This is a genomic window from Mesorhizobium sp. B2-2-3 (assembly GCF_006442405.1).
GTDB lineage: Bacteria > Pseudomonadota > Alphaproteobacteria > Rhizobiales > Rhizobiaceae > Mesorhizobium.
On sequence record NZ_VFWC01000001.1, the window covers coordinates 628,922 to 686,592 of the forward strand.

At 59.8% G+C, this 57,671-nt stretch carries 48 protein-coding genes (2 of these 48 running past the window's edge); 19 read left to right on the plus strand and 29 right to left on the minus strand.

Annotated elements, in window-relative coordinates; translation table 11 throughout:
- Together FJ951_RS02855 and FJ951_RS02860 are read left to right on the plus strand one after the other, a co-directional pair.
- Positions 1 to 284, plus strand: the 3' portion of a protein-coding gene (locus tag FJ951_RS02855) for a Gfo/Idh/MocA family oxidoreductase (RefSeq protein ID WP_140513469.1). It extends 739 nt beyond the left edge of the window; the window shows 284 of its 1,023 coding nt (coding positions 740-1,023); its start codon lies off the left edge, out of view; its stop codon occupies positions 282 to 284.
- Positions 281 to 1,297, plus strand: a complete 1,017-nt coding sequence (locus FJ951_RS02860) for a Gfo/Idh/MocA family oxidoreductase (RefSeq protein WP_140513471.1) — start codon at positions 281 to 283, stop codon at positions 1,295 to 1,297. The genes FJ951_RS02855 and FJ951_RS02860 overlap by 4 nt, the downstream gene beginning before the upstream one ends.
- Before the next feature lie 85 nt (positions 1,298 to 1,382).
- Here FJ951_RS02860 and FJ951_RS02865 read toward each other — a convergent pair whose 3' ends face one another.
- The 6 genes from FJ951_RS02865 to uxaC form a co-directional block, all read right to left on the minus strand.
- On the minus strand, positions 1,383 to 2,228 hold the full coding sequence (locus FJ951_RS02865) for an ABC transporter permease subunit (RefSeq protein WP_140513473.1): 846 nt from the start codon (positions 2,226 to 2,228) through the stop codon (positions 1,383 to 1,385).
- Position 2,229: 1 nt separating this feature from the next.
- Positions 2,230 to 3,126, minus strand: a complete 897-nt coding sequence (locus tag FJ951_RS02870) for a sugar ABC transporter permease (RefSeq protein WP_140513475.1) — start codon at positions 3,124 to 3,126, stop codon at positions 2,230 to 2,232.
- Positions 3,127 to 3,134: 8 nt separating this feature from the next.
- Positions 3,135 to 4,202, minus strand: a complete 1,068-nt coding sequence (locus FJ951_RS02875) for an ABC transporter ATP-binding protein (protein ID WP_140513477.1) — start codon at positions 4,200 to 4,202, stop codon at positions 3,135 to 3,137.
- Between the two features lie 77 nt (positions 4,203 to 4,279).
- A complete protein-coding gene (locus FJ951_RS02880) occupies positions 4,280 to 5,455 on the minus strand; it encodes an extracellular solute-binding protein (RefSeq protein WP_140513571.1) in 1,176 nt (391 codons plus the stop codon).
- A gap of 158 nt (positions 5,456 to 5,613) precedes the next feature.
- Positions 5,614 to 5,787: a hypothetical protein gene (locus FJ951_RS28350; RefSeq protein ID WP_181167349.1), complete on the minus strand. Its 174-nt coding sequence runs from the start codon at positions 5,785 to 5,787 to the stop codon at positions 5,614 to 5,616.
- A gap of 2 nt (positions 5,788 to 5,789) precedes the next feature.
- Entirely contained in the window at positions 5,790 to 7,190 is a 1,401-nt protein-coding gene (gene uxaC / locus FJ951_RS02885; protein ID WP_140513479.1) for a glucuronate isomerase, read from the minus strand.
- Between the two features lie 229 nt (positions 7,191 to 7,419).
- On the opposite strand from uxaC, the gene FJ951_RS02890 reads away from it, so the two are divergent.
- The 8 genes from FJ951_RS02890 to FJ951_RS02925 all read left to right on the plus strand — a co-directional run bounded on the left by FJ951_RS02890 (position 7,420) and on the right by FJ951_RS02925 (position 15,934).
- On the plus strand, positions 7,420 to 8,094 hold the full coding sequence (locus FJ951_RS02890; protein WP_140513573.1) for a GntR family transcriptional regulator: 675 nt from the start codon (positions 7,420 to 7,422) through the stop codon (positions 8,092 to 8,094).
- Positions 8,095 to 8,129: 35 nt separating this feature from the next.
- Positions 8,130 to 9,314, plus strand: coding sequence for a mannonate dehydratase (gene uxuA / locus FJ951_RS02895; protein WP_140513481.1), 1,185 nt, complete (start codon positions 8,130 to 8,132; stop codon positions 9,312 to 9,314).
- Positions 9,315 to 9,524: 210 nt separating this feature from the next.
- Positions 9,525 to 10,577, plus strand: coding sequence for a LacI family DNA-binding transcriptional regulator (locus FJ951_RS02900; RefSeq protein WP_140513483.1), 1,053 nt, complete (start codon positions 9,525 to 9,527; stop codon positions 10,575 to 10,577).
- A gap of 2 nt (positions 10,578 to 10,579) precedes the next feature.
- Positions 10,580 to 11,341: a glucosamine-6-phosphate deaminase gene (locus tag FJ951_RS02905; RefSeq protein ID WP_140513485.1), complete on the plus strand. Its 762-nt coding sequence runs from the start codon at positions 10,580 to 10,582 to the stop codon at positions 11,339 to 11,341.
- 34 nt (positions 11,342 to 11,375) lie between these two features.
- A complete protein-coding gene (locus tag FJ951_RS02910) occupies positions 11,376 to 12,563 on the plus strand; it encodes an extracellular solute-binding protein (protein ID WP_140513487.1) in 1,188 nt (395 codons plus the stop codon).
- A gap of 381 nt (positions 12,564 to 12,944) precedes the next feature.
- Positions 12,945 to 14,030, plus strand: a complete 1,086-nt coding sequence (locus FJ951_RS02915; RefSeq protein ID WP_140513489.1) for a type III polyketide synthase — start codon at positions 12,945 to 12,947, stop codon at positions 14,028 to 14,030.
- On the plus strand, positions 14,031 to 14,753 hold the full coding sequence (locus FJ951_RS02920) for a class I SAM-dependent methyltransferase (RefSeq protein WP_140513491.1): 723 nt from the start codon (positions 14,031 to 14,033) through the stop codon (positions 14,751 to 14,753). It begins immediately after the preceding gene.
- Positions 14,750 to 15,934 carry an FAD-dependent monooxygenase gene (locus FJ951_RS02925; protein ID WP_140513493.1) on the plus strand — a complete coding sequence of 395 codons (1,185 nt, stop codon included), beginning with the start codon at positions 14,750 to 14,752 and terminating at the stop codon, positions 15,932 to 15,934. Before FJ951_RS02920 ends, FJ951_RS02925 begins: the two co-directional genes overlap by 4 nt.
- Before the next feature lie 134 nt (positions 15,935 to 16,068).
- Here FJ951_RS02925 and FJ951_RS02930 read toward each other — a convergent pair whose 3' ends face one another.
- The 4 genes from FJ951_RS02930 to FJ951_RS02945 all read right to left on the minus strand — a co-directional run bounded on the left by FJ951_RS02930 (position 16,069) and on the right by FJ951_RS02945 (position 20,226).
- Positions 16,069 to 16,374 carry a hypothetical protein gene (locus FJ951_RS02930; protein ID WP_140498458.1) on the minus strand — a complete coding sequence of 102 codons (306 nt, stop codon included), beginning with the start codon at positions 16,372 to 16,374 and terminating at the stop codon, positions 16,069 to 16,071.
- Between the two features lie 178 nt (positions 16,375 to 16,552).
- Positions 16,553 to 17,053, minus strand: coding sequence for a metallophosphoesterase family protein (locus FJ951_RS02935; RefSeq protein WP_140513495.1), 501 nt, complete (start codon positions 17,051 to 17,053; stop codon positions 16,553 to 16,555).
- Positions 17,054 to 17,132: 79 nt separating this feature from the next.
- The gene (locus FJ951_RS02940) at positions 17,133 to 17,462 is read right to left on the minus strand and encodes a DUF768 domain-containing protein (protein WP_140513497.1); all 330 of its coding nucleotides are present in this window, start codon (positions 17,460 to 17,462) and stop codon (positions 17,133 to 17,135) included.
- Between the two features lie 757 nt (positions 17,463 to 18,219).
- Positions 18,220 to 20,226, minus strand: a complete 2,007-nt coding sequence (locus tag FJ951_RS02945; RefSeq protein WP_140513499.1) for a DUF4838 domain-containing protein — start codon at positions 20,224 to 20,226, stop codon at positions 18,220 to 18,222.
- 690 nt (positions 20,227 to 20,916) lie between these two features.
- Between FJ951_RS02945 and FJ951_RS02950 the strand changes: the two genes are divergently transcribed.
- The 5 genes from FJ951_RS02950 (at position 20,917) to FJ951_RS02970 (ending at position 25,986) form a co-directional block, all read left to right on the plus strand.
- Positions 20,917 to 21,111: a hypothetical protein gene (locus tag FJ951_RS02950; RefSeq protein WP_140498455.1), complete on the plus strand. Its 195-nt coding sequence runs from the start codon at positions 20,917 to 20,919 to the stop codon at positions 21,109 to 21,111.
- A 485-nt stretch (positions 21,112 to 21,596) separates the two neighbouring features.
- Positions 21,597 to 22,076 (plus strand): MucR family transcriptional regulator, encoded by a 480-nt coding sequence (locus FJ951_RS02955; protein WP_318012505.1) that lies wholly within the window; start codon positions 21,597 to 21,599, stop codon positions 22,074 to 22,076.
- A 210-nt stretch (positions 22,077 to 22,286) separates the two neighbouring features.
- Positions 22,287 to 23,873, plus strand: coding sequence for a GMC family oxidoreductase (locus FJ951_RS02960; protein ID WP_181167350.1), 1,587 nt, complete (start codon positions 22,287 to 22,289; stop codon positions 23,871 to 23,873).
- A 440-nt stretch (positions 23,874 to 24,313) separates the two neighbouring features.
- A complete protein-coding gene (locus FJ951_RS02965; RefSeq protein WP_140498453.1) occupies positions 24,314 to 25,093 on the plus strand; it encodes a response regulator transcription factor in 780 nt (259 codons plus the stop codon).
- Positions 25,094 to 25,224: 131 nt separating this feature from the next.
- Positions 25,225 to 25,986 (plus strand): Crp/Fnr family transcriptional regulator, encoded by a 762-nt coding sequence (locus FJ951_RS02970; protein ID WP_140498452.1) that lies wholly within the window; start codon positions 25,225 to 25,227, stop codon positions 25,984 to 25,986.
- Positions 25,987 to 26,114: 128 nt separating this feature from the next.
- Here FJ951_RS02970 and FJ951_RS02975 read toward each other — a convergent pair whose 3' ends face one another.
- The 9 genes from FJ951_RS02975 to FJ951_RS03015 all read right to left on the minus strand — a co-directional run bounded on the left by FJ951_RS02975 (position 26,115) and on the right by FJ951_RS03015 (position 35,391).
- Positions 26,115 to 26,846, minus strand: a complete 732-nt coding sequence (locus tag FJ951_RS02975; RefSeq protein WP_140498451.1) for a cysteine hydrolase — start codon at positions 26,844 to 26,846, stop codon at positions 26,115 to 26,117.
- Positions 26,847 to 26,943: 97 nt separating this feature from the next.
- Positions 26,944 to 28,128, minus strand: coding sequence for an acyltransferase (locus FJ951_RS02980; protein WP_140498450.1), 1,185 nt, complete (start codon positions 28,126 to 28,128; stop codon positions 26,944 to 26,946).
- Positions 28,129 to 28,454: 326 nt separating this feature from the next.
- Positions 28,455 to 29,549 carry a NeuD/PglB/VioB family sugar acetyltransferase gene (locus tag FJ951_RS02985; RefSeq protein ID WP_140513503.1) on the minus strand — a complete coding sequence of 365 codons (1,095 nt, stop codon included), beginning with the start codon at positions 29,547 to 29,549 and terminating at the stop codon, positions 28,455 to 28,457.
- Positions 29,550 to 29,555: 6 nt separating this feature from the next.
- Entirely contained in the window at positions 29,556 to 30,488 is a 933-nt protein-coding gene (locus FJ951_RS02990; RefSeq protein ID WP_140498448.1) for a transketolase C-terminal domain-containing protein, read from the minus strand.
- A gap of 3 nt (positions 30,489 to 30,491) precedes the next feature.
- A complete protein-coding gene (locus FJ951_RS02995; RefSeq protein WP_140513505.1) occupies positions 30,492 to 31,502 on the minus strand; it encodes a thiamine pyrophosphate-dependent dehydrogenase E1 component subunit alpha in 1,011 nt (336 codons plus the stop codon).
- Complete coding sequence (locus FJ951_RS03000) at positions 31,499 to 32,674, minus strand: DegT/DnrJ/EryC1/StrS aminotransferase family protein (RefSeq protein ID WP_140513507.1); 1,176 nt, start codon at positions 32,672 to 32,674, stop codon at positions 31,499 to 31,501. The genes FJ951_RS02995 and FJ951_RS03000 overlap by 4 nt, the downstream gene beginning before the upstream one ends.
- A gap of 22 nt (positions 32,675 to 32,696) precedes the next feature.
- Positions 32,697 to 33,374: a PIG-L deacetylase family protein gene (locus FJ951_RS03005; protein WP_140498445.1), complete on the minus strand. Its 678-nt coding sequence runs from the start codon at positions 33,372 to 33,374 to the stop codon at positions 32,697 to 32,699.
- The gene (locus tag FJ951_RS03010; RefSeq protein ID WP_140513509.1) at positions 33,371 to 34,033 is read right to left on the minus strand and encodes a sugar transferase; all 663 of its coding nucleotides are present in this window, start codon (positions 34,031 to 34,033) and stop codon (positions 33,371 to 33,373) included. The genes FJ951_RS03005 and FJ951_RS03010 overlap by 4 nt, the downstream gene beginning before the upstream one ends.
- Entirely contained in the window at positions 34,030 to 35,391 is a 1,362-nt protein-coding gene (locus tag FJ951_RS03015) for a polysaccharide biosynthesis/export family protein (RefSeq protein ID WP_140513511.1), read from the minus strand. The genes FJ951_RS03010 and FJ951_RS03015 overlap by 4 nt, the downstream gene beginning before the upstream one ends.
- A 143-nt stretch (positions 35,392 to 35,534) precedes the next feature.
- Here FJ951_RS03015 and FJ951_RS03020 point away from each other — a divergent pair, with 143 nt between their 5' ends.
- Together FJ951_RS03020 and FJ951_RS03025 are read left to right on the plus strand one after the other, a co-directional pair.
- A complete protein-coding gene (locus tag FJ951_RS03020) occupies positions 35,535 to 36,755 on the plus strand; it encodes a glycosyltransferase (RefSeq protein ID WP_140513513.1) in 1,221 nt (406 codons plus the stop codon).
- Positions 36,756 to 36,821: 66 nt separating this feature from the next.
- Positions 36,822 to 37,952 (plus strand): glycosyltransferase family 4 protein, encoded by a 1,131-nt coding sequence (locus FJ951_RS03025; RefSeq protein ID WP_140498441.1) that lies wholly within the window; start codon positions 36,822 to 36,824, stop codon positions 37,950 to 37,952.
- 36 nt (positions 37,953 to 37,988) lie between these two features.
- On the opposite strand, the gene FJ951_RS03030 is transcribed toward FJ951_RS03025, so the two are convergent.
- Positions 37,989 to 40,286, minus strand: a complete 2,298-nt coding sequence (locus FJ951_RS03030; protein ID WP_140581298.1) for a polysaccharide biosynthesis tyrosine autokinase — start codon at positions 40,284 to 40,286, stop codon at positions 37,989 to 37,991.
- 279 nt (positions 40,287 to 40,565) lie between these two features.
- Here FJ951_RS03030 and FJ951_RS03035 point away from each other — a divergent pair, with 279 nt between their 5' ends.
- A complete protein-coding gene (locus tag FJ951_RS03035; protein ID WP_181165376.1) occupies positions 40,566 to 41,906 on the plus strand; it encodes an O-antigen ligase family protein in 1,341 nt (446 codons plus the stop codon).
- A 105-nt stretch (positions 41,907 to 42,011) separates the two neighbouring features.
- Here the strand turns inward: FJ951_RS03035 and FJ951_RS03040 are convergent, their stop codons facing one another.
- Together FJ951_RS03040 and FJ951_RS03045 are read right to left on the minus strand one after the other, a co-directional pair.
- Positions 42,012 to 43,466: a hypothetical protein gene (locus FJ951_RS03040; RefSeq protein WP_140513517.1), complete on the minus strand. Its 1,455-nt coding sequence runs from the start codon at positions 43,464 to 43,466 to the stop codon at positions 42,012 to 42,014.
- A gap of 20 nt (positions 43,467 to 43,486) precedes the next feature.
- The gene (locus tag FJ951_RS03045) at positions 43,487 to 45,643 is read right to left on the minus strand and encodes a nucleoside-diphosphate sugar epimerase/dehydratase (RefSeq protein WP_140498437.1); all 2,157 of its coding nucleotides are present in this window, start codon (positions 45,641 to 45,643) and stop codon (positions 43,487 to 43,489) included.
- A gap of 437 nt (positions 45,644 to 46,080) precedes the next feature.
- Here FJ951_RS03045 and FJ951_RS03050 point away from each other — a divergent pair, with 437 nt between their 5' ends.
- Positions 46,081 to 46,959 (plus strand): sulfotransferase domain-containing protein, encoded by an 879-nt coding sequence (locus FJ951_RS03050; RefSeq protein WP_140513519.1) that lies wholly within the window; start codon positions 46,081 to 46,083, stop codon positions 46,957 to 46,959.
- 98 nt (positions 46,960 to 47,057) lie between these two features.
- On the opposite strand, the gene FJ951_RS03055 is transcribed toward FJ951_RS03050, so the two are convergent.
- The 7 genes from FJ951_RS03055 to FJ951_RS03090 form a co-directional block, all read right to left on the minus strand.
- Positions 47,058 to 49,121: an acyltransferase family protein gene (locus FJ951_RS03055; protein ID WP_181171809.1), complete on the minus strand. Its 2,064-nt coding sequence runs from the start codon at positions 49,119 to 49,121 to the stop codon at positions 47,058 to 47,060.
- A 289-nt stretch (positions 49,122 to 49,410) separates the two neighbouring features.
- Positions 49,411 to 50,628, minus strand: coding sequence for a glycosyltransferase family 4 protein (locus FJ951_RS03065; protein WP_140498434.1), 1,218 nt, complete (start codon positions 50,626 to 50,628; stop codon positions 49,411 to 49,413).
- A 6-nt stretch (positions 50,629 to 50,634) separates the two neighbouring features.
- Positions 50,635 to 52,566: a sulfate adenylyltransferase subunit CysN gene (cysN, locus tag FJ951_RS03070; RefSeq protein WP_140513523.1), complete on the minus strand. Its 1,932-nt coding sequence runs from the start codon at positions 52,564 to 52,566 to the stop codon at positions 50,635 to 50,637.
- On the minus strand, positions 52,566 to 53,561 hold the full coding sequence (gene cysD / locus FJ951_RS03075) for a sulfate adenylyltransferase subunit CysD (RefSeq protein ID WP_224619688.1): 996 nt from the start codon (positions 53,559 to 53,561) through the stop codon (positions 52,566 to 52,568). The genes cysN and cysD overlap by 1 nt, the downstream gene beginning before the upstream one ends.
- Positions 53,562 to 54,965: a lipopolysaccharide biosynthesis protein gene (locus FJ951_RS03080; protein WP_224519136.1), complete on the minus strand. Its 1,404-nt coding sequence runs from the start codon at positions 54,963 to 54,965 to the stop codon at positions 53,562 to 53,564.
- 288 nt (positions 54,966 to 55,253) lie between these two features.
- Positions 55,254 to 57,074 carry a sugar transferase gene (locus FJ951_RS29070; RefSeq protein ID WP_140513525.1) on the minus strand — a complete coding sequence of 607 codons (1,821 nt, stop codon included), beginning with the start codon at positions 57,072 to 57,074 and terminating at the stop codon, positions 55,254 to 55,256.
- Between the two features lie 371 nt (positions 57,075 to 57,445).
- On the minus strand, positions 57,446 to 57,671 hold the 3' end of the coding sequence (locus tag FJ951_RS03090) for a glycosyltransferase family 4 protein (protein ID WP_140513527.1). The gene runs 878 nt beyond the window's last position; 226 of the gene's 1,104 nt are visible here — the last part of the coding sequence; its start codon lies beyond the right edge, outside the window; it ends in the stop codon at positions 57,446 to 57,448.

A 57,671-nucleotide genomic window follows, 5' to 3' on the forward strand; every position in this document is an offset into this window, starting at 1 on the left:
GGCTCATCCTGCTCGGCACCAAGGGCACGATCGAACTTAGGAAATATGTCGACATAGCCGGCAAACCTGGCACGGACCACGTATTCCTCGTCGATGGCCAGGGCACGCGCCATTTCGATGCGTCGGGCGAAAAGATATCCTATTTCGAGCGCCTGCTTGCCGACATGTGCGAGCGTACCGAAACGGCGATGACGCAGGAGCATGTCTTCACGGTCTGCCGGCTGGCGCTCGAGGCGCAGGCGGCGGCGGTCGTCGTGACGGGGCAGGAAAGGAACGCGCGATGAGCAGGCTACGTGTCGCCATGATCGGCTTGGGTCCGGCGGCGTTGCCGCATGCGAAGAGCCTCGTCGATCTTGCCGGCAGGATCGAGGTGAAATGGGCGGCCAGCCGCAGCCAGGCGACGGCAGAAGCCTTTGCCGACCAGTTTTCCTTTCCCGTGACGACCGATATTGCGGCCGCGATTGCCGATCCCGAAGTTCAGGCGGTGCTGGTGCTGACGCCGGCCAACGCACATCTGGCGGTGGCCGAACTGGCCCTTGCCGCCGGCAAGCACGTGCTCGTCGAAAAGCCGCTCGAAACAACACTGGCCCGCGCCGAGAAGCTGGTCACGCTGGCCCGCGGGGCCGGCCTGCGCCTCGGCGTCGTCCTGCAGCACCGTTTCCGGCCGGCCAGCCTGCGGCTGCGCCAACTGCTGGCTTCCGGCGCCATCGGCACGGTGGAGGCGGCCAGTCTTCGGGTTCCGTGGTGGCGGCCGCAGGCCTACTACGACACCGGCGGCCGCGGCAGCTTCGCGCGGGACGGGGGCGGCGTGCTGTTGTCGCAGGCCATCCACGCCATCGACCTTTTCCGCTCTCTGCTGGGAGAGGTAGAGGTGCTGGCTTCGCAGGTGCGGACGACTGGCCTGCACCGGATGGAGGCTGAGGATTACGTCACCGCCCTGATGCGGCTCGGCAACGGCTCACCGGCCTCGCTGCTCGCCACGACGGCGGCCTATCCGGGCTCGCCTGAAACCATGGAGCTTGTCGGCTCGCTCGGCACGGCCACGCTGACCGGCGGGGCGCTGAGCGTCGACTGGCTCGACGGGCGCGAAGAGCGCGTCGAGGCGGAGGGGAAGACAGGCAGCGGCGCAGCCATCATGGACTTCCCCCATGACGCGCACCGTGCGCTGATTGACGATTTCGCCGATGCGATTTCGCAAGACCGCGATCCAGTCGTGACGGGTGAGGAGGCGCTCCAGACACAGCGCCTGATCGCAGCCCTCATCCGTGCGGATCCGGCCAGCAACCAACCCGTATAAGAGCGCTTCCTTCGAACCTCGAACGCTCCAGGATTCCTGGAGAGTGGCTTTCCGCCGCCATCATGCGGCGGAAAGAAAGCCTGTTTCAGGCGGAGGCGGGCTGCTGCTTTGCCCGCGCTACAATCTGCGTCGGATTGACGAAGCGCAGTGCGATCAGCAGCCAGACCAGCGTCGTTATCATATACACCACGGCCATCGCGTCGATCGACTGCACCGCGCGCACGCCCGAGGCGAAGACAGAATAGTACAGCGCCACGACGAGCGTCTGGCTGGTCGGCCCGGCCGTCAGGAAGGTCAGTTCGAACATGCCGATGGTACGCACCAGCACCAGCAGCAGAGCCGCCAAGATGCCCGGCATCAGCATCGGCAGCAGAACATGGAGAAAGAGCTGGAACGTGTTGGCGCCGAAGACGCGCGCGGCCGCCTCGATCTTGGGATCGATCTGCTCGATGAAGGGGATCATCACCAGGATGACGAAAGGAACCGTCGGCACGAGATTGGCCAGCACCACGCCCCAGAATGTGCCGCCGACCCCCGACTGATAGAGCACGGTGGCCAGCGGGATGCCGAAGGTGATCGGCGGCACCAGAAGCGGCAGCAGGAACAGAAGCATGATCAGCTTCTTGCCGGGAAAATCGCGCCGCGCCAGCGCATAGGCCGCCGTCACGCCGAGCAGGCCTGAAAGCGCGACCACGGTGAAGGCGATCTGGAAGGTTACGATCAGGATATCGTGCAGCTGGAATTCCGCCCAGGCGGCGAAATACCAGCGGGTGGTGAAGCCGGCAGGAATCCATGTGCCCAGCCAGCGCGTGCCGAAGGACGACAGGATGACCGTGGCAATCATCGCCGCGAGGTTGAGTACGAAGAAACCCACCACCACCCAGATGGCGGTGATCCAGAGCTTGGCGGCGATGGTTGTGTCGCGGATCATGTCAGCCCTTTCCGCCTGCGGTGCTGCCACGATAGAACAGGTTGCGCAGCATCAGGATGGCGACGACGATGACCAACTGCACACCGGCCATGATCATCGCGATTGCCGAGGCCATCGAGTAGTCATATTGCTCGAAGGCGGCCTGGTAGGCTGCAATCGAGATGACGCGGGTCGGCCCGGCCGGCGCACCGAGCAGAACCGCCGACGGAAAGACGGCGAAGGCCTGTACGAACGAAAGCAGGAAGGCGATGGCCAGGCCGGGGATCAGCAGCGGCAGGAACACATAGCGGAACCGCTGCCAGGAGCGCGCGCCGTGGGTCGCCGCCGCCTGTTCCAGTGCCGGATCGATGCCTGTCACGTAGGAAAGCGTCAAAAGGAACGTGAACGGGAAACCGGTGATGATCAGCGACGCGAAAACACCCCAGTAATTGTTGGTGAGTTTCACGGGACTGCCGATGACGCCGAACAACATCAGCGTGCGGCTGAACCAGCCCTGCGGTCCCAGATAGTTGAGCAGGCCTTCCGCCACCAGCACCGTGCCGAGCGTTACCGGCAGCACGAGGATGGTGGTCAGCATGCGCTGGTGCGTCATCAGGCGAACGCGAAATGCGATGGGCAGCGCCAGCGCCAGGCTGATAACGGTGACCGGCACCGCCAGCCACAGCGTGGTGGCAATGGTGTTGTAGAGGAACGGGTCGGTGAAGAAACGCTGGTAGTTGGCGAGGAGCCCCCCTTCCTTCGGCTGGAAGGACAGGAGCAGGCCGTAGACAAAGGGATAGACGAAGATCGCCAGCGTAAACAAGGCGGCCGGAAGCACCAGAAGGGTGACGCCGTCGATCCCGTGCAAGGCCAGCCGCTGGCGCAGAGAAGGAGAGGGCGTATGATCGAGCGTCGACATCGCCATCCTCAGGCCGCGTAGATCAGGGCATGGGCAGAATCGATCGAGAGCGAAACCGTGTTCCCGACCGACGCGGCCTGGCTGGCATGGAAAATCAGCTCGAGGCCGCCCTCGGTGCGTGCCGTGCCGACGAATTCCCGGCCGCGATACTCGATGGTTTGGACCTTCGCATCGAGCGTCCCGACGCCCTTGTCGCTCACGGTGACATCGTCCGGCCTGGCGGCGATCACGGCGTGCGCGCCAACCGCGAGATCGTCGCGCACTCTGCCCGAAAGGCTGACGCCGCCGACTTCGACCGTGGCAATGTCGCCGTCGCGCCGGGTGACCTTGCCGGTTAGCCGGTTGCGGTAGCCCATGAATTCGGCGACGTCGAGATGGTCCGGGCTCTCATAGAGGTCCCGCGGAGCGCCGACCTGCCGGATTCGGCCATCGCGCAGCACGACTATGCGGTCGGCAAGCGACAAGGCCTCATCCTGGTCATGCGTCACATAAAGGGTGGTGGCCCCGAGCTGGTTGTGGATGCGCCGGATTTCCGCACGCATCTCGATGCGCAATTTCGCGTCGAGGTTGGAGAGCGGCTCGTCCATCAGCACCAGCGGCGGCTCGATGACGATGGCGCGGGCGATGGCGACCCGCTGCTGCTGACCGCCTGACAGTTGACCCGGCAGCTTGTGGCCCTGCGTTTCCAGCCGCACCAGTCCCAGCGCCTCGTCGACGCGTTGCGTGATCTCGGTCTTGGGCGTGCCGCGCATCTTCAGGCCGAAGCCGATATTGGCTTTGACGGTCATATGCGGGAACAGCGCATAGTTCTGGAAGACCATGCCGAAGCCGCGGTCTTCCGGCTTAAGCTGGTCGATACGCTTGTCGTCGAGATAGATGCTGCCGCCCGTGGTGGAAAGCAGTCCGGCGATGCAGTTCAGGGCGGTCGACTTGCCGCAGCCCGAAGGTCCGAGCAGGGCGATGAATTCCCCCTTGCGCACGGTCAGCGAAACGTCACTCAGCGCGCTCATACTGCCGAATTTTCGACTCATATGATCGAGGCGGAGTTCGTCGAATTTCGACGAGGCGAGCAGCATCCGTTCGTAGCCCCATTGTTGTAGGCGAACCGGGCGGCATGCCCGGTTCCTATTATGCGCTGAAACTCAAAGGTTTGTCATTTCGCGGCGGCGGCGACCTGTTCGTCCCAGGTTCGGAATGCCGTGACCATCGAAGCTGGCTCCAGCGGCAGTTCGATCGGATTGTTGGCGATCAGGTCGGCATATTCGGTGCGGCCGAATTCGGCGATCGCATCCTGGCTTTCCTGCGGCGCCATGTCGAGGGTGACATCCTTGACCGCCGGGCCCGGATAGAAATAGCCCTCGTCATAGGTATAGGCCTGCTGCTTAGGCGTCAGCAGGAATGCCATCAGGTCCTTGAGCACGGCCAGTTTTTCGTCGCTGACCCCTTTCGGCACGCACATGTAATGGGCGTCGGCGACCCAATGGAAGCCTTTCAGCGCCCCAACCTTGGCTTCCTTCGGCACGACGCCGAGAACGCGCGGGTTGATGTCCCAGCCAGTCGTCGACACAGTCATGTCGCGCGTGCCTTCGCCGAGTTCCTTCATCAGCGCACCGGTGCCGGTCGGATAATATTCGATGTATTTGTGCAGTTCCTTAAGATAGGCCCAGGTCTTGTCCCAGCCCTTGACCGGATCCTTCGGATCGCTGTCGCCGAGCAGATAGGGAAGACCCATCAGGAAGGTGCGGCCGGGGCCGGAATTGGCCGGGCGCGCATAGAGGAACCGGTTCGGGTTCTCCTTGGCCCACGCCAGAAGCTCCTCCGCCGTGGTCGGCACCGTCTTGACCTTGTCGGGCATGTATTCGAGCAGCGGCCCGGACGGGTAGTAGGTGACGACGACGCCGTGGTCCTTGGCCAGCGTCTGCATCCGCGCTGCCGGCTCCTGATAGATATCGGCCAGCTTCGGCAAGGCGCCCGAATCGTCAGGAAGCAGCTTGACCCACAGGTCCATCTCGAGGCCTGCCGACAGCGCATCCGTTCCGGTAAGCACGAGGTCGATATCGACGCGGTTCGCCGCTTGCTGCGCCTTGATCTTGCCCGGAAGCTCCGGGGCCGGCGCCTTGGTGAAGACGATGTTCGAGATCAGTTCCGGCTTGGCCGTCTTGTAATTCTCGATCGCCTTCTGGGTTAGCGCCAGATTGCCGGCGACATCGACGATATTGATGGTGACGGGCGCGGTCGGCAGCTTGGCGGTCTGGGCAAACGCGCGCGCAACCGGAAGCGCCGCCATGCCGGCTAATCCGCCGACCGCCTGTCGCCGAGTGATCTTGATCATCTTCAACTCCTCCGCTGGTCCTGTCTTGTCCGGCAGGATTTCAATTTTGATATATTAATCTACCAGTCATCAAAAACAACCGCTTTCTGCTCCGTGCATGAACCGCTGCGCCAATCATGCCACGGTGGCTGCGGCGCCGTCGTTCAAAAGATCGGTCAATACGGTTCCCAGGCTTGCGAAATGGGCTCGGCCGGGAGATCGGTGCCGAGGACCTGCTTCAGCCGCAGGAAGACGGCGGCCAGTTGGGCAGCCAAGCCGATCTTTGCGGTCCGCGCGCCCGATCCCGGCCGGCAGGTCACCCAGGTCCGATTGGAAAGCCGCTGCGCCATGGTCAGAGCCTATAGGCTTTCTTGGCCAGGCGGTAGGCGAGATCGTGCGCCACTTCCTGCGCCTCGTCCTCGTCGAGCCGGTGGTCAGCCACCAATTCCGCGAGAAAATTGCAGTCGACGCGGCGCGCCATGTCGTGCCGCGCGGGGATCGAACAGAAGGCACGGGTGTCGTCGTTGAAGCCCACCGTGTTATAGAAGCCAGCTGTCTCCGTGGTAAGTTTGCGAAACCGGTACATGCCTTCGGGGCTGTCGAAAAACCACCAGGGCGGGCCGAGGCGCAGCGCCGGATAATGCCCGGCAAGCGGCGCAAGCTCGCGCCCATAGGCCGTCTCGTCCAGTGTGAACAGGATCAATGTCAGGCGCGTGTCGTTGCCGAACGCGTCGAGGAGCGGCTTGAGGTCGTGGACATAATCGGTGCCGGTGGGAATGTCTGCGCCCTTGTCGAAGCCGAACTCGGTGAAAATCTGCGGGTTGTGGTTGCGGAAAGAGCCGGGATGGATTTGCATGACCAGGCCGTCCTCGACGCTCATGCGCGCCATTTCGGTCAGCATTTGTGCGCGGAACAGGTCCGCATCCTCGGGCGAGACATCGGCCTTCAGCACCCGGTCGAACAGAGCCGTTGCTTCCGCCTTCGACAGGTCGGCGGTGCGGGCATTCGGATGGCCGTGGTCGGTGGACGTCGCGCCGCGCTGCTTGAAGTAGGCACGGCGGATGCGGTGCGCCTCAAGATAGCCGGGATAGCTGGTCGGCGTTCCGGCCAACGCCAGGAACCGCTCCACCTCGGCATGGAAACCCTTGCGCGAAGGGTCGACGACGGCGTCTGGCCGGTAGGCTGGCACAACCTGGCCGTCCCAGCCGGAAGCCTTGATCGCATCATGCGCGGCAAGCGCATCGGTGGCGGCGTCCGTCGTTGAGATGGCTTCGATGTTGAAACGCTTGTAGAGCGCGCGCGGGCGCATCTCCGGCCGTTCGAGCTGTTCGGCGATGCGATCATAAAGAAGGTCGGCATTCTTCGCGCCGAGCCGCTCTTCGATTCCGAAGACCGTTGCCAGCGAATGCTCGAACCACAGCCGTGTCGGCGTGCCGCGGAAAAGGGCGTAGTTCTCGGCGAAGCGGCGCCAGATCTTGCGGGGATCGGTTTCGATCGGGCCCCCATCCAGTCGTGGGACGCCGAAATCTTCCATGCGCATTCCCTGGGAATAGAACATGCGCAAAATGTAGTGGTCGGGCTTGACGAACAGCGTGGCCGGATCCGGGAACGGCAGGTCATACGCATACCAATCCGGCTCGGTATGGCCGTGCGGGGAGATGATCGGCAAGGCACGCACGCCTTCATAGAGGCGCCTGGCGATGGAACGGACGGTAGGATCAGGCGAAAAAAGCCCGTCGGGATGGAGCGGCATTGCAAAATCCTTGCGGTCGAGCCGCGAAAGCGGCGTTCGGAAGGGAGGGGCGATTGAATGCGCGCGATCATAATTTGGGATGAAGCGGCGTTCCGATATTGGCGAACAGTAAGGAATAATATATTAATATGTCAACTGATTGAAGATCGGGGATCGAGAAATGACATCAGCAAAGGCGCATGCGGGCATTGCGGGCTCCGACCGCGACGCCGTCTCCGTTCGAACGAAGATGCGTCGGCCGGGCATCGTGCGTACGACGGCTGCGTCCGCAGTATACCGCGAACTGCACGAGGCGATCGTATCCATGCAGCTTAAGCCCGGCAACGCCTTGAATGAAAAGGTGCTGACCGAGCGTTTCGGTGTCAGCCGCACGCCGGTGCGCGAGGCGTTGATTCGCCTGGTCGAAGACGGGCTGGTCAATATCTATCCTCAGTCGGGAACCTTCGTCGCGCCGATACCGATCTCGCTCATTCCCGAAGCCGTCGTCATCCGTAAGGCGCTGGAAGGCGCCACGGTCGAAAAGGCAGCGCAATGCGCAAACGGCGACGATGTGGGAAAGCTCGACGACATATTGGCGCGGCAGCGGTTCCTTGCCGAACGACAGGACATGAACGGATTTCACGAGGCCGACGAGGCCTTTCACGAGGCGATTGCCCGAATAGCCAGCTATTCCGGCATCTGGAACTATCTGAAGCCGGTCAAGGTGCAGATCGACCGGGCGCGACGCATGACGCTGCCGGCGCTTGGCCGCATGGACCATGTGATCGGCGAGCATACGGTCATCCGCAACGCCATAGCGGCGCATGACGTGAAGGCTGCCTGTGAGGCCATGCGAATCCATCTGGGCGCTGTCATTCCCGATGTCGAGCAACTGCGCGACGCCTACCCCGACTGGTTTATTTGAGCCGACCAGCCCTGAAATAGTTGGAGAAATGACGAATGCGCGAGGCATGGAGATGGTTTGGGCCGGACGCGGGGGTTCCGCTCGATGCGGTGCGTCAGGCCGGCGCCACCGATATCGTATCGGCGTTGCACGAAGTCCCGATCGGGCGTGCCTGGACGAAGGCGGAGGTGGCGACGCGCAAGGCGACGATCGAGGATACGCCGTCCGACCGCTCGCCGCTTGTCTGGTCGGTCGTTGAAAGCATACCGGTCCCCGACGCTGTCAAGCGTCACGGGGGCGAGGCGAAAGTCGAGATCGAGGCCTGGATCGCCAGCATGGAAGCGGTTGCGGCCAACGGCATCCATATCATCTGTTTCAATTTCATGCCCCTGGTGGACTGGACCCGCACCGATCTCGATTACGAACTGCCAAGCGGCGCGACCGCGATGCGTTTCGACCAGGACCGGTTCGCAGCCTTCGACCTGCACATCCTGCAGCGCAGGGGAGCCGAAGCCGATTATTCGAACGAGGACCGCGAGCGGGCGAAAGCTGTTTTCGAGGCGATGAGCGAAGAGGAGGCCGCGACCCTCGTCGCCAACATCGCCAGTGCGCTGCCGGGCTCGACCACGGAGCCGTTGACGGTCCCGCAATTTCGCGACCGGCTGGAGCGTTATGCGGGCATCGATGCCGCCCGGCTGCGCCACCATCTCACCGAATTCCTGGCGGCGATCGCGCCCGCCGCAGAGGGCAGCGGCGTCCGGCTTGCGCTGCATCCGGACGATCCGCCCCGCCCGCTCTTCGGTCTGCCGCGGGTGGCCTCGACCGCCGCCGACTACAACGCGCTCTTCGAGGCAGTTCCGTCGCCGGCCGTCGGCATGTGCTTTTGCACCGGAAGCCTTGGCGTGCGCGCCGACAACGATCTTCCGGCGATGGCGAAGCATTTCGCTCCGCGCATCCCCTTCGCGCATTTGCGGGCGACCAAGCGCGAAGGCGATGGCCGCACCTTCCATGAAGCAGCGCATCTGGACGGCGACGTGGACATGGTTGCGGTCCTGCGCGAATTGTTGGCCGAAGACGGCAAACGCGAACCGCACGACACCATCGTCTTCCGCTCCGACCACGGCCACCGCATGCTGGATGATCTCACAAAGAAGGTGAATCCCGGCTATCCGGCGATAGGTCGCCTGCGCGGTTTGGCGGAACTGCGCGGCGTGATCCACGCGCTTCAGTCGAAGGGTTGACCACACGGCAAGGTCTACCCTGATCGGCGCGGCCTTCGGTCCGCCTGCGCCGATCCTGCCCTATCCTGACGTCGATCGGCATTAGGTAGTTTCCCCTGTGGAGGACTGTCCTCGCGGGACAGGCCGGCTATCCGACCTGTTCCAGGCCAATCAATCCTTGACACGACTTCGTGCAAGCGCTTTCATGCAAGCGCTTGCACAGGGGCGCGCATGCCTGACCGAAGGCGGAACAATTCATCTTCAACACCGACGCTGAGCGAGGTGGCGGACGCCGCCAACGTCTCTTCGGCTACCGTTTCGCGTGCTTTCAGCCGGCCGGAGCTTCTCAGTCGCGAGACGGTCGCGCGGGTTCACTCGGTCGCCGCGCGGCTCGGCTATGTCCCCAATCATGCCGCGCGCGCACTAAGCACCGGCCGGATGGGCAACATCGCGCTAATCGTGCCCGATATCACCAACCCGTTCTTCGCGGCGATGATGCGTGGGGGGCAGGCGACGGCCCGCGAATGTGGCTATGCGACGTTTATCGGCGATTCTGACGAGACGCCGGAAGTGGAAGACATTCTCCTGACCAAGCTGTCAGCGCAGGTAGAAGGTTTCATCATCGCCTCTTCGCGTCTGCACACGAAACAGATCCTTGAACATGCGCGGAGGCGGCCTTGCGTCCTCGTCAACCGCGACATTCCCGGCATGGTACGGCTTCTGGTCGATAGCGGGCCAAGCTATGGGCAGGCGCTGGAGCATCTGGTTTCGCTGGGCCATAGATCGATCGCCTATGTTGCCGGGCCGGCATTCTCCTGGTCGAACAGCCAGCGCTACGGCACCGTGACCAAGAGAGCCGCCGAGCTTGGGGTCGAGATCGTACGGGTTCCGACCTCGCGGCCAAGCTTCGAGGCCGGCCAGGCCTGCGTCGATGAACTCGTCCTGACGGGCGCGACCGCCGTACTCGCATTCGACGATGTCATGGCGCAAGGCATCATGGCCGGGCTTGCCGCGCGCGGCCTGTCGGTGCCGGGCGACTACAGCGTGATCGGCTGCGACGGCATACTGGCGCCAACCCTTTTCCCGCCCCTGACGTCCATCGCAACTCATTGCGCGGAGGCCGGCAGGCAGGCGGTCGAGCTTCTCGTCGCTATGCTGCAAGGCAAGCCGCTCGCTCACAAGCGCATCAATCTCGTCACCGAATTCGTCATCAGGGCGACAACCCAGGCCCCGTGCTCGCAGCGAGAAACGGCGGGGCTGGATCGACTTACAACCACGGAGTGATCATGCGAATTTACGTGAAGCCGGACAAAAAGGTGTTGGGCGCCGCTGCCGCTGAACTGGGGGCGCAGTCGATCCGCGCCGCGATCGAGGTGCGCGGCGCGGCCAATATCGTCGTCGCCACCGGCGCCAGCCAGTTCGAGGTGCTTGCCGCGCTGGTGAAGCGGGATGACATCGACTGGTCGCGCGTCACCGGCTTTCACCTCGATGAATATGTCGCCATGCCGGATACGCATCCGGCCAGTTTTCGGCGCTATCTCAAGGAGCGCTTCACCGCGCTGCTGCCGTCGCTCGGGGCCTTTCATTTCATCGACGGGGACGTGCCGGATCCAGGTGCCGAGGTGGCGCGCATCAGCGCGTTGATTGCCCGGCACCCTATCGATGTGACATTCGCGGGCATTGGCGAGAACGGCCACCTCGCCTTCAACGATCCGCCCGCGGACTTCGAGACGACCGCACCGTTCCACCTGGTAACGCTGGACGACCGCTGCCGCCGCCAGCAGTTCGGCGAAGGCTGGTTTCCGACGCTGGAAGACGTTCCGCACAGGGCGATCTCCATGACCGTCAACCAGATCATGAAAAGCGGTCTGATCGTGCTGGCGGTGCCGGACCGCCGCAAGGCCGAGGCGGTGCGCGATACGGTCGAAGCGCCGATCTCGCCGATGGTGCCGGCCGGTATCTTGCGCAGGCATGCCGACTGCCACCTGTTTCTCGATCCGCAATCGGCTGCTCTGCTTCGCGAAGTGCCGGACACCGTGGGCGAATAACCGTCCACGCAACCTAGAAAGGGAGGAGACACCAATGACAACCCGACGCAATGCCCTTCTAACGATCCTGGGTGCTGGCGTTGCCGCGGCGGCAAGGCCGGTTTTCGTGCTTGCCAAGGAGTTCCCGAAGCCGAAGGAGCCGCTGGTCATCAATGTGGTCGACGTTGCCGGCGACCTGCAACTCAGCCAGCGGGCGCTTGAAAAGTTCGCCGAGACCCATCCGGAACTGATTTCGAAGTTCGTTTACACGCAGGCGCCCGCGCCCGAACTTGCCGCCAAGCTCAAGGCCCAGCAGGCGGCAGGCCGGTTGGACATCGATTTCGTGCTCACCGGTAATGACGCCCTTGCAGCGGGCATCGATCAGGGATTGTGGACCCAGGTCCTGCCCGACTACGCCGATATGTTTCCCAAGCTCGACGAACGCTACCTGCCGGGCGCCTATGCCATGCAGCAGATGGCGAAGGGCCAAGCCTTCGTCGATAGCTGGTATCCGTCAGGCCCGCTCCTGGAATATGCGCCGGATCGGGTCAAGGATCTTCCTGGGACCGCTGAAGAGTTGCTTGCCTGGTGCAAAGCGCATCCGGGAAAGTTCATGTATGCGCGACCTGCGAATTCCGGCCCCGGCCGAACCTTCGTCATGGGCCTTCCCTACCTGCTCGGCGACAAGGATCCGCTGGATCCTATCGACGGCTGGGAGAAGACCTGGGCCTATCTCAAGGAACTGAACGACTGCATCGACTATTATCCCTCCGGCACGACGGTCACCATGAAGGAACTGGGTGACGGCACGCGCGACATCATCGCCACGACCACCGGATGGGACATTAATCCGCGCTATCTCGGCATCGTTCCCGAAGACTACAAGATTGCGACCCTGAAGGGCTTCCACTGGGTCAGCGACGCCAACTATGTGGCTATCCCAAAGGGCGTTTCCGACGAAAAGCTCGGCGTTCTCCTGCAACTGATCGCCTTCATCCTTGAGCCCGAGCAGCAGGCATTCATGTACGATCACGGCTACATGTACCCCGGCCCGTCGATCAGGGACGTGCCGATAGAGATGGCGCCGCAGGACAGCCAGGACACGATCAAGCGTTTCGGCCGGCCCGAATATGCCGCGATGATCGCCGACAACCCGATCGAACCGCCGCTCGACGCCAAACCGCTGGTTGCCATGTTCGAGAAGTGGGACAAGGAGATCGGCGGGGCCAAAAACGCCAAATAGGGTATCTCCGCGCACGGCCATTCGACAGCGGTTTGTCCCCGCTGCCATGATAGCTAAGCCGCCTTGACAATACCCCTGGTGGTCCGGGGAACCCGCCGGTCCGACCGAGATCGCGGTCGACTGGCCAAGGCCTTGGCCGTTGCGGTACGGTGCCACATTCGACGCTCGCCCGCCTGCGCCGCCGACAGCGAGGATGCCTCCAATTGCGCTTGGTGCCGCCATTGGCCGGCACCTTGGAAATCGTCGAGGACGAGGGAAGCTTTCATCTGTCCCGAACGTTTATGAGAGTGTTTACCACCTCTCAGGGGCTGGTCCCGACCCGGTCGGGTTCGTAGTCACCGCCCGCGGTACACCAGCCTAAAGCTGTAGGCCGAGGAAAAGATGCCCGCTCAAGCTTTCATCAACCGGATTGCGGCAGCCGTTCCGGAGAATGGCGTTCACCGCTTCTTTCTTCAATTTGCCGGTTCCCAGTTGACGGCAAATCCCCGTCGCCGGGCGATCTTTGATCGCATGGCGGACAGATGCGGAATAGAGCATCGTTATTCGTGCTTTGCGCCCGCCGATGATCCTGAAGGCCCAAGTGTCGATTTGGAGGGTGTTTTCAAACGCGGCGCGTTTCCAGGCACGGCAAAGCGCATGGAGATGTTCGCGGCCACAGCGCCCGCTCTGGCTGAACAGGCCGTGGAGAAGCTCCTTCATGGTCAGGACAGGAGCCGTATCACACATTTGATCGTCACCACCTGCACGGGGTTTTCCGCCCCCGGCCTGGATCTGGAAATAATTGCCCGGTGCAACCTGCCGACCTCCATCGAGCGCACAATCCTCGGCTTCATGGGTTGCTATGCAGCGATCAACGCACTCAAGCAGGCACGACACATCATCCGGTCGGAACCCGAGGCCCGGGTTCTGGTGGTCAGCATCGAACTCTGTACGCTTCACCTCAAGGAGACCTCCGACCTTGAAAAGCTGCTCTCGTTCTGCCTGTGGGGCGATGGCTGCTCGGCTGCGTCGGTAAGCGCCAGTCCTTTTGGCATAGGACTGGATAGTTTTCACGCGCTCGTCGATGGCGGCAGCCGCGACCTCATGACCTGGAACATACATGACGACGGTTTCGACATGGTGTTGTCGGGAGAGGTTCCCGCCGCAATCCACCATGCACTCGGCACAGACATAGGCAGCATTCTGGGAAACAGGAGCGTTTCAGACGTCGACCTTTGGGCCGTCCACCCGGGCGGCCGCTCCGTTCTCGACGCAGTGGAGCGCGCGCTGAATCTCCGTTCCGATGCGTTGTCGACCTCCCGCGAGGTCCTTCGTGAAAACGGAAACATGTCCTCTGCTACCGTCATGTTCGTACTCGAGCGAATGCTGCGCGAGGCCACAAAGGAAGACCGTGTGGGTTGTGCCATGGCATTCGGACCTGGCCTGACGACCGAGACGATGATGTTCCACACAGCCGGCGATACCTGAATGGCCAATGATCTCGACCATCGTCGGATCGAGCGGGAACTGCTCGACAATTTGCCTCCCGACGATCCAAGGGCCGTCGGTTCGCGGCGTGATCTCGCCTGGATAAACGCACTGATGTTTCAGAGCGCGATCATGGCCAGCCTGTTGAAGGCAAGCGTGCGCAAAAGCCCGACCAGATTTTTGGAAATTGGTTCCGGCGATGGAGCATTCATGCTTTCCGTCGCAAAGCGCCTCGCCCGGCGCTGGACAGATGTCGACCTGGTCATGCTTGACCAGTTCAACCTCATTTCAGACAGGCGGTTCGCTGATTTCTACGCACTTGGTTGGCGGGTCGAAACCATCATCGATGATGTCTTCGAATGGATCCAAAGCCCCCGAGCCGGCGCCTTCGATGTGGTATCGGCCAACTTGTTTCTGCACCATTTTCCGGACGCAGCCCTGAAACGCCTGTTTTTGGCGCTTCGCCCTCTGGCGCCAGTGTTTCTCGCCACCGAGCCGAGCCGAAACGCCATTGCCTTAAGAGCCTGCTCGCTTCTGCATGTCATTGGCGCGAACGAGGTGACTTTGCACGATGCGCCGGCAAGCGTCCGCGCCGGTTTTGCGGGTCATGAGCTTTCCAGCCTATGGCCCCCGGATTTCAGGCGCCAGTGTGCAGAACGCAGAATTGGACCGTTTACCCATGCCTTCCTTGCCGTCGACCGCGCTTCGGAAGGTTTGCCATGATGTACGACGCCATCGTCATAGGCGCCGGGCCAAGTGGTTCTTCGGTGGCCTTGGCTTTGAGCGGCCAGGGGCGCGCCGTTGCTATCGTCGAGCGAAGTGAATTCCCGCGCCGCAAAGTTTGCGGGGAATTCATGTCCGCGGTCAATCTGGATCTGTTGGATAGATTGGGCGGAGGCGCCGCGGTTCGCGCCAAAGCCGGTCCGGAGGTCAAGCGGGTTGCACTTTTTGCATCGGGTCCCGGCACGGATGCGGGCATGCCGCGGGCCGCGGGAGATGCATTTGGACGCGCGCTCGGGCGCGACGTTCTGGATGGCATGCTTTTGGATGCGGCTCGCGATGCCGGAGCCGACGTGTTTCAGCCTTGGCGGGCGGCGGAGATCACCACCTATGGTGACAACGCTATGATTCGAATCGAAAGCAAGCACGATCAGGGAGTTCTCGTTGCGCCGGTCGTGATTGCCGCGCATGGCTCGTGGGAACAAGGAAAGCTTCCGACGAACCTGCCGAAAACCAATGCGCCGCACGATCTTTTCGGATTCAAGGCTCATTTCACCGGCGCTGAGCTCGACCGCGACCTCATGCCCCTGCTGGCATTTCCGGGCGGCTATGGCGGCATGGTCTGGGCCGACCGGAACAGAATGTCGCTGTCGTGCTGCATACGCCGCGACGTCTTGATCAGGCTACGCGAAAAAGGCAACGTCTCGTCGGCAGCCCAAGCTGTTCATGCCCATATCCTTGCTTCGTGTCCCCGTGTCGCCTCCACGATCGTGAATGCCACGCTCGATGGCGAATGGCTCGCCGCAGGTCCCATACGGCCTGGCATTCGTCCACGTTTTGCCGACGACATGTTTCGGGTGGGCAACCTCGCCGGTGAGTCCCATCCCATCATCGCTGAAGGCATTTCGATGGCCCTGCAGTCAGGCTGGTTGCTAGCCAACGAACTGGCCAGGTTCGGCCGTTGGGACCGGGCGGCGAGGATTGCTGTTGGCCGCCGCTATTCGAAGGTCTGGAACAGCCAATTTGCCACCCGCATTCGCGTGGCTGCCTTGTTGGCACGCCTTGCCTCCCATCCCATGTCCGCTGCCGCGATGGACACGTTCGTGAGCGGCTTCCCGAACAGCCTGACGCTGGGAGCCAGATTGACCGGCAAAACGAAACCGCTGCCGATCGGGTGCGACTGAGAGGCTCAAGACTTTGTGCTCCAAGACGCTATAGCGGTCATGCACTCCGTCTTTCGATAGCCCCAGCCTTGCGATTCGACATGATGTCTCAGGCCCGGTCATCGCCGGGCCTGAGCTGAATTCTGCTGGCGGAACTATTTGTTGCAATTTTGGGACGGCGAGGTGGCAGTGCCGCTGGCGGTATTGGTGTCGACGTCATTGCCCGCAGTGTCCTTGCAACGGTCGTTCATGCCGTTTGGTGTTGTCGTGGTCGAGTTCGTCGCATTCGGATCAGTTGTGACGGTGCCCGTGGTGCTGCCGGAGCCGTTGACGCTCGTGCCGCTGTTGTTCATGCCGCCGCCTGCGGTACCGCCGGCATTGCCCGAGCCGCTCGTTTGGGCCAGGGCGGATGTGGCGAGCGCTAAGGACAGGGCGGATGCGACCAAGATCGTTTTCATCATAAGTGCCTCCATTGGTTAAATCGCTTGTTGCGATCACTTTCCCAACGGAGCGCCGTCCTTGTTGTTCCTGTAACGGAAAATCGTGATCGATCTTCATTCTTGTCCGGCTTTGATGCAGAGCGAAGCACATCCAGAACTGTATAAATGACGACTGCCGGTCCGTGGCGCCGGTCCACGCTCAGCCTGATCGACGGTTATGCTTGCTGAGCAGGATCGGCAGGGAAACCGGCCGGAAATTCCACACGTCAACGCCGACATCACGCTGGCGAGTGAGCGGCTTCAGCTTGCCATGCGAATGGCCGTGCAAATTCACCGATCCCTTGCCCATCTGATTCCAGGTCCGGAAGGGATAATGGCACAGGATGAGGAGGGTGCCGTCCACCACCAGTTCCGCATAGTGCTGGATGCTGGCCCAGCCGGATGCGAGCGTTGCATCGCTTCCGTCATTGTTGCCGATGATCAGGTGCTTGCGCCCATTGAGCTGCGACAGCACGTTTTCGATGCCGGCCTTCGGGCGGGCAAAATCACCCAGATGCCAGATCTCGTCGTCCGAGCCAACGGTCTCGTTCCAGAGGCTCATCAGCGCCGCGTCATGCGTTGCCAGCGAGCTGAACGGCCGCCGGTCAATTCGCAGAATCCGTGGATCGTTGAAATGAGTATCGCTCGTGAAGAAGATCATCCTGTGCGCGACTTCCCTCGCTGATCGACCCAGCCCGATACGCCGGACTAACGATCCGGTATTCGGCTGTACGCGCTCGTCAGCTTCCTTCCTTACGGCCGTCACCTGCGGCAGACGCTGAGTGCTCAGGCTCCGCAGCCTCAAGACCTTCGATGATCGGCGTGAGCGAGCCATCTTCCTCCGGAACTGGTTGCCGGCCGTTGGTTGCGTTCGTCTTGTCGAGGGCCTGCTGGATGGCGTCCTCTATGTTGCCGATATCTTCTTCGCGAACCTCGCGCCCATATCCTGCGGCGTCCGCATCCTGCTCGAATTGCTGGGCCAACACCGCGACGCTGACTTGCGTGTCGGCGGCCAGGTTTCCGACATTCTCCTGCAGCCAGGTTCGAAAGAACTCGATCGTCGCGCTCATATTGCCTCCTGAACCGGACAACTGCTGCTGAGAGCGGTTGTTCCATGTTCCTGGCCACACTTTGCGGACTCTTGTGACGTTGACCTTGGGTGCCGGGGATCCGATGAACGCGCCGGTTGAGCATGGCCATTGCCGCTGCCATCGGTGCCGCGGCCCTTGCCGTCGGCAACACACGGTATCCGAACGGAGTAGCCCCAAACTGTCAGCTTACAATTTGCAGTCATAGGTTACAGACTTCCCGTGTTCTATAAAGGGAGGTGGGAAGTACCTGGGCCTAACAATACTCTAGGGCGCGGTTGAAGGTTCGCCTTCGAATCGCGAAATGCCCAGGTGGTTCACGGCTCCCAAAACAATGGGAGGTGTCAGCCAAACAGGATGAAAATCGGGTTTCGGACCCTAGTCCCCTCGGTCCGATCCACCGGTTCAAGGGCAACGTAACACAGCTCAAAGCCGACAGGAAAAATGCAGTCCGGCAAGTCTCGGCCGCACATCGGGAAACCAGAGCCAGGCACCGACTTCCGCGCAGCACGACGTGTCCTCTCCGGCGATTGAGGAAAAATTGCGAGGTGATTGTCGTGTCTGTCGCCTGTCTTGACGCAGTCCCCCCGTTCATGGACAGAAGCGCTCCCGCAACTGCACCGAGCACAGTCGGCAGTGCCTGGCACAACGCCGACCACCTCTCCCTAGCTGGCCAGGGCGCGATATCGCGCGGCTTGGCCAGCTAGCTTCCCGCAAATCTTCTTTCAAAATAGATGGATCATTCCGGATCAAGGTCCGGAGATTGAATCGCAAAGCCCGGCAGGATCCAACTCTGGCTCTCCACCCACGCGCAGTGATTCATGTTGGATATCCACATATGCTCATATGATCGCCGAAATTGCAGCAACGCTTCCAGTTCCGGCTTTCCGCGCTCATAGGCGGATTGCGGATCGCCGAGCGTGAGCTTGCTGGCCGCTCGCGAGCACAGCTTCGCATGCTGCAATCCCAGCTCAAGAAACTTCACCCGCATCGAGGCTTCCGGATCTTGGATTGCGGAGGCTGCCGCCCTGTCAAGCAAGGCTTCCGCCGGCGCGAAACTCTCCTCTGGATAGACAGCGTGCGCCGCCTTCGCCCAGCTTCGCCAACGAGATGCTCCAAGAGCCTCGAACCCCTCCCGCAGCTGGGCGCGAGCGTTCGAAGTATACGCCTGCCAATAATCAAAATACCTTTTGACGTCGTCGGCCGCAGGTCCGAAGGCTGAATAATATTCCGACAACAATGACTCCACGGCAGTCTCAGGATGTGTCTGCAGGCGCATCAACAAATAGAGATTTGGACCTTGCGTCGCCCAATGGCCTGTCAGCGAGTCAAAATCGGTTCCGACCATCCCGTTTCGCGCCGCGTTCTGAAACTCGTCGGCGAACTGGCCGGCGAATATGTGCGGCATGCAGTAGCCATCCAGGAAATAGTTGGTGCGCATGAACACCTGGGCAGTCGTTGCCGCCCATCCGCGCCACTGGTCTTTTATCCAGTCCTGCTCTTCGCCGCTGCGTGGATAGTACCAGGCCGATGGGCAAAACCCGATCAGGATATTCGGGTTCAACTTGATTCCCGATGTCGGTGCCGCGAAGTAATTCATATAGGCGTATCCCACCACGACCGCGTTAGGGTCGTCTTTCGCGGCTATCCGCTGAATGGCTTGCCAGGAACGCGCATAGCGGTCCGATACGAAAGGCTTGCTGGCGATCTTCGACTTCGACGGAATGAACTTTCGATAGTCAGGCGGCTCTGGGCCATCCAGCGCTTTGCATATTTCGCACTCGCACTGCCCCGGGATGTCGTTCTCGACCGCATTGACGAAAGTTGGCTGTCCCGCAGAGGCGCTCCGATGCTCACGCCATTGCGAGACGATCTCTTCTCGCAAGCCCGGATTGGAAATGCACATCGAGAAGCGAGCGCCCAGCCTCACCGGGCCCCGTTTGCCTCTGACCAATTGAAACCATTCGGGATGCTCGGTGCCATACCGCTGCCACCAGTCGACGAAAGCGTGACCGTAGTTCGTGGGTACTCTGCGGCCCATTCGGTGGCGACGCAGGAACGTGGCCTGGGCTTTCATATATTCTTTCGCCGCTGCTGCGGTGAAACCCATTTCGGGATGTTCTTCGCTCGTGAAGCCAGCTCCAGCGCGCACGCGACGCTGCATGAACCGGGGCGTAACGACGTAATCAAGCGCGGGGATCACCAAGGACTGTGCCTTTGGGACAAACGTTCCCAGTTCACCTGGCCATAGCCATCGGACACCGAAATAGCGATCAAGGAGCTCGTACACGCCGAAGAGGGTGCCCGCGGACGTGTTTTGGTCGAGTGCACTGCCGGGATGATCGAGGCCGGCGATGCACAGATGGTTGCCGACGGTTCGGATGATACAGGTTTCACGCGCCAATGCGCCGAATGTGATTCCGGCTGCCCGGGCGAACCGGGTGTCGCCCAGAAAAATATGGGCGGCGTTACGCAGGCCAGCCGGCGAGACATGGTTTTCAGTTGTGATGGCAGGTTGGATGCCGGTCGCTTTTTTTATGTGCCAGCCGAGTTCCGTGGCGGCGTAGTGAACAGAGCCACTCGGCTGATCCGAAGTAACGAGCGTTGCCGCAGGTCTGCCGCGGGCGATAAGCGTTACGCCAGCTGAAGATTGAGTGGCCGCTTTGCCAGGGTTGGTAAAGCCAAGCCAGTGTAACAGGCCCAGAACCGTTCCCTGTGCAAACGTCCTTCGCGATAACGGCCCCATGCCAAAGACCTCACCTATGCGCGCGCATCCAAGAATGTAGACCCATTTTAGGAGGACGGGCGTTCACAACAATTTGTATCACGTAAGCTTTGCATGCTTCAGCCGTTACGTTTTCCCTTACCCGCATGCCGATCCATTGATGGCCAGTCTGCAGTTCGGGGCCAAGACGAAGATCAGCGTGTGAGGGTTCTCTTTGTATAATAGGTACATACACGCAGAGTCCCATCTCATTTAAAGGGTGAAAAGAATTAATCGAGATATACGCAATTTTTTTCGGGAAAAACTATCCATCTCCACGGGATAAGCAATGCCCTCTTTTGGAGGTTTATCATGATCAAACACATTCTTTTGACAATCTCGCTGAGTGCTTCAGTGGCTTCTTTCATCTCGCCGTTTTGCCGATTCCGGACAAAGGTCGGGCCGTCCGAGGCCGGCCGGTCGGGTGGCACCAGCGGATCTGGCGAAAAACCGCTGGCAAGTCTGGCGGGTGCGGAGAGGACGGCAAAGGCGGCCAAATAGCTCCAGCCTGGGGATATCGCCCAATTCAATACTCCGCTGGCGTAGCCAGCGGAGGCAGTTTTCACCGCTGTGCGACCCATTTGCGCAAACCAATGGTGAAGTCCTCACGATCTGGGAACTCTCATCCGCCATGTTCGTTACTGCTCCACATTATGGAGAGATGGGGGTCGGATGGATTTTTCGAGACGCAGGGACTGGGAAGCTCTAGCCAGCGCCCTCGACATCAACATCTATCAGCGTTCAAAGACAGTGTGGATTGCGGCTGGAAAGTACCGCGGCAAAGACATTGAAGTGAAAGGCCGCTCGCCAAGCATCGCACTCGCATTGTGGAAGGAAGCTGCGGGCTATACCGGCTCGGAGTGGTAGAAAGAGCGGTTCGTCAAGCCGCGCCGCTCAGGTCCAAGCGCACATGCGCAGTGCAAGGCGCAAGCATTGTTCAAGGCTTACGGGCCTGGAGATGTCTTGCGCTGTCCGCGTGGACAATCGTGACTTTAAGCGCGCCATGAAGCTCCAGACACGACAGCCTTGAACAAGTCGAGCCGTCGCGAACAAGTCGAGTCGTCGCAGAGAGGCGGCGCTGGATATCGATTTGACGGTCGATACCGGTACGCGACATGTGCGCGCCGGCATCGGATCAGTGCGGTCTTGCCGGCTTAGCTGTGCCGCCGGTGCTGCCGGTTTCGCCGCTGCCATCACGGGATCGGGATTGCCAAGCGGTACCACTTTTGGATGGATCGGCTGCCGCCAAGGGACAATTGACACAAACGGCACCTGGGGATGGCATTGGGCCATGCAAGGAGCGGGGCATCAGGAGCATTCTCCTGTGACGGTGGGCAATCCTTCAATGAGCGATGCAGAACGTGCTCCGCGCCTCGGCCACGGAAGATAGCCTTCTTCAGGCAATGAGCGGACTCATGGACTCTGACCCCGCCGACCACATTGAGCTAACCGCTGATATTGTTTCGGCCTATGTCAGGAAAAACCGGACGTCGCCTTCCGATCTGGTTGACCTGATCCAGAATGTCGGCCGTGCCTTGCAAAAGCTTGCCGTGGGCGATCACCAGCCCGAACCGAAACCTGTTCCAGCCGTGCCGATCCGCAAGTCGGTGACCCCTGACTTCATCGTCAACCTGGAGGACGGGCGCCGCATGAAATCCTTGAAGCGGTATCTTACATCCATCGGCATGACGCCAGCGCAATATCGCCAGAAATGGGGCTTGCCGCCGGATTATCCGATTGTGGCGCCAAATTTAACTGCGTTGCGCTCGGAGGCAGCCAAGAGGATCAGGCTTGGACAACGGAATGCCAGTGGCCGAACTTCCAGAGGCTAACCGAATGGAGCACAGGGCGAGGCTCCGGCAGTCCTCGCGCCGTTGCTCGTATCGTGACATTTGTTTTCTTCGGATCACAAATTTGACGTGCCCGCCCGATGCCAGCGGGACCAACAGCCAAATGGGGCTGGGGGCAAGGCGCAAATGGCCACGCTATTCTCACAGGCGTGCAATTGCTGGTCCCGATCGACACCATGCCCGATCGACGCCATGATTGAAGATTGCAACGCGTTTCCGCAAGGCATGCGCCTGGAGGCGGATGTGTGCATCGTGGGAGCGGGTGCCGCCGGCCTGGCGATAGCATCACAACTAGAAGGCACGCGGCATCGCATATGCGTCATCGAAAGCGGTGGCATGACGTACGAGCACTGGCGCCAACGGCTGTCGCGCGGGCTGTCCGTGGGTCAACCTTACGAAGCTCTTGATCTTTGCCGCCTTCGTCAGTTCGGCGGGAGCACAGGCAAGGCTGGTTGGGGCGGATGGTGCAAGATGTTGGACCATGGCGATTTCGAGCATCGGCCCTGGATACCCCTGAGTGGTTGGCCCGTCGCCCATAAATCATTACTACCCCATTATGAGACCGCAGCCCGCCTGCTCGGAATCGACGACCTGCTGACCGATTGGCCGACTTCCGCGGTCATGCCTGAAAACGGGCCGCTCTTTTCGGAACGCTGCTTTCTCAGTCCCACTCCGGATCTCGGAGCAACGCTTCGCAAGAAGCTTAAGGACGCAAAAAACGTCCAGGTCGTGCTGCATGCCACGGCGCTGCGGCTCGACACCGACGACTGCGGAAGGCGGGTTCGCTTCATCGAGGTAGCGAGTACGCCGAACAAACGATTCCAGATTGCTGCGCGATTTTTCGTGCTGGCCTGCGGCGGTATCGAAAACGCGCGCCTGCTCCTTGTTTCAAACCGACAGGCGCCGAATGGCATAGGAAACCAGTATGACCTGGTTGGCCGCTATTTCATGGAGCATCCCCGGGTAAAATGGGGAAGCCTGCAAGTCAGCAAGCCCGACAACATGATAGACCTCCACGTGCCCTGGACCCGCACGACCGGATTGTCGCCTGAAAACCGCGGCACCAATGATGCATTCGGACTGGCGCTGCGGCCCGAAATACGTGCAAGCGAGCGCCTCCTCGATTCCCGCACATGGATCAAGCCTGGGCCTTGCGTCAATCACATGGATGGTTCCGAAGCTTTGCAGTATCTTGCCTTCTGGCTGCGGAGAGGCCGGCTGCATCGCGACCTTATCAAATGCGGCCGAACTATCCTGATGCATCCGGCGGGAGCAATATCGGCAGGTTTCGAACGGATCTGGCACTCACGTCGGCGTGCAAGGCATTTTCATTTTGACACGATACTGGAACAAGAACCGGATCCGGCAAGCCGCGTCACGCTCGATACAAGGCTCGACGAGTTCAGTCTGCCCCGTGTGAAGCTGCAATGGAACGTGGGGCCTCTCGTCCGACGGACGCTTGAGCGTGTCCAGGCGATCATCACTGAAGAGATGAAGCGGCTGGGGCATAGAAGCGCCATTCATCCAGGCCAGGACAAAAACCCGGCGGGGGAGCGAGACATTCCATATCACTGGGTTCGACACCACATGGGCACGACGAGGATGAGCGACGACCCGCGAACCGGCGTGGTCGATAGTTCGTGCCAGGTGCACGGCCTCGCAAATCTGTTCGTCGCCGGCAGCTCGGTCTTCCCGACCGGAGGCAACGACATGCCCACCCTCACCATTGTCGCGCTCGCTATCAGACTGGGCCAGCACTTGCGGCAAAGCCTCGAATAAGCTCGCCTCCACCTTCGCCAAAGCGGTCAATCGACGAGGAAAGGGAGCAGGCTGCGACGTCTCATGCCGCAGGTCCGCCATATGGAATATGCCGGCTCCTGAATGTAATTTTACGCTTTGCCGAGAAAGTGTGCGCGTTTTGAGCGAAGGTCTGACCAACGGCTCACATAGCCACCCCTGTTCAGCTCTTTGTCGTAACGATTCTGGATGACCGCTACTTCCGTAGCTACCCCCTATTGGTAAGCGCATGGACTTCGAAGCCAACTATAATACTGCAACCACGACTTTTTCACTTTGATTGCTTGAGGAAACCGAAATTTTGGCCGCGCTGTGCGTTTTGTCACACCACCACCTCCGGTCCACAAGCTATTACTAAAGTGTTAAGGTATGGGTTTAAAAGCGAAATCTCCGTTGGGGCGAGATTTGCGCGGGGGTGAGTCATGACAAGTTTTTTGCCTGCGAATGATCGGACGGACAAAACTGATCTTGATCAATATCCATCTATTCTCGACGTCAATCGTCTCTCACCGTCCTCGGGAGAGGGAATCGAGATTGCAATCATCGATGGCCGGCCTTTGATGTGTGACTGCTTCAGCAGAAGCCTCGAAATCATCGAGCCATCATTTCATATCCAGCATTACGCGTCGGTCGAAGCGTTCGACATGGCGGATCCCGAAGAAACGCAGAGAGTTTCGACGGTCCTGATGTGTGTGATGTGGTCGAACTCCCAGGCGGACTATCACCTTTCCCAGATAGGCCATCTGAAAGCGACCAGGCCCGAGGTAGGGGTGGTCATCCTATCGGATATCGAGAACTTTGAGGACATTCTCAAAGTGGTCGAAAACGGCGCGCGTGGCTATATTCCTACCAGCGTCAGGTTGCAGGTGGCCGCCAAGGCCATCCAGCTTGTCGCGGCGGGCGGAACTTTCGTCCCGCCCAGTGTTCTCTTTCATTCAGGACGCGCCGTCACCGACGGTCAGTCCGCGACCAAGCAGCAGCCGCACGGAGACAACACTTTTACCTCGCGTCAGATGTCTGTCATCGAGGCATTGCGTCGAGGAAAGGCGAACAAGGTCATCGCGTACGAGCTCAACATGTGTGAAAGTACGGTCAAGGTACACATTCGGAATGTCATGAAAAAACTTCGTGCGAGAAACCGTACCGAAGTCGCCTACATACTCAACACAACGCCGTATGAAGGGATTGCCATACGGAATTGAAATATGGGTGCCGCCTCACTCAACGAGTAATGGTTCTTGACGGACCGTTTTAGTAGATGTGATTTGCTTGAGTTTGGGGAGCAGCCGCAACGGAAGCGGCTGCGAACCTTTGCAAGGGGGCGCTACCCAGGATGAAACAACCGCCCGTTCGATATCCAGGCCCGCAGACTGACGGGGAGATCACCTCCGTAGCTGATGCCAACCATATGCACGGGCCGGATTTGAAAAATATCGAGCATTTCAGCAATGTTAAGTCGTCCACGCTGATCGAGATAGACCGCCGCTGTCGTTGGTTGCATCTCAATGAAGGGGACGTCCTGGTCCCGGCCGGCGAAAGTGTCGACCGGCTTTTTTTTCTGCTCGAGGGCGAGCTTCGAGCGCTCGTTTATACCCGCAATGGCAAGATTGTGTCGCTCCCCCCTGCGCATCGTGGCTCGCTTGTTAACGGAATTGCCTTGAGCGGCGACATCCAGATGCCATATTCGGTCGAAGCGGCGGGACCATGCACTATCGCTTCGATCGGCAGTCGTGCCTTTCTGGACATAGTCAAGCAGGATCCTGAAGCCCTGCATGCGGTTGTACAATTGTTGGTGGAACGTCAGCAGGTGCTTGTCGAGCACATCGTTGAGCTTTCGACGCTCAACGTTCGGTCCCGGGTGCATAAGGAGTTGCTGCGCTTATGCGCTGAAGACATCGGAGCCGACGGTTCGGCGAGGATTTCTCCTATCCCGACCCATACGGATCTGGCCCACCGCATTGGCACCCACCGCGAGGCGGTGGCACGCGAGTTGAGCTACCTGCAAAACATCGGACTCGTGCTGCGCCACGCCAAAGAGCTTTACGTGCCTGATGTATCCCGTATCGCCGATCTTGTGGCAAAGTCGGACGACTAAATCGTAGGCGATGCGTCGGGGCACCTTTCGAGAGTGGTCGGGACGTCGGTTGTGTTTGGGCTTGATCTACGCTGGCCCTGAGCGGCAGCCGCGGTGCTCCAAGGCGACTGATAGGCAGCTTTGCCTGCTCATTCGGCTAGTTCAAGACGACCGTGAACTCGCTCTGCGACCGACTTCAGGAATTGGTCGGACGTCGATGTCCATCCAAAGAGTATCTGAACGAGCGTGATCGAGGCATCATGATTGCTCCTTGGGGCGTCCCAAGCGATGGGCTCGCTGGTGCAATCCGTCAGCAGTATGCAGCGATAGTCCCTGAAGAAGGCATCCCGAATTGTCGATTCCACACACACGCTGGTCGTGCATCCTGTCACGATGAGGTGTTTGACGCCTGCGGATTTCAGAACAGAATCGAGTTCGGTTTCGTAGAAACCGCTGAATCGCGTTTTATAGAGGACGACATCCCCTGCCTGTGGCTTGAGGCCGTTGACGACCTCTGTTCCCCAGGTGTCGCGGATCAGAATCCGGCTCTCGCTGCCATCCGGGGCTGTCATGTTCGCGCCCACCCCGAAGATCTGGAGATGTCGAATACGGTTGGGGGCGTCCGACGTTCCAAGGTCCGAGAGGTCGCGATGATATCCCATCTTCAGGTAGACGATGGGCATGCTCAATTCGCGAGCGGCAGCTATTACGCTGGCAGTAGGGCCTACAGCCCGTTGAATCCCGGAGATATCGATTCCGGCTCTGTCGAACATTCCACCGTTGGAGCCGAAGTCATTCTGCATGTCCACGACGAGTACGGCAGCGTCAGCGGGATCAATTGAAATAGGTTGAGGCTTGGCGTCGATGACAAATGGATGCATTTCGTCCTCATCCCTGCTTGCAGCCTAACAACAGTGGTTACGACCAGTCTGCTATCTATCCGCCTCAAAAGCCGCAGGCCGCCGCGCAACGGCGATCCTACCCCCTTAGCCATGCCGCACGTTTGGCATTTGACGCCAGCCAAAGCCGCATCGCGCTTGGCTGCGAAGCCGAGCGATAGATCTTCTGATGATAGACAAACTCATAGGGCCACAGCTCAAGCGTTCGGTTCGCGAAATGCGTCAGCACCCAGGTGATCGCCGCCGCCGCCAAAATGAAGGCGCTCATCGATAGGACAACATTGCCGGAAAAAAGATGGGCGCGGGAAAACAGCGAGCGTGTCAGAAGATACGTGTAGGGATGCACCAGATACAGGCTGTAGCTCACCGTTCCGAAGTATCGAAGCAGCCGATTGCCAAGGAGTAGTGCCGTCAAGCTGTTCCGCGACACTGCAAGGCAGAAGTAGAGCCCCGTCGCGACCATGAGCAAGGGAAGCTCGGCATTTTGGAAATCGGACCAGTGATAGTCGTAATGGCCGCGGCTGGCGAGAAAGACGCAAGCTGCCAGCGCCCCGCTCTCGGCAAGCCGATGGCGGCCCCGGTTTACCCATTCAAATCGGTCGTAGGCAAGGCGGATCAGCCCGCCGGCAAGAAAATACAAGGCGATCGGGTACCGGGCGATAAAGAGCGCCGCGAGAAGACCGAGCGCAATTGTGCCGAGTCTGGTTGGGCGACGAACCGTCAGGAAAACGAACGCTGCCGTAAACACATAGAACCAGACCTCGAAGGTCAGGCTCCACGCGTTCGGCGTCAATTGCTCGGTATGGGTTGCAAGGTTCAGGAATGTCAGTCCTGCCAGAACCGCTGTGAGATTGTTGGTTTCGGGATAAAAGTTGGTGGTTGCGTTCAGCAAGATGAAAAGCAGGCTTAGCGCGAAAAACAGAGGGTAGAGGCGCAGGAACCGTCGGGCAGCAAACTGAGCGGGACTATAGCGTATCGCACTGGGCAGGATGACGAAGCCACTGATTACGAAGAAAAGGCAGACTCCGAAGGTGCCGAAATTCCAGAAGGGCGTAATGCGGTCGACATAGGCCGAATTGGAGGCGTAGACGTGCTCCGCCGTGCCGCCCAGGAGGTGAGCGAAGAAGACCATAAGAGAAGCAATGCCGCGCAACCCATGCGCGGCTACATTGAACGAATTGTCGCCAGCCGGCTTCGCTGACGCTTCGACGGGAAAATGCTGCGGACCCGATGAGTTCTGAGGATGGAGATGTGCAACGGTCATCTGAGCCTTCAAGTTGGATCCCGCAGACCATTTCACCGTACACCATCCCAGGTCTCGCAATGCTCGGGAATTCGAAGGACACCCCCGCCCAAAAGTAGTGGGCTGCCGCAGAAAAACTCCACCGGATGACTAACAGCCGCATTGCGGGACTGATTTAACCCAGGCCCGATGCTGATTGCGGGCGATCGCTGGACCGCAACCGAAGTACGGCTTGACTGACACCGATCGGAATTGGCGAACCCTCGGCCGCAGCCACGAGAGCCGCCCCGTCGAACCGCCCCGCCATGTCGCTTTCTCGAGCCGGAGATCGCCTTGGGCGACATGCATTAGCGGAGATGGCGGCGGCCCTGCGCGTCGACGATGGTGTTGTCTGCGACATTGGCGCTGATGTGCGCGCCGTTGTGGATCAGGCAGTCGGCGCCGATCTGGACGCCCAGGAGCACCGTTGCGCCCATTCCCACGACGGTCAAGGCTCCGATGCCCACTCCGCCGGCTATGATAGCGCCTGGTGTCAGGTGCGCATTGTCCTGAACGACGCTGTCGTGGCAGACTATAGTCCCCTGATTGACGATGACGTTGTTACCGATCGTACAGCGCGGACCGATGCTCGCGCCGGCCAAAATATGGCAGCCATGTCCAATCCTGGTCGCCTTGGAGACGATCGCGGAAGGATGGATCACAGGCGGCAGAACGAAGCCCATTGCGGTGGCGCGTTCATACATTGCCCGCCTCACCTGGCTTGACTGGGCGCCTCCGATGCCGATGAAAGCATAGCGCGTGCCCTCCGCAAGCAAACGCTCCAGGCAGTCTTCCGTGCCGATCACCGAAATACCGCCGCAGACGTGGTGGCCGGCGGGCAACGCTTGATCGGTGCAGCCCAGGATATCGTATCCGGCACCATCGAGAGCATCGATCAAACAGGCGGCGTGGCCGCCGCCGCCGATGATGACGGCCCGCCTGGAGAAAGCGACGGAACTCGGCTCGCCCGGTTCGGCTCTCTTGGCGGCGGATCGGCGACCGGCAGCAGCGTGCACCTCGGCTTCGCCAATGCGGCCATTGGACGGAATGACGTCCGCAAGGTTGACCCCGAGCTCGGATGCGGCCTTGCGGGCTTTAGCCGTTATCGCGACTTCGCTGGCCCCGACATCGGCCGCGCTGGTCTCCCCGACAACGACATTCGAATTTTCGTCGATGATTTTGCAAAGCGTTGCGCCGACAGGAACGAAGTCACCGACCTTGATGTCCAGCAGGCCGACAGTTCCTGCCTCCGGAGCATCTACCTCGACTGCGGCCTTGGTGGTCTCAAGCACGAAAAGAATGGTGCCTTGTTCGACCCTTTCACCTTGTGCGACCCGAATCTCGATGAGCTGGAGATTGTCCTCGTTGGCGTTAACCCGCGGGGCTTCGACAAGCACGGTCATGTACGCTTAGCCTTTCTGGAACAGCTCGATGCAGGCCGCCTGGATGGCGTTCACACCCGGCAGCAGATCGTCCTCCCAGTCGCGGCTTGAGGGAATGGGGTGATCGGGCCCGGTCAATGCGCTGAAGTGCCTGACCCGGCCGATCAGCGCGCGCGCACACTCCGACGCGAAGCCCCAGCCGGGAGAGCCTTCCTCCACCGCGACCACACGCGTGCAGTTGCCGACCTGGCTTCGGACCTCATCGCCAGGGAAGGGCGACAGCTGTTCGACGGCCACCACGGTGGTCGCGATTTCCTCCTCTTGCGCGAGTTTCTTTGCGGCCGCGACAGCGTGCTCGACGCAACCTCCATATGTCAGGATCACGACATCTGCATCCGCCGGGCGTGGAAGCGCGTCGGGTCCGAGCACGGGCCTGGAATACATCACCTTGTTTTCGATGATCAGGTGAGGGGATCGCGACGCGAAGGCCCGATGCAGAAGCGTACCAGGATCGGCATACTCGTGAGTGGCAAGCACCGTCAGCCCGGGCACGCCGCAAAAATGCTTTTCCAGGCTTTGCGAGTGCGTCGGCCCATAGCCGCGCCGTCCGCCCATGGGAGCGCGGATGATGACGGGGACCTCAACCTGGTCGTTGTACATCCAACGGAACTTGGCGACGTGATTGATGATCTGGTCGGCAGCAAGGGCTATGAAGTCTCCGAACATGAGTTCGACGATCACTGGCCGGCCTTTGATGGCCATGCCTGCCGCCATGCCAACAATGCCGCCTTCGCTGATCGGCGTGGTCCAGACACGGTCCTTATAGGCTGACGAAAGACCCTTGGTGACCTTGAAGGCGCCACCGTAGGGGTCAAGAACATCCTCACCCAAAATCACCAGACGGAGATCGGCTCCCATGAGATCGTGTAGCGCGCGATTGATCGATTCGACGACACGCATGGATCAACCCCGCGCCAAGGCGGCCGCGGCGGCGGATTCGACCGCGCGGTCCACGACATTCAGGCAGTAGGCGTCAATCTCATCGGCGTTGGCAACGCGCTGGCGCATCGGGGGTATGGGATCTCTGGCTCGAGCTTGCTCAAGACGCTCCGCCGGCCTCGTATCATCTCCCTTGCTGTGGGGGCCGATCCGTTCGGTTCGCAAGTAGAGCCAGCAAGGGCGGGATTCGGCGCGTACATAGCCTACGGCTTCTTGGGCGAGCTCATATATCGCGATCGGATCGTTGCCGTCATAGGCGAATGTGCGGACGCCGAACGGCTCGGCCCTGGCGACGATCGAACCGGAGACGGTCAGATGCTTGGGGGTCGTCTGGGCGATCTCGTTGTCCTCGATCACAAAGACCACCGGTGCGGCGAAAACAGACGCAAGGTTAAGGCTCTCGTATACGGCTCCCTCGCCCATCGTGCCGTCGCCGAGGAACACCACTGCGACGGCGCCCTCGTCCTTTCGCGCCAGCGCACTACCAACCGCGACGGGTGCGATGCCTCCTTGGATGCCATTGGAGTGGAAGTTGCGGAAGCACAGGTGCTGGCTGCCGCCGCGTCCGCCGCAAATGCCGGTTACACGCCCCATGATCTCGGCTATCAGGCCTTCGACTTCGCCCGAATAGGCAATGAAATGACCATGGCAGCGGTGGTTGCTCCAGACAATGTCGCGGTCCCGGTCAAGAGCGTTTATCACGCCAACCGCATTGGCTTCCTGTCCAACGGACGTGTGCGTCGTGCCGAACAGGAGACCTTGGGAAAAAAGATCGAGCAAGCGCTCCTCCACGAGCCGGATGAGCATCATCTGCTGATAAAATCGAACCGCGGCTGGCAGTTCGAATCCGAGCAAACCACGCTCTGTAGGGGCAAGGGTGAGGTTCCGCGCTGCTGACGACGTCACTATCTGCAGCTCTGCCAGAGAAGACGCTAGAACGGTTTCATCCTTCCTGATCGCGCGTTCCTTTGTCATGCTGCCTCGAGCTGGCGCGAAGCCGTAACAAGGATTGACCGCGCCGTCGACGCGGCAGCCATGGTCTCCTCGGTCGTCCAGGACGGGTCGACCAGAAAAGCCATACTCGTTTCACCGAGCTGCCGTGCGATCGGCAGACGTTCGGGCGGCGCTACCCCGGCGTCCGCGAAGGCATGTTCAAGATAGATCTCAGAGCAGCTTCCCGAGAAGCATGGGACGCCGGCCGCATTGATAGCCGCAATCAACTCGTCGCGCGACCATCCGGGGGACAGCATCTCGGGCTTGATATAGAAATAGCATCGGTACCAGGCATGCTTATGCTCCGAACCGAGCTGGGGCGCGTGCAGCATCGGCAATTCAGCAAGCGTCCTCATCCAGATGCTGGCATTTCGCTCGCGTTGGCGAGTCCAGTCGGGTAGGCGTTCGAGCTGCCGCAAGCCAAGCACTGCCTGGATTGATGTCATGCGCCAGTTGGTGCCGATGCTGTCATGCAGCCAGCGAAACCCTGTCGCCCTATGGGGGGCAAAGACCAGATCGTAGTTCTTGCCGTGGTCCTTGAGGCTCCAGGCAGCGAGCCACAATTTCTTGTCGTCCATTGCGACAAGCCCACCTTCGCCGCCCGTCGTGATGATCTTGTCCTGGCAGAACGAGAACGCCGCTATGTCGCCGAAGGAGCCAATCGGTCGTCCGTTGTATTCGGCTCCATGCGCCTGGGCGCAATCTTCGATGACTTTTATGCCGCTGCGCTTTGCGAGTTCCATGATCGGCGCCATGTCGCACGGCCAGCCGGCAATATGCACGACGATCACTGCCTTTGTTCGAGCCGTTATCTTCGGCGCAATCGTCTCGGCGGAAAGGTTGCCCGAACTCGGGTCGACATCCGCGAAAACGGGCGTGGCGCCGGCAAACATGACGCAGGCGGCGGAGGCGACGAAACTGCGGGGCGTGACGATCACCTCGTCGCCGGCGCCGATGTGGAGAATCTTCATCGCAAGATCCAGCGCGAGCGAGCCGTTGGCCAGCGCCACCGCGTGACGTCGGCCGAGGCTGCGCGCATAGGCGCGTTCGAAGGTCTTCACATGGTCGCCGGTCCAGGCGTTCACCTGGCCGGATCGCAAAACCTCTACCACATCGGTTATTTGTTCTTCGTCGTAGATTGGCCAGCGTTTCATCGCAGAATACTCCAGCTAGAATTCAAATGACGTTTCGCAGAAGGACAAAGGCCTCGGCCGCCCTCAGATGGGCGGCGGTGCCCCTGACGATCGCAAGCGCCCGCAAGGTTTCGATCGAACGCTCATGCGGGAAATCTCTGATCTGTGAGGCGAACATCGACGCAGCTTCGAGTTTGCGGTCCAGCGTCGATGCGATGTCTATGAAGACGTTCGGCACGAAGCTCGGCGTCACATAGGGGGCATTCCAGTTCGTTTCGGAGACGGTCTCGTAAGCCATGATCGTCCGCGGATATTGAGATTGGGTCGGGCGAGCCGCTACCAGCGATGACAGGAAGATCAGCTGGTGGTCCATGTGCACATCACCGACGAAAGGGATGAGCAACGTATCCGGCACGACATCCCGCAACAGGGTCAGCAGCGCCCTGTTGAGCGTCGCGTGCGGCGTCTCGGCGATCTGCGCTGCCGGCAGATCAAGCCAATGCGTCTGTTGCACGCCCAAACAGGCATGCGCCGCCTTGGCCTCGCTGCGAACCCGTTCCGTCATCTCCTCTGTGAAGGCGGGCGGGCTGCCTCGCGTAACCACTGCGACATGAACTTCTGCGCCTTGGGCAGCCATCCGGGCTATCGTGCCGCCACACCCCAGGACCTCATCATCAGGATGCGGTGCGATCACCAGAAGTCGACCGAGTGCTGGGTTCATGGCCGGACCGTCCCGGCGGGCATAGCCTTCAAAGCATGGTCGACATGGCGGCGGTCGACACGTTCGCCCAACAGTGCCACTTGGACAGTCAGAACCAGTATGTGCAGATCGAGCCACAGGCTGCGGTTGCGCACATACCAGAGGTCGAGCGCCAGCTTTTCGCTGTTGGTGAGGCGGGTATTGCCGTTCACCTGTGCCCATCCGGACAGGCCGGGGCGGACCGTGCCACGAATACGCCCCAGCTCGCCGAATTCGGCGATGGTGGCCGGGAGCAACGGACGGGGCCCCATGAAGGCCATGTCCCCCCTGGCGATCGAGAGAAGCTGCGGCAGCTCATCGATGCGGACGGAGCGCATCAGCCGCGTGGCCGGCGTCTCACGCAAGGCGTCGGGGAGCAGCATGCCATTTCCGTCTCGCCCTTCGTGCATCGTACGAAACTTGCAGATCACGAACGGGCGACCTTCCAGCCCGCTGCGAGACTGGCGGAAAAACAATGGACGGCCGACACTAACCCAGACAATGGCAGCAGCCACGAGCCATAGCGGCAGGCTGAGAACCAAAAGGATCACCGCTGCGATACGGCTTGGTATGGCCCGGCCAAGCGGAACGCGCGCAGTCCAGCCGCCGGAACGTGCTGTTGGGGTGCTGAGGCCGATCATTGCGACGGTCCGACCTGGACGGAAGAGGTCGTCGCCAAGGCAGTGGCTGAACGGCTTGTCGTGTCCTGGGCGCTATCCAGGCGGTTTATTGACACAAGGATCGTATCTCCGGCCGCAACCGGATCGTCGAGGGTCGCCACCTTTGTGGCGGTCTGGCCATTTACCTTGCGGCGGATCTGGTAGGTGAACGTGATGGAGTTGTTGCTGCGTGTCTGCTCCGCGGCCAGCGAGCTCAACAGCAGGATCTGTTCCTCGGTCGATTCTCGAACCGCGATCAGGCGCTCGATTTCAGAGTTGTGGGCCTGGAGATCCGTCAACGCCGTGTGTGTCCAGGTCTGGGTGGCGTCATCCAGGTCGCGCTGCAACTGGCTCAATTCGCGGCGCACCGTTGATGCCTGATTGTAGATTTCAAGCAGATGAGATTGCTGCGTGGTCGCTTCGCGCTCGGCGTTCGAGAGGTCTGTGATTGTGACGAGACCTTTCTTGTTAAGGCCCCTGATGCGATCGAGATCCGCCTGTGCCGAAGCGATCACTGTCTTTTGTATGTCCGAAAGCTGTTGAACATTGGCGAGGGCAACATTCACTTCTTCGATCCCCGCCGAGAGCTGCTTGCGACGTGTCGTCAGCGCATGTTGATCTGCTTCAAGGATGCGCTGCTCGGTAGGAAGCAGCGTCGCGAGCAGGTTGGCGTTCATGAGGCCCTTGATCTTGGCAGGCAGATCCAGTTCCGAGATCTTGTCGCTGTTTGCCAATTGGGCCTTGATGCGCGCAGCGGCGACCGCCTCCTTGGCGATCTCCACCACGCTTTCATCAAGAGCTCCGCGCAACCGGGCGCGTGTTACGACGCGATCCTCCGCCGTGGCTCCCCCGGTCGACTGGCCGCCCGCAAGCGCCACCGCCTGCTCCACGTTCAGTGCCGGCTGGTAAGGAAACGAGCCCGGCGCCTTTACATCCCCAAGGACGAAGATCGGGCGGAAGCTCACCACCGCAAGAGCTATATGCGGGTCATTGAAGAGTTCACGCTCGATGAATGCCTTACGGATACGACTCAAGGCGTCGGGCACCGTCAGGCCGCCGACTTCAAAGCTGCCGATCAGCGGAATGTTGATCGCGCCATCGCTGGCGACCGTGAGTTGTTCGGCGGGAAGCGCGTCGTCGATGAAGTCAAACGACACCACATCGCCGACCGAAACCTTGTAGTCATCGTCCGCCGCGGCCCAGGCATCAAGCTGGGAAATCAGAATCGCTGCAACCGCAAGGATCGCAATACTGGCGGATCCCAGTGCTTTCGCAAGGAATGTACTGGTCCACGCGCCTGTCGATCGCCTGCTCCGCGCCGCATTGCAATAAGATGCCATGGAAGCCCACCATAGAATTTTCCTGCAAAGACCCTAGCGACACCTGCGCGAGGACAATGAGTCATACCTTTGGTGGAGCGGTGACAACCTTCGGTCTGGTTCCCACCTAATTTGGCTAACTGGATGTCGACTGCAACCAACGTATGGTGCGGCTGGATACTGCCGGACGATTGAATGCTTCCTCAGGGCGGAGCGTTGCAGACAGCTGGGAAGCCTGCGTGCACACAAGTGTTCTTCACACCATTACCAGTCTCGACGTCGGCGGCGCTCAGGTCATGCTTGCCCGTTTTCTTGGCCAGGTCGACCAAAATCGCTTCTCGACTTCAGTTCTGTCCCTGCTTTCACCCGGTCCGGTGGCTGCAAACGTAGAATATACAAGATCGGGGCTCGTTTCGCTCGGCATGACGGAACGGCCGCGACCGCGCGATGTCGTTCGGCTGACGCGGTCGATAAGACGGGCGGCCCCCGATCTTCTTCACGGATGGATGTATCACGGCAACGTCGCGGCAACGCTCGGCTCGACGCTAGGGCTCAATTTCTCGCCGGTCATCTGGAGCATCCATCACACGGTTCGAGATCTCGCCGACGAGAAACCATTGACGCGCCAATTGATACGGCTCTCGGCCCGCCTGTCGAGGCGCACCAGCGCGATCTCATATTGCTCGCGCGTCGCCGCCGATGATCACGAGCGCCTGGGCTTTGATCCGCGCCGGAGGGTGGTTATCCCGAACGGGACGGATTGCGATCAATTTTCCCCCTCGGCCGACGCCGGTGCGAAGCTGCGCCGCCTGTTCGGCTTGCCGCCCGGACGGCTGATGATCGGCCATGTGGCACGCTTCCATCCCATGAAGGACCAGGTTAGCCTGGTCCGCGCCATCAGCCGGCTCCTGGAACAGGGATACGACGTTCAGGGCATATTTATCGGGGAGGGACATGCCGACGGCCCGGTGCGGCGCACCGCCCGTGAGCTCGGCATAGACGACCGCATTACCACGCCGGGCATCCGCGCTGACATCGCCGACCTCATGCCGGGCTTCGACGTCTACGCGCTTTGCTCGGCTTGGGGCGAGGCATTTTCCCTTGCCGTAGGCGAGGCGATGGCCAGCGGCGTGCCGGCGGTGGTTACCGCGGTCGGCGACTCCGGCTGGCTGGTCGGCGACAGCGGCGTGGTCGTTCCACCGGGAGATAGTGAAGCTCTGGCCGCCGGATTGATCAGGCTTGTCAGCCTTGAACCGGCCGAGCGCCGCGCCTTGGGTCAACAAGCGCGTCGTCGCGTCATGGAGAACTTCTCGCTTTCCCTTTACGTCGGCAGGCACCTGGAACTCTACGAAGCAGCTCTAGGGCGTCGTCGCCATATCCGATAGGAGCGGCTGGTGGTTGCTGTGCACATGAATGGTCGAGATTCTCCTCGCGCCCCTGTGGACTATGCGATGCGCCGCAAGCGCATCGTCGTCATTGCGAGCCTGACGCGTTCGCTTGTCAACTTTCGTCTCGAATTGTTGAAGGCCATGGTCGCTGCGGGGCATGATGTCATTGCGCTCGCCCCCGATGAAGATGAGCGGGCGATCGCCGGTCTCAAGGCAATTGGCGTGACCTTCCGACAGATTCCGATGGCCAGGACGGGTACCAGTCCGCTGGCCGATTTGCGAACGCTCAAGGCGCTTTACAAGCTCATTCGTGGCTTGGCGCCCGAAATCGTCCTGGCGTATACGATGAAGCCGATCATCTATGGTGGATTGGCTGCCCGCCTTGCCCGTGTACCGCGCCGGTTTGCGCTCTTTACAGGCTTCGGCTTCATATTCAGCGGCAGCATGACGGGACTGCGCGCAACCATCTTGCGCCGGTTGAGTATTGGTCTCTACCGCTCGGCTCTGGTCGGCTGCGAAGCAGTTTTCGCTTACAATGACGCCGACGCTTCCGACATCCGGCGCCATGGGATGGTTTCTGCGACGACGCCAGTGATCATGATCCCAGGTTCAGGAGTGGACCTGACACTGTTTGCCGCAAGCCCCCCACCTTCAGGGCCTCCCGTCTTCCTTCTGATCGCTCGCTTGCTTCGCGAAAAGGGAATTGCCGAGTTTGCTGCCGCCGCGCGTATCCTGAAGACCAAGTATCGCGCTGCACGCTTTCAGATTCTCGGGCCCTTCGATCCCAGTCCCCTCTCCATCTCGAAAGCCGAAATGGACCAGTGGACCAAGGAAGGCGCCGTTGAATATCTCGGCGAAACACACGACGTCGGTCCCTATTTGACCGCGTCCACCGTGTTCGTGTTGCCGTCCTATTACAGGGAGGGCATTCCCCGCAGCGCGCTGGAAGCCTTGTCGACCGGTCGGCCGATAATCACGACCAACGCCCCTGGCTGTCAAGAAACGGTGATCGAGGGCGAGAACGGTTTCCGGGTCGAGCCGCGAGACGTGGAAGCTCTCGCCTCGGCGCAGCGGGCTTTTCTCGAGGATGAGGAACTCGCTGCAAAAATGGGCGCCAACTCAAGAAAGCTCGCGGAAGACCGGTTCGATGTTCACAAGGTGAACCAAACCCTGCTCGAGGCGATGGGGATATAGTCGGCCGCGCCTGATCGGCCGCGCGGCCGATGGCGGTCAAGCGGGAAAATAACGACGAATCTGCTGCCGTTTCAAATAGGCTTTCCGCAGGGCACCACGGGCCTGTCGGAAGGGGTCGACGCGGTTGAACACCCAGCCGATCGATGGACCGCCGGCGAACCGCAGGCGCTCGACAACCTGGGAGAGAGCCTCTTGCGTGGTGTTGTCGCACGCGGCCACGACCACGACGGTATCCACCGAGGCGGCAATCCTGATTGCGTCTTCGACGACGAGCACAGGCGGCGCGTCGATGATCACCACGTCGTATTCGAGCCGGAACGCCTCCAGCAATTTCGCGAATTGGCTGGAATTGAGGAATTCAGGCAAGGTCTGGTCGTCGGCAGATGGCGCCAGCACATCCAGTCGCGGAACTTCAGGAAGCGTCTGAACGATCTCTGCCAGGGTGCAACCACCATGTAGGTAGTCGTTGAGTGTCTTGTCGGCGGGCCCAAACTGCATGGCGCTATGGATGCTGCGGGTTCGCAAATCCAGATCAATCAGCGCTGTCAGGGCGCCGTCCATTCCAGCTGCCACGGCGAGGCCCATGGCCGTCGTTGTCTTGCCTTCCTGTGGTAGTCCTGAGCTGACCAGGATCACCTGTTTGCTCCGGCCACCGTTCATCCGGGTGCAGGCCATGTACAGCGACCGGAAGGCATCGGAGAAGGCCGACCGTGGTTGCGACAACAAGGTTTCAAGAGGAGGCGTGGCGCGTTGCAGGAATTTCTTGGGCAGTTGCGGAATCGACGCCAGCAGTGGCGCACGGATAAGCTTCGATACCCGTTGTGACTCGCGTATTCTCACATCCATGCTTTCAAGCGTCAGCACAAGGATCAGGGCTAGGATCAGCGACGCGGCGAAACCGCCTGCCGTCATCAGACGAAGTTTGGGAAAGGAAGGGCTCGTCGGAATCTCGGCGGCGGAAACCGTCCGCACGCCGGGCTCGACCGCCTCGGAAAACGGATCGAGGCTGCCAAGCCTGCCTGATACGAGGTCGTAGAGCTTCTGCTCGGTCGACAATTGGTTGTTCAGTTCCCGAAGCTTCGCTTCCGCCAGGCTCCTTTGCCGTAGTTGCTCGTTGGACTCCTCCAAAGTCTTGGCGAGTTGGTTGACCCTGCCTTCGTTGACGCGGACGTCGTTTTCCAAGATTGCGATCGTACGCAGCATCTCCTGAGAGATCATCGCGCGGACGGCCGCTACTTTTGCATCCGCCTCCTGGACCAGGGGATGATTGCGCCCGTAGTTGCTGGCCAGTTGCGCGCGATCCCTCATCGCCGTCGCTTCGTCGTTGCGCAGGGATGTCAGGAAGTCCGATGAGAGCAGGGGATCGACGTTGGCGCCCGCGTCGCCGGTCTTGGCCGCCAGCCTGACCTGGGCGAGGCGCGCCTGCGCTTGCGTGTATTCACCTCTGGCGGTGCTGAGCTGCTCGTTGCTTTGCTGGATCGAGGCGCGCAGCAGATCATCGCGTGGATCGCTGGATACGCCGTGTTCTCGCGCATATTGGGCGATCTGGCCTTCTATGGCGGCTATCCGTGACGCAAGCTCCGTCGATTGCTGCCTCAGAAAGCTAACGGCGTCCTTGATGTCCTGCCGCTTGTTGTCCCGGGACCATTCCACGAACAGTTTGGCCGTCGCATTGGCTATCAGGGCCGCCCTCGACGCGTCGTCATTGAAAAAGGAGATCGTCATCGCCGAGCTCTCTCCGGACCGGTCAACCGAAACGCTCGACAGATACGATGAAATCGCCCGATCTTGCTGAACCCCCTTCGATGGCAGCGACGCGGGATCCTGCGGGTCGGCGCCGGCGACAAGGCTCCATAGCGCTCGCGGTATCGAGACGATCAAGCCGACGGCCTGTGACAGCAGTCCAGGGCCCGAATCCGAAGGGGAAGCTCGGCTCGCGGCTGGTTTAAGATAGGTGTTGAAATCCGGGTCCTTGATGAGGTCCAGTCTGTCGACGACCAGGCTGGCAAAGACACGAGAGGTGATCAGATCCGCCTCGGTGTCCATTCGCGACTTGTCGGGCTGTTGATTAGGCTGCGCTTGTGCGGTGTCGAGAGGATTGGGATCGTCGGATTCGACAACGATCATCGAGCGAGCGGTGTACGTCTTGGGAAGTTCCACAGCCGTGATGAGCGCGAGAGCGGTGCCGGTAGTCACGACCGCAAGGATCAAGGGGAGGCGCCTTCGGAAAAGCGTGTAGAGCTCGCGCGGGCCGAAAGTGCGTTCCTTCGACGGCTCGATCGGCTCTTGAAGGAATGGTTCCAGACGGCTCCACACGCTGTTGTCGTCTATCAAGCTCACAGATCCCGCCCCTTTTTGTTTGTCTTCGACTGGTCCAAGCCGGCCCTGCCACATCGGACCTGGAGGCTACCCAGCATCGAATTCGCGACTTACCGCGACGACAGTTTTAACATGGTTGCGCGGCCGCAATCGCGCTCAAGAGGCTTAGCCGCAAAGGCGACATCATCCAAAAGGATAGCGTAACCGGCCCGGGCCCTATCTTGGCAGATAGGCTGAACTGCAGGCCCAATGAGGGCTGGCGAAAAGGACTCTCAAGCAGATTCAGGAGTGAGGATGAACTACGCCAGGGCTCCTCGCCATTATTGGACAAGGCCCGGCCCCAAACCGGCCGTCACATCGTTGCCAGAGGTAGCCGGGAGACTCGGGCTCTGGTTCGCCGTGGCGTCCGTCTTTCTCACGCCCTTCAATATTCTTCGGTTTGATGCATTCTATTTTACCATCAGCGACGGCTTCGCTCTCGCGGCCGTATTCGCAGCCATACTCGGGAAATCCTTTTCGATCTCTCCCTTGGGCGCGGGGACGTTTCTATGGAATATCGGCATCGCCCTACTATGCGGGATGCTGCTGCTAAGCAGTCTGATCCACGGAGATCCGCAGCGAGGCTTCATCATCTCGGCGCAATATCTGTACGCCTACTTTCTCCTGGCCTTCATGATCGTGTCGAGGCCCTGGGCCGAAATCGTTCTCTTGATGAAATCATTTCTTTGCTCGATCGCCGTGATGTGTCTGCAGGGGATAGTGATAATCGACATCCTCAAGCAACGCGGCACCGTCTTTGTCAGCGGCAATGGTCGTTTCCAGGGTTGGGTGGAACGCGAGAATGAATGCGCAACGCTGATAGCGCTCTCTGTCCCGCTAATGTTGTGGCTGGTGGCGTCAGGCTGCATAAGGCCTCGCTGGCTTTGGGTCGGACTGCCGCTTTTTGGCTATGGCATTATTTTGACAGGATCCAATACCGGCCTGATCGGCCTTGTCTTTGCGGTCACCATCTTCGTAGTCGCGACGGGCTCGTGGCGCCGCATCATTTCTTTAGCGGTGACCTCGCTCGCCGCATTCTTCATTGCCGTTACCTGGGGCCGCGACTTCTTGCCCGAGGTCTTCCAACACCGCGTGCTGAATGCGCTGCAGAATGGTGACCTCGATGAGGCTGGCACGTTTGCAGACCGTATGCGGCTCATCCATGAGGCCATTGGCAAAGCGGACAATAATTCACTGCTTGGTATCGGTGCCGACCAGTATCGGCAGGTCAGCGAATTGCACGCCCCGGTCCACAACACCTACCTCCTCATATGGGTCGAGGCAGGGCTGCCCGGATTCATCGGTTTTCTGCTCCTGCTCGTGGCAGGCATCACCATCGCCATCCTTGCCGCTCGGAGTCGTGAAGGCAAGGTATCCGCCATTTGCACGGCGACGACAGTTCTCCTCTTCGCGGCGCTGGCCAATGCGCTACCGCATCTTTACAGTCGTTTCTTTCTCGTGCCTCTGCTGCTTGGAATGGCGCCCAGTGTTGCGATTTTGCGCGACGGCCCAGCTTCAAGAACGGTCACGCGCTTTCTTCGCGGTACTCGCTCCAAGTACGGTCGTTCGCGGCCTTTCCTACGCAGGCCGATCTAAGGGGCCCACCAGCCGAGCTTTCCAGCTCCTACAAAGGCTAAAATCGGCGCACCCGGAAGATCTGGTCAGGGTCTCCCCATGGCAAGAGCGAGCGATATATAGAAGCTATTTCGCCGGCTCTGATGCTTGCGCGGACATGAAACGAGCGAGGGCGAACACGCCCTCGACGAAGTCTTCTCCCTCGATAAACCGGCCCTCAACCCAGCGTCCCTGGGTATCCTGACTGTCGACGAGCTGACGCACCTTTGAATTCAGTTCGCCAGCACTCAACTCATCCGCGGCACTGATCCACAGTCGTTGACGTGAAACTCTCTGCCCCCGCGTTGCACTCTCGAGCCGAGCGAACACCGGCTCGATCTCTGCACCGGTTTTCATGCCGTAGTGTTTCAGGAGGTCCATGTCGTCGAACGTCACTTGGCCGCCCTCATCGATGTAAAGCGGCCGGTTGGTGTTGAGTTCGTAGAAACGTGCCCAACTGCCGTCGGACAGGCGCGCCGCCTGTAGCCAGGTGGCTGCAGTCGTCGCCGCGTGCAGCAACCGCGCATCCCTGTTTTGCTCGTTCAACTCGATCAGGTAATCGATGTTGCCGGCGGTTTCGCGCGAGACGACCGCTGGCGGCTCAAACCTGCGTCCCCAAACCGGCTGCATGGAACGATCGTAACCCTGAGCCCAGCCCTGTTGTGGCGCGGGCAACTGGGCTGCAAGGAGAAAATCACCGACCTTCTCCGCCGTCTTGAGATATGCGGGATCGTGATATGTGCGGTAGGCGTTGAGAAAGAGACGACCCATATCGCGGGGAAGATTGTCATTGATGATGAAATAGGGCGGACGATCAGGCTTCTGCCACTCGTGAGACCAACTGGCCGGAATACTCGCCTTGGCCGCAGCCTTTACATCCGCCCCAGGCGCGGCTCCCTTGAAGAAGACCGGGAAGGCCCCATTCGGGTATTGCACCCGCATCAATCGATGAAGCGCCCTGTCGATGCAGGAACGGACGTCCGGATCCGAACCGCCGCTCGCCAGGTCGAACCACATCAGAAAATTCAGCACGCTCTGTGTGTTGTTGTCATCGAGGACAGTCTCGTTGCGTTGCGGATTGTCCTTGATATCGCGACAGGTATTCCCGCCCAACTTCAGTGCGCGGTAGCACCATGTCGCCGCCTTTTGCGGGTCGGTCTCGATCTTGTAAAACCATCCGCCGGACTCCAGCTGAGTCTTGACCAGAGCGGTTGCCACGACCTGGGCAGACTGAAGCCATTGCTTGTCGCCGGTAACCTCGAAAATGCGCAGGAACGCAGCGCCGACAGCCGGCGTACCAGGCGGCTGCACCCAGCCAACGCTCGCGGGCACGGTACCGCCTTCGCCCACCCTCTTTTGGCCGTCGAGGGAATATTTCCATACATAAGTTCCCGCTACACCGAGATGATCGCGGAAATAGGCCCCGGCAGCCTCGATCGCCTCCCGTGCCTCGGCCACTGTCGGCTGAGATTGAGGCGCCCCGGCCAGTGCAGTGCCGCACGACAGCGCGACAAACAGAGCCGAGGCAATATGCCTTAGCACGGCAGCGCTCCCGCTGGGCCTCAAGCGGCCGCCTCGTGTGGACGCGTGCTTGCCTTGGCTGAACCGAGGATCACATGAGGCACGAAGGGCGCCGTCACCGCCGCCGCAGGCTTGGCTTCGTCTCTGCGGTAACTGGGAAGCATATCCGCAACAAGATTTAACACTCCCTCAGTGTCGCCGGCCCTCGCCAAGCGACGCAATTGCGAAAATCCCTTGCGAAGCGTGTCAAGCGGCATCGCGTTGGGCACGGCGCCCAAGACTCCGGAAATCGGAACGTCGACACGTCTTTCGCTTTCGTCGAAGAGTTCCTCGAACAGCTTTTCCCCCGGCCGGCAGCCGACAATCTTGATCTTGATGTCCTCATCCGGCCGAAATCCCGCGAGCTTGATCATGCGGCGCGCCATGTCGATGATCTTGATTGGCGCACCCATGTCGAGAACGAAGATTTCGCCCTGTCCGAGTTTTTTCTCCAGACCATGGGCCGATGCCTGCAAGGTCAGTTCAACCGCCTCGCGTATTGTCATGAAGAAGCGCTTCATCTCCATGTCGGTCACGGTCAGCGGACCGCCGTGGGCGAGTTGGCGCTTGAATAGCGGGATCAGCGACCCGCTTGAACCCAGAACATTGCCGAAACGAACGGTCATGAAGCGGACGGGGGTATCGCCGGCGGTAAAGGCGAGGTCCAGGGACTGGCAGTAGAGTTCCGCTAGGCGCTTGGTAGCGCCCATGACACTGGTCGTGTTCACAACCTTGTCGGTGGATATCTGGACCATTGCCTTGGCGCCGCAAAGGCGGGTCGCTTCTGCCACGTTCATAGTACCGATGACGTTGGTAAGAATGCCCTCACAGGGATTCAATTCGACCATCGGCACATGTTTGAGCGCCGCCGCGTGGAAGACCAGGTCGACGCGATGGCGTCGGAAAATCTCGCCCAGGCGAACAGGGTCGCGTACGTCGCAGATATATGGCTTCCGGCGCACATTCGGGAATTTCTCCGCCAATTCCAGATCGATGGCGTACAGATTGTACTCGCTGTTATCGATCAGGACCACTTCGGTGGGGCCGAGCGCGGCAATCTGCTGCGTGAGCTCTCCGCCGATCGAGCCTCCGGCGCCGGTGACGACGATGCGCCTGTTTTCGATCATTCGGGACAACGCATCTTTATCAAGAACCGCCTGCGGCCTCTCCAGAAGGTCGGTAAGTTCGATGGGGCGCAAGTCGAAGCGACTCTGATATTTAGGATTGCGCAGTTCCAGGACCGGGGCGGGGCGAGAGACAGCGATGCCCAGACGGTCGGCCCGGTCGATCAGCGCTTCAAGCATCGGGTCGACGAGGCCAGGCACCCTTTCGGTGAAAATCACGTGGCGGGGCTTGATGCCGCGACCTTCCAGATCGCCGATGACCATGTCGAAGTCTTCGATGCTGCCCAGAACCGGCACGCCACGCAGGAAATAGCCCTCTGTCGTTGCGCCATTATCGAGCACGCCGACCGGCCAATGGCGTGCATTCGGATCCCGCTGCAGCGCGCGAATATAAAGATCGGCCGCATCGCCTGCACCGATCAGCAGCACAGGGACCACGTCGCGTCCGTTTCTCGCTCTGTTCGCAGTCGGACCAAAGCGGCTTAGCTCAACGAGCTTGGAGCGGATGCGAACTGAAATAAGCAGCGGCACGAGCAACAGAAACTGGATCACTATCACCGAGCGCGGGATCGAATCGAGCCGTGTAGCCACAAACATCAGGAACACGAAGGCCAGCGATGTGACGAATGCCGCGCGAACGATACCGAGCATGTCGCCGACAGAAGCATATCGCCAGTTGCGGGTGTAGAGGCAAGTCACCGGGAAGACCACCGCGCATGTAAGCAGGAAGCAAGGGAGTGCGAAGAGCAACGAAGCGTGGCTTTCCGGACCGGTGAATTCTCCATCAAGGCCCAATCGCATGAATGAAGCAAACGACAGTGCCGCCAGCGCCAGGGCCAGATCGATGATGTAGAGATGAAGGTTCTTGCCAACGGCCTTGGCGCGCCCGGTCACCCGCCGGCGCAAGTAAGACAGCACATGGACAATCGTCCGCGGTTTGCTGACGAGACGGCCGAGAGCGATCGCAGTGGCCAGCAAAAGGGATTGGCCTCCCAGTGGACTGATTGCCTCAAACGGCTGATCTGACTGGCTCATTCTAGACCTCGACAAAGCTTAGCCGCCGCGCCCCAAGAGAGCGCGTCAAGAGATGCGGCTGTTTGAACTCGCAGGCACAAATCCGTGCCTGCCAGTCCCTTGCTCAATCAAGAACAGGTTGGCCTGCAATCGTTCGGATTCGAGGCTACGATCTTATCGCTGCTATGGGGCGCTTTACCCGTTTTCTAAGCAACACATGCTTTTGTGCATGGGGGGGCTATCGGAACTGCAAGCGGACTTTGCTGCGTTAATCCAAAGAGGTACTCCCATCAGTCCGGGCCAGCCAGCTAGCTAGGTCTCGCTGCACCGACGCAATGGCTTACAATGGCGGAGATTAAAATGGTCGCTTGAGTTTCGGTCCGGCGGTCCCGTTCTTCGGGCACTTCATTGTTGACGCCGCCAATGCGCCAAACTCACGCTAGCAGAGGAAGCTTTCTATGCTCGGACAGTTGAAGAACAATCTTCGCGACGCTACCTTTTTCCTTGGCGAAGCCGTCGTTCCAAAGAAAATACGCTACTCGGGTCCCCTGGGAGCGTTGCGCCGCCAGATGATCTTTTGGTCGCGAGACTCCTTTGTGCTTTCATACCCGAAATGCGGTAGAACGTGGCTGCGCACCATGGTTGGCCGCGTCATCGACAAACACTACGGCCTTAACCTGCAGAATCCGATGGAAATCCAGCATTTCTGGAAGATCTCATCGAATATTCCCTGCATCGGCTTTTCTCACGACGACAGCCCAAACCTTAAGCGTCCCAGCGAAATCCAGGTCGATAAGTCAAAATATTCAGGAAAAAAGATCCTATTTCTGGTTCGGGATCCGAGAGACGTGCTTGTTTCATATTATTTCGACGCAACGCACCGAATGAAGGTGTTTGACGGAACGATCAGTGAGTTTCTTGCCCAGGATGTCGGCAGCATTGATTCCATCATAGCGTTCTACAACGCTTGGGCGCACAACCGCGATAAGGTGAAGGCATTTCAAATGCTGTCCTACGAACATATGCGCCAAGCTCCAAAATCGGCGCTTCGCACGGCGCTAGATTTTCTGGGCATTCAGGGCGTGCCGGAGATGATCCTCGATGAGGCGACAACCTTTGGCTCTTTCGAGAATTTGCGAAAGATCGAAATGGCAGACGCTTTCGGTCACGAAAGAATGCGCCCGACGGACCAGTCGAATCCCGACAGTTTTAAGGTGCGCCGGGGTAAAATTGGCGGTTATGTCGACTATTTCAACAGAGACGAGATCGCTTACATGGATGAGAGAATTTCCAGCTCTTTGGACCCGTATTTCGAAATATACCACCGCAAGGCATAGCGTCGAGCTCTACTGCAAGGGGAAGCCTTGTCGCTTCCGTGCTGGGACGTCGCATAAGACTTCCCGGTCGAAAAAGTCCACGGCTCTTCCTTCGCCTGTCATCGGTCATTTCCCCACCGTGCTTTGATGGCGTCCATGATCAAAACGTTGAGCTTGGACGCCCCGGTCTCGCTGAGATGGTTATCGTCCCGATAAAAAATCTGAGAGCCTCGATTGGCGAAACAGCGCTGTTGATCGCAGAAGGCCTTCTCCGGATACACACGCACGAGATTTGGATCGGATCCGACATTATCGTATAATGCGTATGTCCGTTGCGTTCGCCGGCGGAAATCCCCGTAGGAAACCGAAATCGGGTCCGCCTGCATATAAGCTGCAGGATCGTTCTGGCGTCTGGCCCGCATGAGAAGCACCTGCGGGACGTTCCAACCCATCTCCGGGACAGGATAGACTAAGACAACTTTCACCCCGCGCTCCAGAAGTGTGTTTATGGTGCGGGAAATGGCCGTGGCGACTGCAGCCGGATCGGCGGGCCCGGTTTCACCCAGCTTGGCCAAATGCGGGTGATCGTCGCCCGGCTCGATTCCCCCCTCGCCATTGTTGTAACGGCTCTGCTCCACGAGAATGGGGAGACGCCACAAGAGCACGGCTATCGGTCGCTTCAGCCTGCCTACGTAGTCGAGCCTCTTGTCATTGTAGTCGCCTGGACAACCCGGTTGGTCCACGTCAACCCTTTGCAGACCGAGGAGAAATACGCAGCCGCCTCGATTGAGCGGTGTGAACGAGGCGATATCTCGGTAGTCATCGAGGCTGTCTCGCATCGGACCAAGCAGAGTGCGAGCGTGAGAGTCACCTAAACTAACAAGAGCATAGCCCTCGGGATTCGAGCCATGAAAGGTACAAGGGCCCTGTTCAGGCGCAAAGTTGAGACAGCTCTTCCCGTTCTGAAAGATCTGAGCCTCGCGAATATCGGATGCAGCGGCAATCGGGGCCAGGCCGTCCGCAAAACGGCTTGGCATGCCATTTTGGACATACCAGTAGTATCCGCCGCCGCTGAGTAACACGGCCCCCAGTGAGGCAATCAGCCATATAACGCGCTTGCTGGTTCGCTTTCTGCTGCGAGTCGGCATCTCAACGAAGCGGTAAGTCGCAGTGGCAAGTATGACAGACATCAAAATCCAACAAAATACCATCGTTCCATCGACAGAATTGGTCACACTCAATCTGCCGAAAGCAAATATCGGCTGGTGCCAAAGGTAGAGGGAATATGATATCAGGCCGACAAATACAAATGGCTGGGAGGAAAGCGCTCGTGTAATGGGATCGCCGTGCCCTGTATACCAGATAAGCAATGCCGTTCCTGCAACCGGGATCAACGTTACAAGTCCTGGGTGATGCCACTGCGGCCTCATCAGCGGCACCGAGCAGATCAGGAGCGCCAAACCGACCGCAGGCGCGACTCGCGAAGAGCGCATCGACACAAGCCGGCCGCCAGTCAATTCACGTCTTGCCAGAAACACCCCCAACCCTAGTTCCCAGATTCGGGTTGGCAGTAGAAAAAAAGATGCGTCCGGGAAATGCCGCGTCATCCACTCCGCAAGAATGAACGAAACGACGAGCCCAATGCACAGGATGGCTGTTAAAAATTTCCGAGAAAATTTCCACACCAGTAGAAGAAAGCAAGGGAAGATCACGTAGAACTGTTCTTCGACCCCCAAGCTCCAGGTGTGAATTAATGGACGAAAAAGATTGTCGGCTGCGTCATAGCTCGCAACATGCCAGAAATATAGATTGGAGGCTGAAAACACGGTTGCCAAAAGGCTCGCCGAATAGTCTCTAAAGGCACTCGGCAGCATATATAGCCAAGCGAAGGGGATCGTTACTGCTAAGACGGTATACAGCGCAGGTAGGATCCGTCTCGCGCGACGCTCGTAAAAATTGGCGAACGAGAAAGTCCCATCCATGACTTCCCGCTGTACAATCGAGCCAATCAGATAGCCGCTAATAACAAAAAAGACATCAACGCCAATAAAACCGCCCGCAAAGGGGTCAAGGCCCGCGACGCGAAGCCCTGAATGGTAGAGGATCACCAGAACGACTGCGATCGCCCTCAGGCCGTCAATTTCGCGGCGATATCCAACTTGACCGGCCGGGGTCGTGGCCACGATCCCACTCTGGGCAGCTCCCGTGTCTTGGTTCGCATTGCGAGCAGGATGATGGGCTTCGTACGGCAGACCTCGATCAATGCTGAGGGAACCATATGTCAATGGCGCAGCTGACTTTTCGTGAAACTCACTCATGTCAAAGGAGGCCCTTCCCTTGGATGCGTCTATCAGGATGCCGGCGTGCTGACGCTCGGATCGGCCTGAAGCTGCTGCTGCAGCCAGGTCGTTGTGCTTTTTGCGGCTCCGATGACAAGGAAATCGATGTGCTCACCCGCATTGCGAAAATCCTTTAACCGCCGATTTCGCTGGTTAGGTCGGTCGCCAAGCCGGCTTTGCGGGAGCAAAGCGCCCTGTCATAGATCTTCATGACATTTTCGACATGGCGGTGCGTGCTGTAGGAGAAGAAGGCGTGGTCGCGGGCTGCATCGCTGATCCGGGCCCAGAGCGGCGGATTGGACAGCAACCGCGATAGCGGCTCCATGAAGGCCCCGGCGTCTTCCGGTGTGACCAGAAATCCGGTCCGCCCGTTCTCGATAGCTTCCGGATTGCCGCCATGATCGGTTGCAACCACCGGCGTCCCAAGAAACATCGCCTCGATAAGGGTTCGGCCGAAGGGCTCTCCCATGGCGGGAACCACCAGAACATCCGTTGCCGCGAGGAAAGGTTCGATCGGGTTGCGAAAACCCATGAAGCGCACCGTTTGGCCGAGCCCGCGCTCGGCGCAGCGCACGCGGGCGGCCGCTTCAAGATCTTGCGAGCCCGCGGGTGAATTCCCGAACACGCAGCCGACGACCGGGATTTGCGGATGCTCCCGCACGAAACGATCAAGGATATCGATGAAGAGGAGCGGCCGCTTTCGTTCGATCAGCCCGCCGATGAAGCTCAGGACGCGTGTTCCTGGTGCAAGGCCTAGCTCGTCCAGAAGTGCGGCCTTGGCCGCGATCCTGTCAGGCACAGTCGACGGATGGTCGAAGGGACTATGGATGACGCTGAGCCGTCCCTTGAGGGATCTGATCGGATGCCGCGGTCGCGAAAATCGCGACACCGTCACCATGCGATGCGCGATGAGCGGCGCAAGCACGTTAGCGCCCTTGGCGTCGGGGTCGCCGCGATGATGCCAAACCAGCCGAGCACCTGCCAGCCTCGCCGCAATGCCCCAATTCACATGCGTCCTGCCGTCATTGGTGTGAACGATATCGAACTTCTGCTCCTTGATGAAACGCCGCATGCGCGGAAGCGTACTGGTCAGATAGGTCATGACATCGCCGGGGATTATTCCCTTTCCAGGCGAAGTCGTCGGCAGCGGAAAACCCGTGAAGGGCTGGCCCTCCATTTGCAGAAAGGCCGCCAGAGGCCCGGCCGTTTCCTGAAGCACCAGAATCGGAACGACCTTCGATGTATCGAGGTTCTGGATGAGCTTGAGCGCCGAGATGTGGCTTCCACCGACATCATCACCGATAAATGGAAAGCAAACCCGTATCGGCCCTTGGCTAGCTCCTCCAACCATCGCCTGTTACCCGGTCGCGGTTCCGAGGTAGCTGCCTCGTTCGAGGTAGCTGACGATCACTTCCGCGGCCTCCTCGGCGCTCAGATCCGGCGTAACCGTGATCTGTGGCGCTTCCGGGCGCTCATAGGGACTGCCGATGCCCGTGAAATTCTGGATCAACCCATTTCGGGCGCGTCGATAAAGGCCCTTCGGGTCGCGGCTTTCAGCGACCTCCAGTGGTGTGTCGATGAAGATCTCGATAAACTGCCCTGGGCCGAAGAGGTCGCGCGCCATCCGCCGCTCCGCCTGGAATGGCGAAATGAATGAAGTGAGCGCTATCAGCCCCGCGTCGACCATCAGCTTGGCGGCCTCGGCGACGCGACGAATGTTCTCCACGCGATCCGCGTCGGTAAAGCCGAGATCTCGATTCAAGCCATGGCGAACATTGTCGCCGTCCAGAAGGTAGGTGTGCCTGCCGATCGCATGGAGGCGCTTCTCCACGAGATTCGCGATCGTCGATTTTCCGGAGCCCGACAGGCCTGTGAACCACAGCACCACGGGCTTTTGACCTTTGGCGATCGCCCGCGCATTCATGTCGACATCCAGTGCTTGCCAATGGACGTTGTTCGCCCTGCGCAGACTGAAGTCGATCATTCCGGCACCGACCGTGTGGTTGTTGATCCGGTCGATGACGATGAACGCGCCGGTTTCGTGCACGTTGGAGAACGGGTCGAAGGCGAGCGGCGCCTGTGTCGTCAAGTTGACGAAGCCGACGTCGTTCTTCTCGAGCGTTTTTGCTGCCAGTTTTGCAAAATTATTGATGTCAACCCGGTGTTTTATCTGCGTAACGCTCGCACCCACCACGCTGGTGGCGAGCTTGATCAGATACGGGCGGCCGGGGATCAATGGATCCTCGTGCATCCAGAGCAGATGGGCCGCAAACTGGTCTGACACTTCCGGGCGCTCCGCCGCCCCCGCCAGGACGTCGCCGCGAGAAACGTCGATCTCGTCTTCGAGCGTCAGCGTGACAGCCTCGCCGGCCGCTGCCTCCGACAGGTCTCCGTCCTGGGTGACGATGCGCTTGACCAGGCTCGTCACGCCGGATCGTGCCACGACTACACGGTCTCCCGGCCGGATCACGCCGGCGGCGATGGTGCCGGCAAACCCGCGAAAGTCGAGGTTCGGGCGATTGACCCATTGCACCGGCATCCGGAAAGGCGCGCTACGGCGGTCTCGTTCCACCTCGACGGTTTCCAGATGCTCGATGAGCGTCGGGCCCCGATACCAGGGCAGGTTCTCGCCTTTCGAAAGAACATTGTCGCCATAACGCGCCGACAGCGGGATGGCATCCAGAGACGCGAAGCCAAGCGGTTCCGCGAAGCTTCGATAGGTCGCCTCGATCTCGTCGAATACCGTTTGCGAATAATCGACCAGGTCGATTTTGTTGACCGCAAGGACGACATGCCGGATTCCGAGCAGCGAAACGATGAAGGAATGTCGGCGTGTCTGGGTCAGAATGCCCTGCCGCGCATCGACAAGAATGATCGCCAGGTCGGCATTGGATGCGCCAGTAGCCATGTTGCGGGTGTATTGCTCATGGCCGGGCGTGTCGGCGACTATGAATTTGCGCCGTTCCGTGGCGAAGAAACGATAGGCCACGTCGATCGTAATGCCCTGTTCGCGCTCGCTGGCCAGACCGTCGACCAGAAGGGCGAAGTCGAGATCGCCGCCGGTTGTGCCGTGGCGTTGGGAATCGCGGGTAAGTGTGGCAAGCTGGTCTTCCATCAGCAGCTTCGTGTCGTAGAGCAGCCTGCCGATCAGCGTCGACTTGCCGTCGTCCACGCTGCCGCATGTCAAAAATCGCAGCAGGCTCTTCTTCTCGTGGACAGCAAGATATTGCGAAGTGATCTCGTCTATCGAAGAAGATTCGAGTTCCGCGGTTTGAGCAAAACCCAGCATCAGAAGTACCCCTCGCGCTTTTTCTTTTCCATCGAGGTTGCCTCGTCATGGTCGATCAGCCGACCTGATCGCTCGGAGGTCCTCACGACAAGCATTTCCTGGAGCACTTCGGGAACAGACGCGGCAGTGCTTTCAGTGGCCGCGGTGAGGGGATAGCAGCCAAGCGTGCGGAAGCGTACCGAGCGCATTTCGGGGGATTCGCCTGGGCGGAGCGGCAGACGATCGTCGTCCACCATGATCAACTGTCCGTCGCGCTCCACCACGGGGCGTTTGGCCGCGAAATACAGCGAGACGATGGGGATGTTCTCCCTCATGATGTACTGCCATATGTCGGTTTCGGTCCAGTTCGAGAGAGGAAAGACCCGGACGGACTCCCCTGGTTTCAGCCGGCCGTTGTAGAGGTTCCATAGTTCCGGGCGCTGGTTCTTTGGATCCCAGCCATGGCTATCGCTGCGCAGCGAAAACACCCGTTCTTTCGCGCGGCTCTTTTCCTCGTCGCGCCGCGCGCCGCCGAAAGCGGCGTCGAAGCCGAGCGAGGTCAGTGCCGATTTCAGCGCCTCCGTCTTCATGATCTGCGTGTAGGTCGACGAGCCATGTGTAAATGGCGTGATCCCTTCGGCCAGGCCGGCCTCGTTGCGACGCACCAGCAGCTTCAGGCCAAGCCGCGCGACAGTCTCGTCGCGGAAACGGATCATTTCTTTGAATTTCCACGTCGTGTCGATGTGGAGAAGGGGGAACGGCAGTTGCGACGGATAGAAGGCCTTCATCGCGAGATGGAGCATTACGGCCGAGTCCTTGCCCACCGAATACAACATCACCGGGTTGCGCAGTTCGGCGACGACCTCGCGAATGATATGGATTGATTCAGCCTCGAGTCGTTGCAGATGTGTGAGCCACGAAGGAGAGGAAGGCGAGCGCCGCTGCGCTGCAGGCAAAGTGACCAGGGCTTGAGGTGCCTGGGCTTGAGGCGCAAGAGCTTGAGGTGCAAGAGACATCTAGATCGCCTTTGAAGGGGCAAGACTTGCTTGGTTGAGAGCGTCCGCCGGCGGGGTTTGCCGGTCGGGATGATGGGCGGTCTTGAGCGCCTGTCGCAACGAAAGCGCCAGGCCGAAGGCCCACAGAATGCCCAGGACGATATGGGCAATATTGCCCCCCATCGCGCCGATCCGCGGGATGAGCAGGAGGGCCGTCACGTGGAAGGCGGCTGTGGCAACGACAACAATGCGCAACACCTCACGTTGCCGGCCCATGGCAAGCAGCGCCGAGCGGGCGGCTGAGCCCGAAAGCACGAACGTGACCGCCACCATCTGCACGATGACGAGGCTGGCTGCGCCTATGAACTCCGGTCCCGCGGTCCAGGCGAGCAGCGGCCGGATGAGCACCGCCACGACCAGGACGCAAATGACGCCAAAGCAGAGCAGCATGGCTTCGGTCTGAAAGATCACCCGCTTGAATTCCTCGATGCTGCCTTTTGCCCAAAGGCGGGCGACATCGGGATAGAGAACGTTTTGCACCTGCGGGCCTACTTGCTGGCCGACGCGGCCTATACGCTTGGCGATCTGGTACAAGCCAGCCGAGGCCGGGTCGGCTAGCCATCCCACCAGCAGCGTATCGAGTTCTTGCGCGCTCGCGCGCAAAGTGAGTGAGATGTTCGACGACCACGCGAAATTCCAGATGCCAGGGAAGCGGCGTGTGATGCCGGCCAAAGGCGCGCCCAGGACATTGTGGACACCCTGCCTGTGTAGCGCGCGCATGGTCAGCGTCAGGAGCGCCAGGGAGCCGAGGATCTGCGTTCCGGCCCAAACCGCCGTGAAGTAAGCGAGATCGCCGTTGAGCAGCACGCCGAGCAGACACAGCAATACGCGCAGAACGGCGTTGAGCAGCTGCCCATAGGCGAGGAGGCGAAAGTTGCCGGCCATGCGTTGGACAGCCACGGGGACGCCGGAAATCTGAAATAGCAGAACGCTGGAGTAGAGAACAAGAAGATGCACAATTTGCGTCGACCAACCGAAAACCGGCGCAATGAGAAGGGCCGCGCCAATGGCGACGACCCAGGCGCTGACAGCGGCGCCGACATCGATAAGCAGGCCGAACTTCATGAGGACGCGCAAATTCTCGTGGCCCTCGGATGCGTTCATGCCGGCTGCGTATTTGATAATTGGCTGCCACGACTGGAAGCTGACAACGCGCTCGACGACCCTTGTGAACGCGATGATCAATGCAAGCTCACCATAGTTCGTCACGCCAAGCGCTCGTGCTGAAAGCGTAAAGGCTACAAGCGCCAGCAATGAGCCAAGAAAATTGCCGGTCAGAAGGTGTGCGATATTGGCCAGGCGCGTGCGGCCCGCACTCTTGCGCCTGGCAGCTTGCAGCACCCGTCGAGCCAGTCTTCCGATCATCGCAACCGTAGCCAAAGTCGCCCCGCTCATTCTTGATCGGCAGTACGCGTCCCTTGGTCGTTCTCCGGGATTGTTTCTGCCGATGCATCCATCATCGGCAGAAACCAGAAAGCCGCCACGACCAAGTTTGGTCCTGTCGCAACCCCAATAAGCTAGGACCTGATCGCCGCTACGACCGATGGCCTACCCCATTAGCGGTAGCAGCTTCATGGCCGTTTTATCGCTAAATATATGCGGAACAAAAAAGTAGAATTATAAGACATACCGAACTAATAAAGAGAAAATTGCCTAGATATTTGGCTTTGTAAATTTAAATAAAAGCAAACGGCTCCATATCCTATTAATCTCCTCGGGATGAAGCACGACATATATGGTGCGCCTCTTTCGCTGTTGGTCGAGGATTGATCTAAGGTTGGATCCGGTAAGAGATATGCCGAAATCCGACGGGCCCGAATAGGCTTGGCCGAGCATGCGATCCAGCATCAACTCTCCCAAGGCCGGAGTGTAACGCGCAGAGCTCCAGTACCACCGCATCGTCTGATGACGATCGCCCGGATCCGGAATGTCTTCCATTGTAACGGAGTTATAGCCGCTAAAATCCCACAGTTTCACTTCAGACGTGGCTGTCTTGGATGCGTTGACCTGACTTACGGTATACGTCAGATCCACACGCCAGCGGTCGTAAACCGGGAGTAGCCCCATGGCCCTGAGTGCTTCCATCTGACGAGCATGTATCGGCGAAATGAAGAGCGTGACGTCTACTCCAGCGGCGGTGAGACGATCCAGCAGGTCATGCAACAGGCCGATTCTGGTGATGTCATAATCGAAGCTGCCGGGAGACGAAAACTCCGCCATCAACCGATTCAGCCTCTGGTCGGACACCTGTCTGTAGCTGTAATTATGTGCCAACATGATCTGGTGAAAACCGTCTTCCTTGTCGGTCTCCCGAAATCCAATGCTGTTGGCGTGCACCGTCCGCAAAGCGTCGATAAAGCTTTCGGGGGAGAACAGGGACCGCGCATAAACGATAGGCATTGGAACTCCGGCAAAGCCGGACTCCGGAAAATCTTGGGTTTCCGTTCGGTCCGCCTCAAACATGGAGAAATCGAGATTGACGATCATCCGGCGGGGTGCGCCGTGAGCCAGGGCGAACATGCCAATGTCATAGAGTTCGACCATGCTCGCATGCGGAACCGCGGCATTGTAGGCCTTCAGCCTAGCTAGGCTCGGTCCGGCGGGATCAAGCCCGACGCGCGCCCGTGAGCCGCCGAGGATCAAAGTGTCGTAGTCGGTGAGCCATAGACGTAGTGAGCGCTCGGCTGTCGTACCGATCGAAAGGCGATGTGTCTTTTCGGCATTGAAATCAGGAATCTCCAGATGATGGTTGATCCCATATGGATCGACAACAAAAACGAAAGCGGCAGTCCCAAGTTCTAGCAGAATACCGATGGCTGCAACCCTTGCGGCCAACCGTGGCAGGCGCGATCCAGACGTCCTCAACGGCCCGCCCGACTGCAAAACCTGCGAGCCCATGAACTCGGGCATGGTGGCGTGTCCCGCGGCGCTGATCCCCTCTCGGGTGAAGATCTTGTAAAAGGTCAGGCAGAGAATTTTCAGGTCAAGTGCGAAGGTCCGGTGATCGACATACCAGACGTCCAGGACGAAGCGGTTCTCCCAATCAAGTGCGTTGCGGCCGTTCACCTGCGCCAAACCTGTGATGCCGGGAATGACTTGGTGACGACGCGCCTGCTCAGGGCTGTAGCGGGGGAGATACTCCATCAAGAGGGGACGAGGCCCGACGAGGCTCATCTCACCCCGCAATACATTGATCAATTCGGGCAGCTCATCAAGGCTGCTTGCGCGCAGAAAGCTGCCAAAGCCAGTCAGCCTGTCAGCATCGGGAAGCAGCCGGCCATGACGATCCCGACGATCGGTCATCGTTCTGAACTTGATTATCTTGAATGGTTTCCCGTGCAGGCCGGGACGTTCCTGGCGGAAAAAAACAGGCCGCCCAAGAAGCAGCGCGACTGCTATTGAAAGCACCGCGATGAAGGGCGACATCAGCAGCAGAAGGCAGGCGGCACCGAGCAGATCGAACGTGCGTTTCATGAGCGATGCTCCTTTCATCGGCATGCCTGCCGCAGCTCGCTGATACGTCCTCTGGCCAACCGCAAGGCTTCGTAGTGGTCAAAAGCCAGGCCACGCGACGGGACACAATCTCGAAGTCTACATGTGCCTTGTGTCTTGAGACCGATCCCAATCAGGGACGATGTGCGGGCATTGCCTTCCACGCGCGACAGGTCGCCGCTTTTATTTACATTGGCTGTAAAGTGCGCCTATCAAAGATCATTCTCCGGATGAACATCAGGATATGTGCGCCAGATTTGAAAACGCTCGAGGTGTTCTTGTCCGGCATTGGATATTTTCATCCGTAGATCACGAACCTGAATAACTGAGTTCGTGATCGATTGCCTTCACTTTCAGAATTTCGTCAAAGCGGAGTCCCATTTTTCCGCAATCTGCTGCATTGAGAACCGATCGATCGTTTTCCGGGCCGATCTACCCATTTTGTGGCGAAGAGCATTGTTTCGCATCAGGCATGCCATCGCGGATGCCAACTCGGCAACATCGTCGACTGGTACCAGCAGACCCGAAACGCCTGGTTCGATGATTTCGGATGGACCGAAATCGCAGTCCGTTGCGACG

Bases quoted from the DNA above. Each gene is read 5' to 3' on its own strand.
- FJ951_RS02985 (WP_140513503.1), bottom strand. From the start codon at position 29,549: ATGACCGTGCTTGTCGAAGCCCCGCGGGTTAACGCCAACGAGGACAAT.
- FJ951_RS02960 (WP_181167350.1), top strand. From the start codon at position 22,287: ATGATTGAAGATTGCAACGCGTTTCCGCAAGGCATGCGCCTGGAGGCG.
- FJ951_RS02980 (WP_140498450.1), bottom strand. From the start codon at position 28,128: ATGACCGTTGCACATCTCCATCCTCAGAACTCATCGGGTCCGCAGCAT.
- FJ951_RS02935 (WP_140513495.1), bottom strand. From the start codon at position 17,053: ATGATCTTCTTCACGAGCGATACTCATTTCAACGATCCACGGATTCTG.
- FJ951_RS03010 (WP_140513509.1), bottom strand. From the start codon at position 34,033: ATGATCGGCCTCAGCACCCCAACAGCACGTTCCGGCGGCTGGACTGCG.
- FJ951_RS29070 (WP_140513525.1), bottom strand. From the start codon at position 57,074: ATGAAACGCACGTTCGATCTGCTCGGTGCCGCCTGCCTTCTGCTGCTG.
- FJ951_RS03080 (WP_224519136.1), bottom strand. From the start codon at position 54,965: ATGATCGGAAGACTGGCTCGACGGGTGCTGCAAGCTGCCAGGCGCAAG.
- FJ951_RS02890 (WP_140513573.1), top strand. From the start codon at position 7,420: ATGCGTCGGCCGGGCATCGTGCGTACGACGGCTGCGTCCGCAGTATAC.
- FJ951_RS02905 (WP_140513485.1), top strand. From the start codon at position 10,580: ATGCGAATTTACGTGAAGCCGGACAAAAAGGTGTTGGGCGCCGCTGCC.
- FJ951_RS02925 (WP_140513493.1), top strand. From the start codon at position 14,750: ATGATGTACGACGCCATCGTCATAGGCGCCGGGCCAAGTGGTTCTTCG.
- FJ951_RS02910 (WP_140513487.1), top strand. From the start codon at position 11,376: ATGACAACCCGACGCAATGCCCTTCTAACGATCCTGGGTGCTGGCGTT.
- FJ951_RS03035 (WP_181165376.1), top strand. From the start codon at position 40,566: ATGAACTACGCCAGGGCTCCTCGCCATTATTGGACAAGGCCCGGCCCC.
- FJ951_RS02955 (WP_318012505.1), top strand. From the start codon at position 21,597: ATGCAGAACGTGCTCCGCGCCTCGGCCACGGAAGATAGCCTTCTTCAG.
- FJ951_RS03005 (WP_140498445.1), bottom strand. From the start codon at position 33,374: ATGAACCCAGCACTCGGTCGACTTCTGGTGATCGCACCGCATCCTGAT.
- FJ951_RS03025 (WP_140498441.1), top strand. From the start codon at position 36,822: ATGCGCCGCAAGCGCATCGTCGTCATTGCGAGCCTGACGCGTTCGCTT.
- FJ951_RS02990 (WP_140498448.1), bottom strand. From the start codon at position 30,488: ATGCGTGTCGTCGAATCGATCAATCGCGCGCTACACGATCTCATGGGA.
- FJ951_RS03045 (WP_140498437.1), bottom strand. From the start codon at position 45,643: ATGAGCCAGTCAGATCAGCCGTTTGAGGCAATCAGTCCACTGGGAGGC.
- FJ951_RS02970 (WP_140498452.1), top strand. From the start codon at position 25,225: ATGAAACAACCGCCCGTTCGATATCCAGGCCCGCAGACTGACGGGGAG.
- FJ951_RS03015 (WP_140513511.1), bottom strand. From the start codon at position 35,391: ATGGCATCTTATTGCAATGCGGCGCGGAGCAGGCGATCGACAGGCGCG.
- FJ951_RS02920 (WP_140513491.1), top strand. From the start codon at position 14,031: ATGGCCAATGATCTCGACCATCGTCGGATCGAGCGGGAACTGCTCGAC.
- FJ951_RS02940 (WP_140513497.1), bottom strand. From the start codon at position 17,462: ATGAGCGCGACGATCGAGTTCTTTCGAACCTGGCTGCAGGAGAATGTC.
- FJ951_RS02965 (WP_140498453.1), top strand. From the start codon at position 24,314: ATGACAAGTTTTTTGCCTGCGAATGATCGGACGGACAAAACTGATCTT.
- FJ951_RS03050 (WP_140513519.1), top strand. From the start codon at position 46,081: ATGCTCGGACAGTTGAAGAACAATCTTCGCGACGCTACCTTTTTCCTT.
- FJ951_RS03000 (WP_140513507.1), bottom strand. From the start codon at position 32,674: ATGAAACGCTGGCCAATCTACGACGAAGAACAAATAACCGATGTGGTA.
- FJ951_RS02860 (WP_140513471.1), top strand. From the start codon at position 281: ATGAGCAGGCTACGTGTCGCCATGATCGGCTTGGGTCCGGCGGCGTTG.
- FJ951_RS02945 (WP_140513499.1), bottom strand. From the start codon at position 20,226: ATGGGGCCGTTATCGCGAAGGACGTTTGCACAGGGAACGGTTCTGGGC.
- FJ951_RS28350 (WP_181167349.1), bottom strand. From the start codon at position 5,787: ATGGCGCAGCGGCTTTCCAATCGGACCTGGGTGACCTGCCGGCCGGGA.
- FJ951_RS02995 (WP_140513505.1), bottom strand. From the start codon at position 31,502: ATGACAAAGGAACGCGCGATCAGGAAGGATGAAACCGTTCTAGCGTCT.
- uxuA (WP_140513481.1), top strand. From the start codon at position 8,130: ATGCGCGAGGCATGGAGATGGTTTGGGCCGGACGCGGGGGTTCCGCTC.
- FJ951_RS02865 (WP_140513473.1), bottom strand. From the start codon at position 2,228: ATGATCCGCGACACAACCATCGCCGCCAAGCTCTGGATCACCGCCATC.
- FJ951_RS02915 (WP_140513489.1), top strand. From the start codon at position 12,945: ATGCCCGCTCAAGCTTTCATCAACCGGATTGCGGCAGCCGTTCCGGAG.
- cysN (WP_140513523.1), bottom strand. From the start codon at position 52,566: ATGCTGGGTTTTGCTCAAACCGCGGAACTCGAATCTTCTTCGATAGAC.
- cysD (WP_224619688.1), bottom strand. From the start codon at position 53,561: ATGTCTCTTGCACCTCAAGCTCTTGCGCCTCAAGCCCAGGCACCTCAA.
- FJ951_RS02975 (WP_140498451.1), bottom strand. From the start codon at position 26,846: ATGCATCCATTTGTCATCGACGCCAAGCCTCAACCTATTTCAATTGAT.
- uxaC (WP_140513479.1), bottom strand. From the start codon at position 7,190: ATGCCGCTCCATCCCGACGGGCTTTTTTCGCCTGATCCTACCGTCCGT.
- FJ951_RS02875 (WP_140513477.1), bottom strand. From the start codon at position 4,202: ATGCTGCTCGCCTCGTCGAAATTCGACGAACTCCGCCTCGATCATATG.
- FJ951_RS02900 (WP_140513483.1), top strand. From the start codon at position 9,525: ATGCCTGACCGAAGGCGGAACAATTCATCTTCAACACCGACGCTGAGC.
- FJ951_RS02870 (WP_140513475.1), bottom strand. From the start codon at position 3,126: ATGTCGACGCTCGATCATACGCCCTCTCCTTCTCTGCGCCAGCGGCTG.
- FJ951_RS02930 (WP_140498458.1), bottom strand. From the start codon at position 16,374: ATGATGAAAACGATCTTGGTCGCATCCGCCCTGTCCTTAGCGCTCGCC.
- FJ951_RS03065 (WP_140498434.1), bottom strand. From the start codon at position 50,628: ATGGTTGGAGGAGCTAGCCAAGGGCCGATACGGGTTTGCTTTCCATTT.
- FJ951_RS03020 (WP_140513513.1), top strand. From the start codon at position 35,535: ATGGTGCGGCTGGATACTGCCGGACGATTGAATGCTTCCTCAGGGCGG.
- FJ951_RS02950 (WP_140498455.1), top strand. From the start codon at position 20,917: ATGGATTTTTCGAGACGCAGGGACTGGGAAGCTCTAGCCAGCGCCCTC.